We start from the raw sequence: 50,923 nt of genomic DNA on the forward strand, positions 1-50,923 counted from the left end.
CAAGAGCTGGTCCCTGGTGAAACTCGGCACGACCCAAGCCCAGCGCAAGCTGTTCTTCAGCCTGGCGCGCACGCGCCGCGAGCTGGAGAAGTTCGGCAACGGCGACGCCGTGGTCAACGTGGAAGAGATTGCCCGGCGGCTGCACGTGAAGCCCGGCGAGGTTCGTGAAATGGAGCAGCGCATGGGCGGCAGGGACTTGTCACTCGATGCGCCCATGGGCGAGGACGGCGGCAACAGCCACGTGGACTTCGTGGTCAGCGCCGCCGCATCCCAGGACGACGAGTTCGCGGACAAGGAAGAGGCGGGCCTCATCCATGCCCGCGTCCGCACCGCCCTCATGCGCTTGGATCCCCGTGAGCGCTTCATCATCGAGCAGCGCGTCATGAACGAGCGCCCCATGACGCTCAAGGAGCTGGGCGAGCACTTCGGCTTCTCCCGCGAGCGCGCGAGGCAGTTGGAGATCCGCGCCAAGGACAAGCTCAAGGCGGAGCTGGCCGCCCTGATGGCCGAGGTCGACCCCGAGGCCATCGCCGCCCAAGGCTGAACCCCAGCCCATCCGGGCCACGACGCATTGCGTCCCGAGGCTGCCCCCTGCCTGCCCGGGGGGCGCACTCCTTGCCGAATGCAAGCGTCTCTTCGCGCCCGCGTCCGGACCCTGCTACAAGGGGCCCCCTGATTACCCTGTCAGGAGCCCCCGCTTGGCCCACGGTTCACAACAGGTCGCAGAAGATCGCGACCCCATTGCCCCGAGTTCCGCCCCGCACGTGCACACGCCCTACGTCGCTTCGACCGAATCGCCGGCAGAGCTGACGGCGCGGGGCCTGATTCTCGGCTCGGTCCTGGGCATCGTCTTCGCGGCGTCGTCCGTGTACCTGGCCATCAAGGTGGGCCTCACGGTGTCGGCGTCCATCCCGGTGGCGGTGCTCTCCATCGCCATCTTCCGCGTTCTGGGGCGCTCCAGCATCCTGGAGAACACCATCGTCCAGACGACGGGCTCGGCTGGTGAGTCGCTGGCCTTCGGAGTTGCCGCGGCCCTGCCCGCCCTGCTGCTGCTGGGCTACGACATCAACCTGACGCACGCGTTCCTGACGGCGGCCCTGGGCGGCATCCTCGGCGTGCTGATGATGATCCCCCTGCGCCAGGGCCTCATCGTCCAGGAGCACGGCAAGCTCACCTATCCGGAGGGCACCGCCAGCGCGGACGTGCTCATCGTCGGTGAGAAGGGCGGCACCAACGCCCGCACGGTCATCGTCGGCTTCCTGTTGGGCGGCATCTACAAGTTCGCCTACGCCGGCATGAAGCTCTGGAAGGAAGTCATCCTCACGCCCATCCAGGGCCTCAAGAGCGCCACCCTGGCCGCCGAGGTGAGCCCGGAGCTGCTCGGCGTGGGCTACATCATCGGGCCGCGCGTGGCCGCCGTGACGTTCGCGGGCGGCGTGCTCAGCTACCTCATCCTCATCCCGATGATCTCGTTCTTCGGCGGCATGCTGGACACGCCGCTGCTCGTGCACAACGGCAAGCTCATCCGGGACATGTCGCCGGATCAGATTCGCAACGCCTACGTGCTCTACATCGGCGCGGGCGCGGTGGCGACCGGCGGTCTCATCAGCCTCATCCGCTCCATGCCCACCATCGCGGGGGCCTTCAAGCGCAGCGTCCAGACGCTGATGGAGTCGCGCAACCAGGGCATGCAGCCCCAGGTGCTGCGCACCGAGCAGGACCTGCCCATCACCGTCGTCATCGTCGGCAGCCTGCTGCTGGTGCTCGCCATCTGGCTGGCGCCGCCGCTGCACGTCAACTTCATCTCCGCCATCCTCATCGTCATCTTCGGCTTCTTCTTCGTGACGGTGAGCGCGCGAATCACGGGTGAGATTGGCAGCTCGTCCAACCCCATCTCCGGCATGGTGGTGGCCACGCTGCTCGTCACCTGCCTCGTGTACCTGCTGTTCGGCTGGACCTCGTCGCCCGACCGCTTCATGGCGCTGACGACGGCGGCCATCGTGGGCATCGCGGCCTCCAACGGCGGCACCACCGCGCAGGACCTCAAGACGGCCTACCTCGTGGGCGGCACGCCCAAGAAGCAGCAGATCGCCCTCTTCGTGGGCGTCATCACCAGCGCCATGTTCATCGGCCTCGTGCTGGTGCTGCTCAACCAGGGCGCCACCACCATCATCCCCGAGTCGCACCCCAATGTGCAGGTGAGCGAGCTGACGGACGAGGTCCGCACGCAGCACACCTTCAAGTGGGACGCGGCCCGCGCCACGCTCACGGAGCGCGGTCTGGATGACGCCCACCTGCGCCGCGCGCTCTGGGCCCAGGGCTATGAGCTGAGCCCGGTGGACGCCGGCCCGATGCAGGTGCGCAGCTGGCGCCCGGTCACGGCCGAGCAGCTCGCGGCCATCACCGTGACGCCCGCGAACGGCCAGGCGGTGAAGCTGTCCGACCTGGGTGCCGTCACCTCGGCGGGGGAGCAGAACTACAAGGTCGGCTTCGTGCGCGGCGCGGACACCCCCGTGCCCGCCGGCAAGTACCTGGTCGACGGCTCCGGCACCATCCAGTACCTCGTGGATCCGGGCATCGGCGGTCGCATCACCGAGTACGAGGGCCAGCAGCTCACCCGCTACTCGGCCCCGAAGGCGCAGCTCTTCAGCCTCATCATCGACGGCATCCTCACCCGCAAGCTGCCGTGGGACCTGGTGCTCCTGGGCGTCTTCATCGCGCTGATGCTGGAGCTGTGCGGCGTGTCCGCCCTGCCCTTCGCCGTGGGCGTGTACCTGCCCATCAGCAGCACCACCCCGCTCTTCGTGGGCGGCATGGTGCGCTACCTCGTGGACCGCATCCGCGGAGGCTCGGCCGCCGAGTCCGAGTTCTCGCCGGGCACCCTGATGTCCTCTGGATACATCGCCGGCGGCTCCATCGCGGGCGTGCTCATCGCCATCCTGGAGATCGCCAGCGACGGGGCCTGGACGCGCGCCATCAACCTCCCCGCCCTGCTCGGCACGAACGGCGCGTTGGGCCGCTTCCTGAACGCGGTGGGCGAGAGCGACTCCGCGTCCCCGCTCTGGTCCAACGTGTGGGGCCTGGGCATCTTCGCGGCCATCACGGTGTTCCTGCTGCGCTCGGCCATCAAGGGCCCGAGCGGCGCAGAGGCCCCGCCCACCGGCAAGTAGTCCCTCAGCACGCCCACCGGTCCGCGCCTCTTCGGGGCCGGCCGGTGGGTTCACTCACGAGGCGGCGTGGACCCAGGTCCCGCCGCCTCGCTGTGTTTCAAGGCTCAGAGCGACTGCGTCGAGGCCGGCAGCTGGGGGGCGCGGGCGTCCGGGCCCACCGCTTCGGCGCAGACGTACTCGGTGCGCAGGGGCGCGACGATGCCGAAGGAGAAGACGTAGACGAACGGGGCCCACCACGGCCAGTAGACGTCCACTCGGGACAGCCCGTTGCGGCACTCCCCGGCGGCCACGTCCGACGCGGTCAACCCGTAGACGAGGCTGACCCCGGTCTGCTCCGAGGGGAGTCCCTCACGCGGTGCGCCGCTGCGCACGCTCAACCGAAAGCAGCCCGTCAGCGTCAGCAGCACCATCCCGGACGCCACCACTCGCTTCATCGGATCCACCCTCATGTCGGTGCGAAGGCGGCGGTCCGTAACACAACCGGATTTCCCCGTCATCTGCCACACCGGAGCGGGCGCGACACCCCCACGTGACGTCCGCCCGGGGGCGCCTGCTGGGGTGTTGACCAGGAGTCAGGCTAAACTGGCGTCCCCCCATCCCGGGCATCCGCCCAGCCCGGATTCTTTCAGGAAGCATGGCCCCGCCCCAGAAAGTCACGGAAGCGAGCACGGAACCGGAGCAGTCGCCGGACGTGCGCGAGAAGGTGGAACTGGCGCGCACGTTCGCGTTCCATCTGCTCAAGGGCATCAAGCAGATCGGCATGTACCGCCACAACGAGGCGCGCTTCCCGGAGTTCCTCGCCAAGGCGCTCGAGTCCATCAGCGCGTACACCGAGAAGTTCGGCCCCCTGTCGCTGAAGGTGGAGCAGCAGAACCTCATGCTCCACAACGAGTCGCTGTTCACCGAAGACACGCCGCTCCCCTACAAGTTCTTCCGCGACGGCATCCGCCAGCTCATCTTCCGGCCCGGGCTGGCCATCGACGAGCTGGTGACGCTGACGCTCATCGCCCTGTCCGAGCCCGAGCGCGGCGCGGACGACGTGCTGGCGCAGCTGTGGCGCGCCGGCATGCAGAACGTCGAGTACGTGGTGGTCGAAGGCTTCTCCATGGAGAACGCCTCCGAGGAGGAAGTGCAGGTCGAGGTGGACAAGGTGGTGGGCTACCTCTACGCGCGCCTCCAGACGAACTCGGATGACTTCCTGCGCTTCGCGCGCGTGTCCGCGGAGGACCTGGACGCCAAGCTGGAAGGCGTGGAGCAGCTGCGCGGCCTGGTGGTTGGCGGACGCCACGCCACGGACGAGCTGAAGGCCTCGCTCCAGCGGGAGATCTCCGAGGAGGAGACGGCGCGGCTGTTCCCCAAGCTGGTGGGCGCGGTGTTCCAGGTCGTCGAAGGCGGCGTGGATGACGCCTCCCTCATCGAGGAGATCTTCGTCCAGCTGCTCGACATGATGTTGCTCCAGGACGACTTCGCCACCGTCAATCAGATCGTCCTCAAGCTGCGCGCGCTGTCGCAGCGCGATGGCGGCGCGGGCCTGGGCCGGCTGATGGAGACGTTCCTCGTGAAGATGGGCGAGGAGCAGCGCCTCATGCGCCTGGGCGAGTCACTCAAGCAGGCGCGCCCGAAGAACCCGATGGACGTGACGCGCTATCTCCAGGCGCTCGGCATCGAGGCGGTGATTCCGCTGCTCACCGTGCTGGAGACCATCGAGATCCCGGAGAACCGCATCCTGCTGTGCGACGTGCTCGCGGGCTTCGCTCGGGACATGCCGGAGCCCTTCGTGGCGCGGCTGCTGTCAGACCGGCCGCAGACCGTGCGCGACATGGTCTACATCCTGGAGAAGAGCAACCACCCCGAGCGGCTGAAGATGTTCGCGCAGGTGCTCAAGAGCCCCAACCTGGTGGTGAAGCTGGAGGTGCTCAACATCATCGGGCGCGGGCGCACGGGCGAGTCCCGCCGGGTCATCGCGGAGGCGCTCCAGGACCCCGTCTCGCAGGTGCGCATGCTGGCCGCGAAGCTCCTGCCCGAGTTCGACCGGGACAAGGCCTTCGTCGATTTGATCCGGTTGGTGCGCGACCCCGGCTTCGACAAGAAGGTCCCCGACGAGAAGATGGCGGTCTACACGGCCATCGGCACCACGGGCACGCCGGCCGCGCTGTCGATGATGCAGCAGTTGCTCACGGTGAAGCCCTCGCTGCTCAACAAGCGGCGGGTGATGGACGACAAGCTGTTGGCCATCGCGGCCCTGGGCGGAGCGTGCTCCATCCAGTCGTACAAGATCCTGCAAGGCGTGGTGGAGGACCGCACGCAACCCGTGGAGGTCCTCACCGCGGCGCGCAAGGCGATGTATCAAACGCGCAAGACGCTGTTCGGCGACTCGGCGCTCCCAGAGGAGGCGTGACGCGATGGCTGACAACATCAAGATCACCCAGACGCAGACCGCCCAGGGCGAGAACCTCAACGAGTACGGCCGCGAGCACAACGAGAAGCTCCAGTCGCTCGCGCGCAGCATGCTCGCGGGCTTCTACATGCTGGTGCGCTCGGTGAAGATGTACGACCCGGACAACGGCGTCTTCGAGAAGCCGTTGCACCAGCTCCAGGACATCATCAACCAGATCATCGGCAAGGAAGGCCGGCTGGAACTCACCGGCGTGAAGGACTCGTTCTACATGAACGGGATGCTGGTGAAGGTGGACCTCAACTCCATCGAGAACCAGCGCTACCTGCTCACGGAGATGCGGGCCAAGGACGTGGGCGGCATCACCCTCACCAAGCCGGTGACGGTGCCCGAGCTGAAGAACTTCGTGTGGATCTTCAGCAAGGAGCAGCAGTCGAGCGCCGAGGAGGACGGACTCGCGGGCCGCAAGCTGCTCAACATGCGCGTGGCCAAGTTCTCCAAGCTGAAGGAGAAGCTGAACAAGGACATGGACAACCCGGGCGACCAGAAGGTCGACCGGAAGAAGTACGCCATGACCGTGTACGCGCGCGCCGTCTTCTTCATCCAGAAGTACCTGGAGTCCGTACGCGCCGGGAAGCCCATCGGCTCCTCTCGCGCGCTGCGGTTGGTGCAGGACTTCGTGGACATCTCGTTCGACCAGAAGACCCACTTCCTGGGCATGACGACGATGAAGCGCGAGGAGGACTACCTCGTCTACCACCAGGTCAACGTCACGCTCATGTGCATCGTCTTCGGCGCGGAGCTGGGGCTCACCAAGCCGCAGCTTCGCGACCTGGGCTACATCGCCCTCTTCCACGACGCGGGCATGACGACGCTGCCCGAGCACCTGGCCACCAAGCGCGGCGCGCTGACTCCGGACGAGAAGGCCGCGGTGGCGCGCGCGCCGCTCATTAGCGTGCGCAACATCCTGATGGAGAAGGGCTTCAGCCGCTCCACGCTGCTGCGCGTGGTGACGACGTTCGAGCACAAGACGGACTACGGCACCGCGGTGCGCGACGCGCGCGGCAACATCCAGATGATCATCCCCAAGACGAACCTGGGGGTGTACGCGAAGATCATCGCCATCTGCGACGCGTACGACGCGCTCACCTCACGCCGGCCCTACCGGGATGCCTACGGCCCCGAGGTGGCGCTGATGCTGATGTGGACCGAGATGCGCCAGAAGTTCGACCCGGACCTCTTGTCCGTCTTCATGCGCGTGATGGCCATCCAGCCCATCAAGGTGCTCAGCCGCCGCCAGCAGCAGCTCAGCGTCTCCGGGATTTGATCGCGGGCGCCGGGGGCGCACCGGCCTCGCGCAGCTTGGCGAGCGCCTGGGAGAGGTCCTCGGGCACCGGCGCCTCCAGCGCGACGTCCTTGCTCGTGCGAGGGTGCGCGAACGCCAGGCGCCACGCATGGAGCGCCTGTCGGCCCAGGGCCTCCTGCGCCTCGGCCACCGCGCCCTTCGCCTTGCGCCCCGCGCCGTAGAGGGTGTCGCCCAACAGTGGATGCCCCGCCTCTGACAGGTGCACGCGAATCTGATGCGTGCGACCGGTGAGCAGGTCCACCTCCACCAGCGCCGCGCCGTCGAAGGACTCGAGCACGCGGTACAGGGTGATGGCGGGCTTGCCCTCCTTCACCTTGCCGGTGAAGCGCTGGCGGTGCACGGGGTGCCGCCCATAGAGCGTCTCGATGCGCCCTTCGGCGGGCGGAACGCCGTGCACCAGGGCCAGGTACGTCTTGGACACCGCCCGCGTCTTGAAGGACTTCTGGAGCGCCACGAGGGCCTGCTCGTGCTTGGCGACCACCAGACAGCCCGTGGTGTCCTTGTCGAGCCGATGGACGATGCCGGGCCGAAGCTCGCCGCCCACGCCGGCCAGGTCCTTCACCCGGTGCAGCAGCGCGTTGACGAGCGTCCCGGACGCGTGCCCCGCGCCCGGATGCACCACCATGCCCGAGGCCTTGTTGACCACGACGATGTCGCGGTCCTCGTGCAGCACCGCGAGCGGCAGCTCCTCCGCTTGAGGCACGGCCGCCACGGGAGCGGGAACCTGGAGCGAGAGCACCTCTCCACCGCGCAGGCGCTGCGACACCTTGGTGGGCCGGCCGTCCAGGAGGACGTGGCCCGACTCGATGAGGGCCTGCAGCCGCGAGCGCGTGAGGTCGGGAAACGCCCGCGCGAGGTGCTGATCCAAGCGCTCGCCTCGGGCCTCGGGCGGAGCGCGATGCTCGCGAATGTCGGGCGCAGCCACGGCTGGGACTACCAGATCTTCGACTTCACATGCGCCTTCGAGCGCAGGACGATGTCGTTGACGGCGCGCTCGAAGAAGTTCGCCTTGGTGAAGATCTCCTGGCTGACGCGGCTCTTGTAGAGGTCGCGGCCCTCCTCCAGTTCCTCCTTGAGGACCTCGAAGAGGTTGTCCTGCTCGATGCCCTTGATGATCTTCTGCTCGTTGTAGAGCGAGATATCGGAGGCGATCGCGCGTGCGAGTCGCATCGCCTTGATCTTTTCCTCTTCCGTCATCGTGTCCCTACTTAGGCACCGCCCCCGGGGGAGTCAACTTTCCTGGTGCCGACACCTGCGCGAGCCAGCCCGGGTTCAGCGCCCGCCCTTGCCCGCCTTCTCAGAGGACAAGGCCAGGTAGCTCTTGGACACCCGGAGGGGATCCAACCCCAGCTCACGCGACAGGTTCATCAGGATTCCGCGCAGGTAGACCGTCGTCGGGAGGGCCCCGTAGGAATCCGCCTCCACGTTCTCCAGGTGGTGCCGGGAGATGCGCGTGCGATCCGCCACCTGCTGGAGGCTGAGCCCCCGGGCCTCGCGAACGCGGCGCAGCAGTTCACCGTTGAACTCCGCATCCGGCGGGATGTCGAGTCCACGGGGCCGCGCCTCGCGAACCCGCGCCGCCACCTGGGCCAGGGCCGACTCCGCGGTGGAGATGGCCGAGTCCTGGGCGATCACCTCCGCGTCGCCCAGGGCGCGCCCCGAGCCAGCCCGGCTGACGGCACCTCGAGAGTGGGAAGATGACGCGGGCTCGGCCACCGAGCGCACCGGCACACGAGGCCCTGAAGGCAACCCAGCAGGCCGGGTCGCTCCAGCCCCGGACGGCACAGCCTTCTCCACCGAGGCGGCGATCGCGGGGGCCGGAGCCTCCTCACGCGCCGGTTCGGAAGTCGCCGAGCGAGTGGGCTCGGCCGACGACGCCACGGGCGCGGGAACCGCCGGACTCACGGGCTCAGGCGGCGGCGACGCGGGCGCCGGCGTCGAAGCACGGACAGGTTCGGGAGACGACGCCACGGGCGCCGGAACCACCGGGTCCACGGGATCGGAAGACGGCACCGGAGCAGGCGCTGGCGGTGCGGAGCGAACAGGCTCGGGCGATGGCGCCACGGGCACGGGAGTCACCGCGGCAGCGGCTGCGCCGTGGGGCTCGGCCTCCGTGCTCGTCGTGGATCCGGTCTCGGCCGCCGGGGTGGGCACCGACTCAGACTCCGCCGTCCGAATGGGCTCGGTGGATGCCGACGTCCGCGCGGGCTCCCCGCGCACACTCGACTCGGACGTGACTCCCCTGCCCTGTGGCTCGGCTCCAGTCTCCTGGCTCACGGCCTTGGCGACCGGAGCCGAAGCGTCTTGTGGCGCGGAGGGCTGAGGCGCCGGGACGTAGACGAACGAAAGGCCGCGCGAGAACGACGAACGGAACGCCTCCACCACCGACACACCGGCGACGGACACCGGCGCGGAGGCCGCGGGCGGCTTCGTTCCCGTCGCGCCCTGCGAGGACGCGGAGTCGTCGGAGCGAGCCTCAGGGGTTGCAGTGGCCACCGGCTTCGCGGCCGAGGCCTCCGCACCTTGAGCGACCGGCGCCGCTGTCGCGACCGGGGCCTCGACCGATGCGGCCACCGGCTTCGGCACGGCCCCCTCGGGAGCGGACTCAGGCGCCAGGGTGCGCACGGCGTCCACCGCGCCCGCGGCGGTCGCGAGCGCATCCGCGGCGGTCGCCAGGGCCTCGGCGGCGCGCGACTTCGCGTCGTGCTTGCTCGTGGCGCTCGTGCCGGACACCCGCTCGCTGACGCCCACGGTGCGGTCGTACTCGACGCGCAGGTCCGGGTCCGTGAGGAACTCCATCGCCTCCGTCAGTCGCTCGCGCAGGGCTTCCAACTGCCCAGGGTCCGCGAGCGCATACACGGCAATCGAGTCGGGCGCGTACATCTCCATCTGCCGCTGGTACGCGGCACGGATGTCCGCCTCGGACGCGTTGGCGGGGACCTCCAGGAGTTCGTAGTAGCTCTGCTGCTCGAAAGGCTTCATGGGGTGGAAGGACCGGAAGGAAGACCGTCGATGGCGAGGATACGCGCGGCGAGGCGCTGGAGTCCCTGGGAAGCCAGCGACTCAGGGCGCTCCATCAGCACGGGCCGCCGCTTGCGCACGGCGCGCCACGCTTCATCGTCGTACCGGATGGCACCGAGGTCGTCCATGTCGATGCCAAAGAACTTCTTCCAGGCCGAGACCATCGCGGCGCCCACCTTCAGGTCCGCGTCCGTCCGAGCCTGGTTCACCACCAGACGGACATGGAACTGCCCCAGCTCCAAGGCCAGCCGATCCGCTTTCGCCTCATCCCGCTTGCGCACCTGAGCCACCACGTCGTGGAGGGTGCGCAGCGCCCCCTCGCGGGTGGACATGGCGCGCTCCACCACATCCTCGATGCCGTACTGCGCCTCCACCTGCTGGAGCTTCCGGAAGAAGGCCGCCTTGACGAAGCGGTAGGCGTTCTCGACGGAGGTGGGCTCGGGCAGCACCACCAGCACGCCGTGATCCGCGAGCAGGAAGAAGTCGAGCGTGTTGAAGCTGGTGCCCGCGCCCAGGTCGAGGATGAGGTAGTCCACCGACTGCTGGGCCAGCAGCGTGCGCAGCAGCTTCTGCTTCTGCGCGTACTTGAGGTTGGCCGCGTCCAGCGAGTCCTGCGCGCCCGCGATGAGGTCGAGCCCCGGCACGCCCGTGGGCACCATCACCTCTTCCAGCTTCGCCTTGCCCTTGCGCAGGAAGTCCGAGAGCGTCACCTCGGGCTGCCCCACGCCCAGACAAGTGTGCAGGTTGGCGCCGCCCAGGTCCGCGTCCACCAGCAGCACGCGCTTGCCGGACTGCGCCAGCGCCACGCCCAGGTTGGCGGACACCATCGACTTGCCAATGCCGCCCTTGCCGCCTCCCACGGCGATGATGCGTCGCGAGTGGCCCCCCAGCCCTGGCGATCCGGCGACCATCGATTCGTTCTCCACGGTGCCCGAGGAACGGGCCTCCGCGCCCAGCAAGGGGGGGCGGATGGACTCGGGTGGCAGGCGCGGCGGTGGCACGGGCTTCAAGCGACTTCGCATCAAAGCCCGTCCTACCGCCCGAGTCGAATCCTCGCCAATTGGCGACCCCGTGCCCAGGAGGTTCCCGGGCGGCGCAGGGCCTGTGCCCCTCGCATGCCTGCCCGGGTGGCAAGCTGGAAACCCCTACCTGGCGGGATTCAGCGCGCTACTCGTCGAGCAGCTCGACGTTCCAGTACGACGCGTCGGCCAGATGCAGGAACGGCAGCCACTCGCGATAGGTGACCTTGCGGAGCGCGCCTCGGAACAGCGGCGTCCAGCGCGGGCGGACGGGCTTCTTCAGCAGCTTCATGCCTGCCTGCTCGGGCGTGCGGCCCCCCTTGCGCAGGTTGCACGGCACGCACGAGCACACGACGTTCTCCCACGTCGTCTTGCCGCCCTGCGCGCGCGGATTCACATGATCCAGGTTGAGTTCGGCGCGCGGGAGCTGCTTGCCGCAGTACTGACAGGTGTCGTTGTCTCGGGCGTAGATGTTCAGCCGCGAGAAGCGGACTCGGTTGCGCGGGAGATGGTCGTACGCGCTGAGCACGAGCACGCGCGGGATGCGGATGGTCCGCTCGATGGTGGTGATGCAGTCCTGCGTCGCGCTCAGCGCCGCCCAGTCATCGAACTCATAGAGTCGGTACTGCGAGTCGATGGCCTTGGCCACGCCGAGATACAGCAGCGAGAACGCTCGCTTCACCGACGTGACATGTACCGGTTGGTAGTACCGATTCAAGACAAGGACGGCGCTGTTGATCATGGCTTGCCTTATGGACTGACGGCCGCCATCGCCTGCGCGACCGAGCTGAGCTCCTCCTCCGCGAGACACCGGACATCGAGAACGACCTCGTCATCCGCGATTCTTGCAATAACCGGCACCTCGGCGCCGCGCAGGCGTTCGAGGAATACTTCCGGCTCCTGAACGGTGAGGATGCAAGCGAAGGAAGGCAATCTGGCCAGCGGCAGGGCGCCACCGCCCACCTGTCCCACCACCTCCCCCATCCGAGCGCGCACGCCCCGCTCTCCCAACAGCGACAGGAGCCGCTCGGCCCGCGCGCGCAGCGCCTCGGGCGACTGGGCGAGCAAGCGGTAGGCGGGGACAGCCTCCGGTCTCCCGTCCCGGTAAAGCTCCAGCGTGGCCTCCAGCGCGGCCACCGTCATCTTGTCCACACGCAGGGCGCGCGTGAGCGGATGGGATTTGATGCGCGCCAGCAGGTCCGCGCGGCCCACGATGATTCCCGCCTGTGGCCCGCCCAACAGCTTGTCTCCCGAGAACGCCACCACGTCCGCGCCGTCCGCCACCGCCCGCGGCACCGTCAGCTCACCCGAGATCCCCTCCCCTGGCAGCGACACGAGCGCGCCCGAGCCCAGGTCGAGGAAGACAGGCACCCCACGAGGACGCCCCACCGCCGCGAGCGCGGGCAGCTCGGTGGACTCGGTGAAGCCCACCACCGCGAAGTTGGAGCGGTGCACCTTCACGAGCAGCCCCGTGTCGGGGCTCACCGCCGCCTCGTAGTCCGCGCGGCGCGTGCGGTTCGTGGTGCCCACCTCCACCAGCTTCGCCCCGGATTGCCGCATGACATCCGGCACTCGGAACCCGCCGCCAATCTCCACCAGCTCGCCGCGAGAGACGACGCACTCGCGCCCCGCCGCCAGCGAGGCCAGCACCAGCAGCACCGCCCCCGCGCAGTTGTTGACCACGAGCGCGTCCTGCGCCCCCGTCAGGCCACACAACAGGTCGACCACGGGCGCGTAGCGGCTGCCGCGCTCGCCTTCATCCAGGTCGTATTCGAGGTTGGAGTAGCCCTGCGCCACGTGCGCCACGCGAGCCACCGCCTCCGGCGCGAGTGGGGCACGCCCCAGGTTGGTGTGCAGCACCACACCCGTCGCGTTGAGCACCGGCCGCAGTCGAGGCGTCGCCAGCGTGGCGAGCGCCGCGTCCAGGTCCTCGTCCTCGAAGGGCTTGGGCTCGCCGCGCAGCAAGCGCGCTCGCACGCGCTCCACGGCGAGCCGCGCCGCCGCCACGATTCGGCCCCGGGGCAATCCCATCAACCGGGGCGCCAGGGAGGGCCGCCGCAGCAGCAGCTCGATGGACGGGAGCGCGCGCAAAAGCGCGTTCTTCTCACCGTCCTGCTTGTTCGACGGAGCGCCCATGCGGGCGACTCTACCCTCTCGCCTCGCCAGCGGTAAGGGCGCGAGGCGTCACCCGCTTGTCACCCGCCACACACTTAACGCGAAGCGCTGGGCAGCAACGGCAGGTGAGGCGCGTGCCCGTAGAGGAGCTGGTACGTGTTGTACGAACGCAGCACGCGCTTGATGTAGCCGCGCGTCTCCGCGATGGGGATCTCCTCCACCCAGGCGTCCAGGGGCTGCCCCGGCTTGTCGGAGCGCCACCGGTTCACCGCCGCGGCTCCGGCGTTGTAGCTGCCCACCGCGTAGGGGGTGTTGCCCTTGAACTGCTTCACCAGCGTCCCCAGGTAGTGCGCCCCCAGGCGGATGTTGAGGTCGGGCTGGAGCAGCGAGTCCACGTGGAAGCGCTTGATGTTGAGCTGGTGGGCCACGGCCTTCGCGGTGGACGGCATGAGCTGCGTGAGCCCCAGCGCGCCCGCCCATGACAGGGCCTTGGGATCCAACGCGCTCTCCTCGCGCATCAGGGCCTGGAGGAGATCCGGCTCCACGCCCGCGGGCGCCGTGTGCTTCTCGATGAGGTCGCGGTACGCGTTGGGATAGGCCACCTCCCACACGGGTCGGGTCTGCGCGGTGATGCGCCCCGTCAGGTCCCGACGCAGGGCCAGCCGCGCCACCGCGTGCGCCGAGCGCTCATCACCCGACAGCGCCATCACCAGCACCAGCAGCCGCATCGCCTCCGCGGGCTGGCCGGCGCGGTTGACCAGCAGCAGCTCGGACGCCACCGAGTCGGTGAAGCCCAGCCGCAGCAACTCCACGCCCGCCTTGAAGTGCGGATCCTCGCCCATGGGGCCCGCGAAGAGCGGCCAGGGGCTGGCGGACTCGGGGACGTTGAAGATGTCGGGCGAGATGCGCTCCAGGCGCTTCGGATCCATCGTCGCGAGCTGCGAGCGGGCCATCAGCCCGTAGTACGTCGCGGGGTGCTCCACGGCGAGCTGCTCCATCAGCTCCACCGCGCCCTGGATGTTCCCGCGCTCCTGCAGCGTCCGCGCACGCCAGTAGCGCGCGCGCTCCACGTCGTAGGACTCGTCCGCGTTGCCGAACTGCGCCTCGATGCGATCCAGGAACGCGACGCCACCGTCCTCCGCGCCCGACGTCCGGGCGATCCAGAACGCCTTGAAGAGCGCCTCGCCCAGGAAGTCGCCCCGGGGATACAGCCGCGCCAGCTCGTCCAGGCGCGCCATCGCCTCCTTGGGCCGCGACGTCTTCACGTACAGGTCGGCGGCGTAGAAGAGCGCGTCGTCCGCGAACGAGTGGTCGGGGAACTCACGCGCCAGCCGCTCGTAGGTCTCCGTTCCACGCGACTGGTCCACGATGGAGCGCGACGAGCCCAGCACATACAACGCACGCGCCAGCAGGTCGCGGTCCTGGCACTTCTCCACCACCGGCGTCAGCACCTGGATGGCCCGCGTGTGCTGGCGCTCCTTGCGCTGCCCCTTCCCGAAGGCGAAGTGCGCGCGGCAGGCGAGCGCGTCCGGCAGCTTGAGCTGCGGCAACAGCGGCTCCAGCAGCGTCAGGCCCTGCTTGTTGCGGTTGAGTTCCAGGAACTGCTCGGCGCGCGCCACCTTCGCCTCGAGCGGCGGCGGCACACCCTTGAGTCGCTTCTCCGCCAGCTTGGTCAGCGGCGACAGGGGCTGCGTGGCCCACAGGCGCCAGAGTGCCTCGCGCTCCGCGGCTCGGTCCTTCTTCTCCACCGCCAGGTCAGCCGTGGCGATGAGCGCCTCGGCACCCACGTTCCGCCCCCACCCCACACCGGGGCGCGTGGTGAGCGGCGCGAGGGCCGCCATCGCTCCCGGCAGGTCCTTCTTCTTGCGCAGCACGCGGGCCAGCCCCAGCCGCGCGTCCACGTACAGCCGAGACTCCGGCCCCACCTGCGACAGCAGCGCCGCCGCGTCCGCATACCGGCCCTGCGACTCCAGCGCGACGCCCGCGTGCGTGAGGCAGCGGTCCTTCAGCGCCGGGTAGTCCGCCGCGAGCGCGGTCATCTCCGCCGCGGCCGTCTTGTCATCACCGGCGCGCACAGCCGAGAGCGCACGCAGGTAGCGCACGGGCACGCTGTTGCCTTCGCCCTCCAGCAGCGCGCGCGCCTTCGAGTAGAAGCCGCGATCGAACGCGTCCTTCGCGTCCTTCTTCTTCCCTGCCCCGAAGTACGGCGACAGGTCCTCCAGCACGTAGCGGCGACCGCGGTGCACCACGGGCGTCGGCGGCGCCAGCCCCGGGAACGCGGGGTTGAGCACCTCGACGAAGCCCAGGGGCAGCGGTGCCTTCTCCGCGTCCGGAGGCGGTGACAGCTGGGCCTCGGACGGTGCGCTGGCGGTGCGCTGGGTAGGTGCCTGCTCGGCGTCGACGGGCGTCGTGTCCGAACTCGGCGCGGGCGCGGGCCGGGGTGCGAGCGCGGGGACCTCCGCGGCCGGGTCGGAGGACACGGCGGGCGCGGGCGCCTGGGCAGACAGGAGCACGGCCGAGGCCAGGAGGGCGAGAGGCTGCAAAAAGGCTTTCATACGCGGGGGCTTCGAGGACCCTGGGAATCAGCGGAAAATTTCCGGCCCCGGACACAGGTTAGACTGTTCGGCCGAACATGGACATCCGGACACAGAGCGCGCTGCTTGCTTCCATCATCGGCCTGGCGCTGGGCGTGTCCATGTTGTTGCGCCCAGGCCGGCCGCGGGTGTTGACCCTCTACTCCCTCTTCGCCCTCACCGCGGCCGGGTACTACCTCAGCTTCTTCTTCCACAGCATCTTCCCCGCGGCGAGCTACCCCTGGGTGTCCCGCATCGCACTGGGCGCCACGGTGCTGGTCGCATCGCTCGTCCCGGGCGCCGCTGTCGCCTTCTTCCTTGAGTTCCTCGGCGTCAGCAAGGGGACACATCTCGTCGGTCGCCGGCTCGCCCTCCTGTCCGCCGTCCTCGGGCTGGCGGTCGCCGTCACTCCGTTGGCGGACAAACCATGGGCCCGCGTGTCCATGGGGGTCTGGGTCCTCGGCGCGCTGCTGACCTCGGTGTCGCTGCTGGTGCATCGGGTGCGCACCACCGAGTCGCGCATCGAGCAGCTCCGGCTCACCTACCTGGCCATCGGCGCCGGGGCGGCGGTGCTGTTCTCGGCCCTGGACTTCCTGGGCCGCTACGACATCCCCTTCCCCACGCTGGGGCCGGTCTTCTCCACGCTCTATCTGTTCTTCCTCGCACAGACGCTGCTGCGGCTGCGGCTGATGGACCTGCACGAGCTGCTGGGGAAGATCGCCTCGCAGACGGTGCTGGCCATCATCCTCGCGGCCGTGTTCACGGTGCTGACCGCGTGGGTGGACGAGAACACCTCGCTGTTCGTCTTCAACACGGTGGTGGCGGCCTTCGTCATCCTCATCCTGTTGGATCCGCTGCGCACCAAGGTGGAGGAGATGGTGGTGCGCATCTTCTTCCGCGAGCGCTTCGCGCTGCTCGGCGCGCTGGGGTCGCTGCGGGCCCGCATGGTCACCGTCATCGAGATGTCCGAGCTGACGCGGCTGGCCCTCGACGCGCTCCATGAGACAGGCCGCGTGACGCATGCCTCCGTGTACCTGATGGCCGAGGACCGTCCCGGATATCGCCTGCTCGACGCCCGAGGCCCCTACCCGGCCGCGTTCCTCGACACGGCGGCGGCGCGAGGCCTGCTGTTCGCGGCGGCGAGCGGACAGAAGGCGGTGCTGCGCGAGAACGTGGAGCGGCGCGCGGCGGTGATGCGCCTGCAAGCGGTGGAGGGCAAGCGCTACCGCGATGAGCTCAAGCGCCTCAACGACACGCGCGCGGCGCTCGTGCAGATGAAGTCCGGCATCACCGTGCCGCTCGTGGGCAATGACCGCGTCATCGGGTTCCTCAACCTCTGGGACGAACGCGTGCCCGAGGCCTACGCCTCGGATGAAATCGCCCTCATCCTGGAGGTGGCCGAGCGCATGGCCACCGTGCTGGAGAACTCGAAGCTCTACGAGAAGATTCGCGAGCGGGACCGCCTGGCCGCCCTGGGTGAGATGGCCGCGGGCCTCGCGCACGAGATTCGCAATCCGCTCGGCGCCATCAAGGGCGCGGCGCAGTGTCTGGAACCCAACAAGATTCCGGGCGAGGACGGCGAGTTCCTCGACGTCATCGTGGAGGAGGTCAACCGGCTCAACGGCGTGGTGACGGCGTTCCTCGACTACGCGCGTCCGCTGAAGCAGAGCTTCGGGCCCACCGACCTCAACGAGGTGGTGACGCGCACCATGCGCCTCATCCAGAACGACGTGCCCCCCACCATCACCCTCGCGGTGGAGTTGGATCTCCACCTGCCTCGCGTGGACGGCGACGCCGAACAGCTCAAGCAGGTGCTGATCAACCTGGTGCAGAACGCGGTGCAGGCGCTGGGAGACGGCGAGGGCCGCATCACCGTGCGCACGGAGAAGCCCGAGCGCTTCGGAGACTTCCGCAGCGCGAGCACCGGCGACTTCGTGGAGGTGCGCATCTCCGACACGGGCCCGGGCATCCCGGCGGATCAGCACCAGCACATCTTCGTTCCCTTCTACACGACGAAGCAGAAGGGCACCGGGCTGGGCCTGGCCATCTGCCAGCGCATCGTGAAGAACCACGGCGGTACCATCTCCGTGCAGAGCAAGGTGGCCGAGGGGACCACCTTCATCATCCGCATGCCCGCCCTGCCCGCCGAGGCCCCCGCTCCCGAGGCGCTCGGCCCGGACGGCACGCCGGCGCCTTCGAGTCGGCCGTCGCGCTCGCTGCCCGTACCGGATGAGCTGCGCGATACCCCGGCGCCCCAGTCTCCCGGCAAGTCCGACGGGAAGCCCAAGCGCGAGAAGCGACGGCGCACGGGCTGACGCATCGCGCCCGCACACGCGGACACGCTAGGCTGGCGGGTCATGAGCGCTTGTCCCTTCTGCCAGACGTCCATGCGGGCCACGACCGTCGAGGGACTCCCGCACGAGGCCTGTGACGCCTGCGACGCGATGTGGCTCGAAGGCGAAAGCCTCGCCCGCGTGATGGGAGACGCGACCCCGGGGTCGCTCGTCCAACAGGCCAAGGGCAGACCTGGGCGTTGCAGGGGCTGTGAGGCGGAGCTGAGCTACGTGCCAGGATGTCCCGCCTGCGGCCGGCGCGCGCCCACGTGCCCTCGGTGCGAGACCAGCCCCCTGGCAGTGGTGACGGTGCGAGGCGTGGCGATTGACATCTGCCCGCGCTGCCCTGGCGTCGCGATGATGCCGGATGCCCTGCCTCGGCTGCATGCAGTCTCCGCGGCGCGCGAGCTGGAGACGTTGGACCTGCACCCCAAGGTGAAGGCCGGGCCCAAGTCCGGCTGCACGGGCTGCGGCCGGAAGCTGAAGGCCGAGCACGGCTTCGTCTGGGAGGAGCAGCTCTACTGCGGAAGTTGCGCACCAGAGGGCTCGACGCCCTACTCCGACGAGATGACCAGGCCCCTGCCAAGCGCGGAGCCGCTTCGCTATGGGAAATATGGCGACGTCGTCGGAGGCGCGCTGTCGAACGGGCGAGCCGAGAACGCGATCATGTGGCTGTTCCGCAAGATCCTCGGCTGAGCCCGACACGCGGGCGACAATGTGTCACGACAAGCTGTCATCGCTCGGCGGCGCGGGCGTGACAGGCTCGAAAGTGCGCGCTGCTTCGCGGTGTAGGTGAGCGCGCGAAGTGCCCGAGTTCCCGAAGGCGCACCCGCACGCCATGCGCTGGCACTTCGATTGCTCATGCCTCTTCTCGTCCATCCACGAGAGGAAGCTCGATGAGATTCGCACTCCATCGCGTCTGGGTTCTGCTGTTGGGAACAGGAGGGTTGCTCGCGGTCCTCTTGATGACGAGCACGGTCAGCGCGCTCGCCGCCTCCGCGCTCGCATCTGACTCCGAGCCACGTGCGGGGCCTCGACTCCACCCTGTTCGACTCCCGCCCGTGGGCGAGGACCCCATGTGCATCCGTTCGGAACCTTTCTCGCCGCGCGAAGGCATCGTGGCTGGGAGGGAGATGCGGCGTGGAGAGCCACCGCACGGCATCGTCACGACTCGAACGGACGCGCTCACGGGCATGAGGTTCGGCGCGCCTCCCAATTCGAGCCTCGCGCCTCCCGAGGAGCCGGCAGGGGTCGCGCCACCCCTGGAACTCATCCGCGAGAGGTTCGTGGAACATCTCCGTCGCGGGCCCTCCGAACTCCCAACACTGCCCCCACCATTGGGCTCAGGGATCCGCGAACTGGACGACCAGCACTTCGAGGTTCCGTTGAGGGATCTCGACAACGCGATGGCCCGAGTGAGCGACGTGGCGAGAGAAGCGCGCATCGTGCCCGCGTTTCAGTCGGGTCATCCCGTGGGACTCAAGCTGTGGGGCGTCCGACCGGAATCGCTCTATGCACGACTGGGCCTCCAGAGTGGCGATGTCTTGAGTCGACTCAACGGTACAGCGCTGACCAATCCAGACACGGTGCGGGATGCGTGCACGCGGCTGCGCGACGTGCAGACGATCGAACTCGAACTCCTCCGGCACGGCGCACGTCGAACGCACATCTATCGCGTGCGCTGAACTGCAACACAGACAGAGAGAGCCGCCATGGATTCGAAACTTCGCCACGCGAGGCGCGCCGTGACGGGTGCATTCATTGCGTCCGCTGCATGGGTGATGGCACTGACGATGAACGTGTTCGTCGAGGACGCGGTCATGCCCACCACCGCGGGACAAACACAGGCTCGGGTACGGCATCATCCCGCGCCCGCGGAGGACGTGCCCTCGCTCGAGAACGCACGCTTCGCGGCGCTCACCGGACTGACCCTCCATGACGCCCCAACACCTCCCGAGACTGCATCAGCGGACAACGTGCCCCCGAGCCCTCTGCCCCTCCGCCTGCTGGGGACCTTGGTGGCGCAAGAGCCGGTGTGGTCACTCGCCTCCGTTCAGGTCCAAGACAGCACACGCCCCAAGAGCCTGATGGTGGGCGACTCCGTGCTCGAGGCGAAGGTCATCGCCATCGAGCGCACGCGCCTCCTCCTCGAACGGGATGGACGTCGAGAGGTCGTGGCCCTCGGCACGCCACAAGTGGCGTCCACTCCCGCCCGCGCGATGACGCTCCCGGAGGGACCCGGGCCCTCGGGCTCGAAGCTGGGCCGAGGCATCCGAGCGCTCTCGGAGAACGCCTACGAGATTCCGCGACAGGAGCTCTCGGACGCGCTGGGACATCTCAACGACCTCGCCGTGGAGGCGCGCCTCATGCCCGCGTTCCAAGACGGTCAAGCCGTGGGGTTCAAGGTGTCCGCCATTCGGCCCGACTCGTTCTACACGCGACTGGGACTCCAGAACGGAGACGTGCTCCGACGCATCAACGGGTTCGACCTCAACAGCCCCGAGACGCTGCTGGAGCTGTACGCGAAGCTCCGTGACACGCCCCACCTCGAACTCGACGTCGTTCGAGGGGGCTCGTCCGTGCGCAAGGTCTACGACGTGCGCTGAAGCTCAGCTCGACGCCTGCGCGAGCTTCTCCTGCGCCGCCTCCCAGCGCGCGTAGAGGTCCTCCAGCTCCGCCTTGCTGTCCCGGTGCTGATCCATCAATGGCTTCGCCCGCGCGAAGTCGTTGTAGAGGTCCGGATCCGCGAGCTGGGCCTCGCGCGTCTTCTGCGCGGCCTCCACCTCGGCGATGCGGGCCTCCAGCTTGGCGATCTCCTTCTTGATGGGGCCTTCCACCACGCTGCGCCGCTGACGCGCCTCCGCCTCCTGGCGCTTGCGGTCCTTCTCCGTCATGGGCGCGGTGGAGCCCCGCTCACCCTTGCCCGTCAGCCCCTGGGCCTCGGCCTCCGCGGCCAGCCGTTGCTGCTGCTGGTGGTAGAGGTAGTCGTCGAGGTTGCCCGGATGCGGCGTCAGCTTGCCGTCCGCGACTTCCCAGACGTGCGTGCACAGGCCGTTGATGAAGCTGCGGTTGTGGCTGACGAAGAGGAGCGTGCCGCCGTAGCCCTTGAGGGCCTCGATGAGCATCTCGGACGAGTCCAGGTCCAGGTGGTTGGTGGGCTCGTCCATCAGCAGGAAGTTCGACGGGACCAACAGGAGCTTGGCGAGCGCCACGCGCGCCCGCTCACCACCGCTGAGCACGCCGATGGGCTTGCCCACGTCATCACCACTGAAGAGGAACGCGCCCAGCACGCCGCGCACGTAGCTCTGCGGCTTGTCGGGAGCCAGCGGCAGCATCTCCTCCAGGATGGTGTTGTTCCGGTTGAGCTTGTCCGCGTGGTGCTGCGCGTAATAGCCCACCACCACGTTGTGCCCGAGCGTCACGGTGCCGGAGTCAGGCGTCAGCTCGCCGGCCACCATCTTCAGGAGCGTCGTCTTGCCCGCGCCGTTGGCGCCCACCACGGCGATGCGCTGGCCTCGCTCCAGACGCGCCTGGAGCCCGTCGTAGACCGTGAGCGCGCCGTAGCGCTTCGTGATGCCCTCCATCACGACGACATCGCGCCCGCTGCGCTCCACCTCGGGGAAGCGGAACTTCATCGTCGCCCGCTCCTCCAGCACCTGCACCTTCTCCATCTTGGCGAGCATCTTCGCGCGGCTCTGCGCCTGCCGGGCCTTGGTGGCCTTCGCGCCGAACCGGTCGATGAAGCCCTGCAGCTCCGCGCGCCGCGCCTCCACGCGCTCCGCCTTCGCCTGGAGCAGCACCATCTCCTCGGCGCGCAGGCGCTTGTAGTCGTCGTAGTTGCCGGCGTACTCGCGCACGCCCTCCATCTCCAGCGACACCACCCGGTTGATCTGCCGGTTGAGGAAGTCGCGGTCGTGGGAGATGAGCACCATCGCCTTGTTCGAGCGGCGCAGGAAGTCGTCGAACCACGCGAGCGTGGGCACGTCCAGGTGGTTGGTGGGCTCGTCCAGGAGGAGCAGATCCGGGTCCTGGAGCAGCAGGCCCGCCAGCGCCGCGCGCATGCGCCAGCCACCGGAGAGGGCCGCGGTGGGCTTCACCAGGTCCATGTCGCGGAAGCCCAACCCCTTGAGGATGCGCTCGGCGTGGTGCCGGCCGTAGCGGTTCTCGAAGTCGTCCAGCTCCGCGTGCAGGTCCGCCAGGGACTGGGCCAGCTCGAGCTGGTCCTCCTCGTCGGTCGCGGCGGCGAGCGCCTGCTCGGTCTCCCGGAGGCGGGCCTCCATGCCATCCCGGCCCGGCACGGTGCTCATCACCGCCTCGACGACCGTCCCGTCCGGCAGCCCGGCGATTTCCTGGGGCAGGTACCCGGCCCGGGCCCGGCGGCTGTACTGGATGGTGCCGGAGTCGGGCTGGCTCGCCCCGGCCAGGATCTTCATCAGGGAGCTCTTGCCCGTCCCGTTGGCCCCCACCAATCCCACCCGGTCCCGAGGGCCCAGGGTGAAGCTGTCCTCGTCGAAGAGGACCTTCTTTCCGTACGCGAGGCTGATGTCCTGGGCGATGACGAGGCTCATGGCGGCCCGGGGAGATAACAGCCCGCCCACCTTCCGGAAACGGCAGAAATGACCGCCTGGCCGGTCTGGGGCCCACCTCCCCGTTGGGCCCCGCCCTGGGCTTGCCTATACTCCGCCCACCCATGGCCGCTCCTTGCCCTCACTGTGGAAGTACCGACGGACCCGATCACCTCTGCGCCGCGCAGAGCCTCCAGCTCCTCGGCCAGGTGCTCGACGGGCGCTACAAGATTGAGAGCGTGTTGGGCCAGGGCGGCATGGGAATGGTCTTCCGGGCCACCCAGACGTCCGTGCAGCGACCCGTCGCGGTGAAGACGCTCAACCCCTCGCTGGCCGCCGCGCCTCAGTTCTTCGAGCGCTTCCGTCGCGAGGCGGAGATCGCCAGCCGCCTGCGCCACCCGAACGTCATCACCATCTTCGACTTCGGCCGCGCGCCCGACGGCACCTGCTACTACGTGATGGAGCTGCTCCAGGGCGAGAGCCTCAAGGAGCTGGTCAAGCGCGAAGGCCCCATGTCGCTGCGGCGCGCGGTGAACGTCATCGAGCAAGCCACGCTCGGACTGGCGCACGCGCACGAGGAAGGCTGCGTCCACCGCGACCTCAAGCCGCACAACATCATGCTGATGGGCCTGGACGGCCGCGACTTCGTCAAGGTGCTGGACTTCGGTCTCGTGAAGGCGCTGGAGCAGGAGGAGGAGGAGCAGCTCACCTCCACCGGACAAGTCCTCGGCACCCCGCAGTACATGCCGCCCGAGCAGGCCGGCGGCGAGTCGGTGGATCAGCGCTCCGACCTCTACTCGATGTCGGGCGTGCTGTACTTCTGCCTCACCGGCAGCTCTCCGTTCGGCGCGAACACCGTGCGCAAGGCGCTCACCGCGTCGCTCACGCAGCCCGTCCCGCCCGTCAACAGCAAGCGCCAGGGAGCGCCCGTGCCCGCGGCGCTCGATGCGTTCTTCGCGAAGGCCCTCGCTCCGGAGAAGGAGGACCGCTACCAGAACGCCCAGGAGTTCATCGACGCGATGCTGGACACGGTCGCGGACCTCTCACCGGAGGAGCTGGACGCACGGCCCAGCGGCGGCGCGACCGGCTCGGAGCGCGGCACCGGCAGCCGACCCGGAGTGGGCTCGGGAAGCCGCGCGGGCTCGGGCAGCCGCGTGGGCGCGCGCGCCTCGGGCAGTGGCAGCGGTGTGCGGTCGGGCTCGCGCGTGGGTCAGGGCCGAGCCTCGGGCTCCGCGCCGTCCAACGTCATCGTGCAGCAGAGTCGGCCCGCGGGCAGCGGCAGCCAGCCCTCCTCGGTGGGCCGGCCCCGTCCCGCGGCGCCCAAGGCCGCGCCCCCGCCCCCTCCTGAGCCCGAGGGGATGTCCGCGGGCAAGAAGGTGGCGCTCGTGGCGGTGCCGGTCGTGCTGCTCGGACTGGGCGCGGCGATCCTCTTCGGGCGCTCCTCCGCCGAGGAGCAGACTCCGCCGCCCACCGTCGTCGAGGCGCCGACGCGCCCCACGACCCAGGTGGCCCAGCCCGTCGTCGTCTCGCCTCCGACGAACACCGCGCAGGCGGAGCCCCAGCAGGTGTCCGTGGAGTTCACCTCCACGCCCTCCGGAGTCGCCATCCTCGACGGCGCCGAGCAGATCGGCACCACGCCGACGAAGCTGTTCTTGTCCCGCGAGGGCCAGCACGTGCTGAAGTTCCAGCTCGCCGGCTACCACTCGCAGGAGCGCACGCTGAACTTCAGTCGCGTGGCGGAGTTGACGCAGAAGGTGGATGTCACCCTGGAGTCCGCCACCCGGACCGCGCCGCCGCCCCGCCCGAGAGGAAAGGCGGGAGGCTCGCAGCCGGACATCAGCACCTTCGAGTAGGCCGCGGGGCCCGGACGTCCTCCGGGCCTACGCGAGCGTCGCCAGCCGGGGCAGCAGCTCGCCGCTGCGGCCCTGGACGAAGTGGCGGAAGCGCTCGGCATTCTCGGGCGGATCGAAGTTGACGAGCCACGTCTCGCCACCGAGCTTCCGCACCTGATCCACCAACCCGGCCGCTGGCCACACCGCGCCGGACGTTCCCGCTGCCAGGAAGACGAGCTTGCCGTCGCCTCGGGTGAGGAAGTCGCCGATGCGCCCGAGGTCGGCCTCGTCGAGGTTCTCCCCGAACCAGACGATGTGAGGGCGCAGGGAGCCGCCACACGCGTCACAGCGAGGCACCGTCCCCTCGGGATACACGGTCGTGTCGTCCACGGGAGGCCGCTCGCAGTTCGAGCAGCGCGTCTTGAAGAGGTTGCCGTGCATCTCCACCACGCGCTGGCTGCCCGCGCGTTGGTGCAGGCCATCCACGTTCTGGGTGGCCAAGAGGAAGCGATCGCCCAGGTGTCGCTCCCACTCGGCGAGCGCCGTGTGCCCGGGGTTGGGGTGCACGCCCGCGGCCCCTTCGCGACGCTGCGAGTAGAAGCGCCACACGCGAGCAGGGTCCTTCGCGAAGCCCTGCGGCGAGGCGACCTCCTCCACGGGCCGGTTCTCCCAGAGTCCGCCCATGCCGCGGAACGTGGGGACACCACTCTCGGCGGAGACTCCCGCGCCGGTGAGCACCAACAAGCGAGTGCTCGAATCAAGGATGAGCGATTTCATGAGGCTCCCGTGCCAGGCGCCGCGTGGACTGTTAAATGCGGGCGGCCCCCTGCCAAATCATAAGGACGTCACCATGGCGGAAGTCACCCTGGAGTTGCGAGGCCGGCCCAAGGCCGAGGCCTACGCGGAACTCAAGTCGCACACCCTGGCGATCCTCGAGGGCGTGGACGACGACATCTGCGGCATGGCGACGATGAGCTGCCTGCTGCACCACGCCTTCGGCCACCTGTGGACGGGCTTCTACCGGGTGGTGACACCGGGAAAGCTGCTGCGCGTGGGCCCCTACCAGGGGACGCTCGGCTGCCTGGAGATCGCCTTCGGCAAGGGCGTGTGTGGCGCGTCCGCCGCTCGGGGCGAGACGGTGGTGGTGCCAGACGTGCACGCCTTCCCTGGACACATCACGTGTGACGGGCGCTCGGCGTCGGAGATCGTGGTGCCCGTGTTCGGCAAGAGCCGCGAGCTCATCGCGGTGCTCGACATCGACTCCGAGCACAAGAACACGTTCGACGACGTGGACCGCCACGCGCTGGAGGACCTGGTGAGCTGGTTCCAGCGCGCGACGAAGTAGTCACGTCACATCAAGCGCTCAGGGCTTCGCCGCGCGCGCGTAGGCCACGGCCAGCGCGCCAGCGAAGCGGGCGTTGTTCACGAGCAGCGCCAGGTTCGTCTTGAGGCTCTTGCCCCCAGTGCGCTTGGCCATCTCGCCCAGGAGGAACGGCGTCACGGCCTTGCCGCGCACGCCCTGCTTCTCCGCATCCGCGAGCGCCGAGGCGATGTGCAGCTCCACCTCGTTGCGCGGCAGCGCGGCCTCCTCGGGCGGCGGAACGGTGTAGAGCACCCCGCCCTGCCCCAGCGCCTCGAAGCGAGCACGGGCGATGCGCGCGGCGGTGTCCGCGTCGTCCGCGCGGTGCTCCAGCGGGATGCCGGAGGAGCGACTGTAGAAGGACGGCAGCTCGTCCGTGCCCACGCCGATGACGGGCACGCCAGCCGTCTCCAACAGCTCCATCGTCTTGGGCAGATCGAGCACGGACTTCGCGCCCGCGCACACCACGGCCACCGGATAGCGGGACAGCGCGGCGATGTCTTGCGAGATGTCCCAGTGCTCGGAAGCGCCGCGGTGCACGCCGCCAATGCCGCCAGTGGAGAACACGCGGATGCCCGCCGCGGCGGCCAGCTCGCACGTCGCGCTGACCGTCGTCCCCCCGCTCGCGCGCTGGGCCACGGCCACCGCGAGGTCGCGCGAGCCGAGCTTCAGGAGCTTCTCCTTGCCCTCGGCCAACCGCCGCATGGCCGCGTCCTCCAGCCCAATCCAGATCTCGCCATCCACCACCGCGATGGGCGCGGGCACGGCACCCGCTCGCCGCACGGCCTCCTCGCACGCGCGGGCGGCCGCGAGGTTCTCCGGATAGGGCAGCCCCTGCGCCACCACGCTCGTCTCCAACGCCACGAGCGGCTGTCCCTTCGCCAACGCGCGCCGCACCTCATCCGAAAAGTGGAAGTCCATGGCCGGCATTTACCCCAGCCACGGGGCAAGGGAACAAGCCCCGAGGCACGAGTCGCACGGCCATTGCGCCCAGACCCTGTCCGCCCTATGCCGACACCACCGTGTCCCTCTCCACTCCGTCCGCCGCGAGCGCCGCTCCGGCTCGCACCTTCACCTCCTCGGATGCGGCGATGCTGGGCGTCGTCCTCGTCTGGGGGACGAACTACACCCTGGTGAAGGAGGCACTGGGGAGCATGCCACCCCTGGCCTTCATCTCGATTCGCTTCGCGCTGGCCGCGGTGGCCATGGGCGCGCTGCTCCTGGCCGTCGAGGGGTGGAAGCCCCTCCCCTGGAAGACCCTGGCTCGGCTGGGCGTGCTGGGGCTGGTGGGCAACACCGTGTACCAGGTGCTGTTCATCAGCGGACTGGCCCACACGACGGCGGCGAACACCGGGATGCTGAGCGCGGTGACGCCGGTGATGATCGCCGTGCTCGGCGCGACGCTCGGGGTGGAGCGCATCACCCGCTCGCTCGTGGTGAGCCTGGTGCTGGCGGTGGCGGGCATGGTGCTCGTGGTGAGCGTGCGAGGCCCGGAGATGAGCGCCCAGACGCGCTGGGGCGACACCCTCATCCTCGGCTCGTCCGTCTGCTGGGCGCTCTACACCGTGGGCATCCGGACGGTCGGGCCCGAGGTGTCCGCGCTGCGCATCACCGCCTTGACCATGCTCACAGGCGCGCCGGGCGTGGTGCTGGCAGGTGCGCGCGAGGTGCAGGCCCTCGACTTCTCGCAGGTGAGCACCGGCGCGTGGGTGGCGCTGGTGTACTCGGCGCTGATTCCCCTGGTGGCGGCGTACTTTCTCTGGGGTCGCAGCGTGCAGAAGGTGGGCACCAACCGCACGGCCCTCTACAACACGGGCGTCCCCGTGGTGGCCGCGCTCACCGCTTGGGCAGTTCGCGGCGAGCAGCCCACCGCGCCTCAGGCATTGGGAACGGCGTTCATCCTCACGGGCGTGCTGCTCAGCCGACGGAAGTGAGCGTCACTCGCCTCGCGCGCGCGGAACCAGCAGCGCGTGCTCGGCGAGCTTGCGATCGAGCGTCACCCGGCTGATGCCCAGCAGCTCGGCCGCGCGGCCCTTCATGCCGCCCGCTTCCCGCAGCGCCTCGGCGATGGCGTTGCGCTCCACCCAGGCCACCCGCTCCGCCAAGGTCCGCGGTGCACCTTCAAGTTGAAGCTCCATGGGCAGTTGCGACACCCCGACCGGAGCCCCTGCGTGCACGCGACCCAGACGCTCGGCGAGCAACTCCAGCTCGCGCACGTTGTGGGGCCACGCGTAGTCCACGAGCAGACTCCGCGCCTCGGGGGTGAGCGCGGGCGCGCTCTCACGCACCTGCTTCGCGGCGCGCGCGGCGAAGTGCTCGAACAGGACCGCCACGTCCCCACGGCGTTCACGCAAGGGAGGCACGGCCATCTCAAAGCCCACCAGCACGCGAGCCAGCGCCGCGTTCCCACCGGAGCGCGGCAGCGGCGCCTCCGTCGTGGCGAGCACCCGCACGTCCACGGGCTCCTCACCGCCTTGTCGTGCCGGAGCCGACCGCCGAGCCAGCATGCCCGCGAGCCGCTCCGCCAACAGGCTCGGCAGCGCATCCACGTGCAGCAGAAGCAACGAGCCCCCATCCGCGCGCAGCACTGCGGAGGTCAACGGCGGGTGCCCCGGCTCGCTGGCGCGCCCGAAGAGCGCGGCCTCGACCTGCTCGGACGCGCCCCGGCAATCCACCGTCACCAGGGGCGCGAGGGCCCGAGGCGAGCGCGCATGGACGAACCGCGCGAGCACGGCCTTGCCCACCCCGGGTTCGCCAGCCACCACCACCGGGGCAGCACTGGCCGCCGCGCGCCGCGCTTCTTCCAAGAGCGCCCGCCAAGGTCGAGACGTCCCCACGGGCGCGGGCCACGCATCCGCCTCGTCCCCCTCGGAGCGAGAGCGCACCGCGGCCAGGGCCTCTCCCCCCAGTCGCCCGAGCGCGGCCAACAACTGTCCCTCACCATCGGTGAAGACGGGCTCGGCGCGCTCCACGTACACCACGCCCGAGGGCATGCCTCCCGAAGCGACGAGCGGCGCACACAGCGCCGCGCCCAGTTGGACCAGCTCCTTGCCCTCCAGCGACGCCTGCGCCATCGCGCTCGGAACGTCCACCATCCCAGCGCCGGCGGCCGCGGCGGTCCGCAGTCCCTCCGGTCCACCGCCGAGCAGCGCCGCGGCGCGGTCCGCGTTGAGCGCATGGGACACTTCATCCGCCAACCGCCGCAGCACCATGGCGGTACTGGTGGCGCCCAGGAGCGCGGTACCCGCCGAGAACAGCGCCGCGGCCGTCCCCACGTGCGGCAGCACTTCCTCGATGGGCACCTGCGTGGAAGGCGCAGAGGGCCGCGCCGTCACGGACTCGTCGACGATGGAGACAGGCGGGGGCTCGAAGACCGCGAGCGTCGTCCCCACGCGCACCTGGTCCCCCGGAACGAGCAGGACCTCCGCGTCGATGCGCTGCCCGTTGACCAGCGTCCCGTTGCGCGAGCCCAGGTCGCGGATGCGCGCCTGCCCCGCGGCCAGCGTCAGCAGTGCGTGCCGCCGGGAGGCCTGATCATCCTCGAGCGGAACCTCGCACGAGGGGCTGCGACCGATGGTCACCTGCGGCGTCAGCTCGAAGCGACGCCCCGCGGAAGGCCCGGTGAGCAGCAGGAGCGCCGGCATGGAGCCAAGAGCCTAGCGCTCCGTCCGCTCCGGGCAAGCACCCTACATCGGGCGCTCGGCGTTCATCAGCGCGCGAATCTCCTTCTCGTCCAGCGCGCGGCCCTCGTGGGTGATGGCCAGGGCATTGACCTGCTTCTCCTCCACTTCCACGTGGGCGCCCTTGCGCCACTCGGTGGTGTGCACGGCGCCGTCCACCAGCTTGCCCACCACGGAGCCCTCGTCCCGAGTCACCACCTCGAGCCACAGCTGCTCCACCACCGTCTCGCCATCGGGGTGCGTGTCGAAAGGCGCGCGCACCAGGAAGGTCAGCGGCTCCATCAACCCCTTGCGCTGGAAGCGCGCCAGGAAGGCGGGCAGCAGGAGCTGGGCCTCGCGGTGCATGGCCTGGGTCTGCTCCTCCGGCTCCTTCGCGAAGCGCTCGCGGTACGTGGCCAGCAGCTCCGACGTGTTGTGGCGCCCCAGCGGAGACACGACGGTGAGGAACAGCCCCTCGTGGCCCTCGAACGAGTCGAGCGGCACGCCCAGCAGGTTGGCGCGCGCCTCCTCAGATGGCACGAGGGTGAAGGTCTGCCCCTCGCTGGTCGCCATCTCCGAGCGCACGGGTGGCCCCTGCCCGAAGGCCATGTCCGTGCACAACTCGTTGAGGAAGCTCTCGGCGGCCAGGAGGTCCGCCTCGGCCAGGTGGAAGATCTCCACGTCCCGAGCCCCGAACTTCTCCATGCCGTGCGAGTGCACCCACAGCGGGGTGTCTCCCTCGGTCAGCTCCACCGCGTGCAGGTGCAGGTGGTCGCGGATGTCGAAGTCCAGCTCGGTGATCTCCACCACGTCTTCGGGCTCGTGGAGCTTGAAGGCCGAGAGATCCACCAGCACCCCTGGGACCTGCTCCATCAGCGTGCGCACCGTCCAGAGCGCCTCGAAGACAGGCAAGGTGGGCTGCGCTCCGCCGGGCTCCAGCGTCAGGCGGTAGAAGGCCTTGGCCTTGTCCATGCGAGCGAAGGCTTCGGTGCTGCCACTGTACTGCGCGGGGTTCGCCACCAGCGGTGGCACGTCGGGGCCATCCAGCACGACCCGGACCTCGGAGCCATCCGCCTTGACGGTGAAGCCCTGGCCATCCTCGTGGGGCGAGAACTCGACCTCGTCCGTGGCGAACGCGGCGCGCAGGGCCTCCAGCGGAGGAGGTCCCGCCAGCTCTGTCGCCAGCAGGTAGACCTCCATCACAGGTGCTTCTCGATCTGCCGGAAGAGGTCCACGCGGTCCACCAGGTTGGTCAGGTAGTCGAGCTTGTCCGTAGGAAGTACCAGCACGGGGGACATGGAGTACGCGGAGAACCACTCCTCGTAGAGCGTGTTGAGCCGCTTGAGGTAGTTGGTCGGGATGTCTTTCTCCATGGCGCGACCGCGCAGCTTGATGCGCTCGCGGAGCGTCGGGACCGGACAGCGCAGGTAGATCATCAGGTCCGGCGGAGTGAGCGACTGGGAGATGGTCTCATACAGCTCGCGGTAGGTCTGCCAGTCGCGCTTGTCGATGAGTCGCTGTCGGTGGAGGTTCTTGGCGAAGATCTCCGCGTCCTCGTAGAGGGTGCGATCCTGCAGCACCGTGCCTGGGGACTTCTCCAGTTGTCGATGCAGGCGGAACTTGTGGGTCAGGAAGAAGAGCTGCGAGCGGAACGCCCACGTCTTCATGTCCTTGTAGAAGTCCGCCAGATAGGGGTTCTGATCATTGGGCTCGAAGTAGGGCGTGAGCCCGTACTTCCGGCACAGGAAGGACGTGAGTTCCGTCTTTCCGGCTCCGATGTTGCCCGCGATCGCGATGAACTTTTTCCTGGGCACGCCACCCTTGCTTGTAACCCCGCCGAGCGGCGCGCACCAGAACCAACGTGAAGGGGGACGTGGTAGATACGCGACATGCCTCTGCCTCCTCCTCCCTGGCCCACGTCGGGCGGCGCTCCCCATCGCGAGGTGCCCGCCTGCCCGCCGGGTGAGGAAGGGCCCCGGCCCCATGGCCCGCGCGCCCGACGGGGTGGATGGTAAGAGAGGGATTCTCATGTTGCGCAAGCTGTTCTGCATGTTCGTGGCCGCGTTCTGGACCTTGGCGTGTTTTCCGTTCGCCATTCTGGCCATGTTGTTCACGCTGAACCCGGACGGCTCGGTGTGGGTAGCGCGTCGGCTGTGGTCGCCCGTGCTCCTCTGGGCGGGCGGCGCTCGCCTGGAAGTCCTCGGCGCCGAGAACGTCGATCCCCGCCGACCGACCATCTACGTGGCCAACCACCAGTCGACCATCGACATCCCCGCCCACTTCGTGGCCGTGCCCGTCAACTTCCGCTACGTGGCCAAGAGCCAGCTGCGCTGGGTGCCGCTCATCGGCTGGTACCTGAGCATCGCGGGCCACATCTTCATCAATCGCGGCAACCGGACGTCCGCCATCGACTCGCTGACGAAGGCCGCCAACAAGGTGCGCGCTGGCACCAGCATCTTCCTGTACCCCGAGGGGACTCGCTCCGGGGATGGCCGCGTGCTGCCCTTCAAGAAGGGTCCCTTCGCGCTGGCGCTGAAGGCGGGTGTGGCGGTCTGCCCTGTCACCATCGAGGGCTCGGCGAACCTGATGCCGAAGAACTCGTGGAACATCACGCCTGGGCCGGTGCGCGTGAAGATCGGCAAGCCCATCGACCCGAAAGCCTTCGCGGAGGATGATCGGGCCGGTCTCGCCCGAGCCGTGCGCAACGTCATCCTGGCGGACAACCTCGCGCTCGGCGGCCCTGGGGGAGACCCCGAGGACGCCATCGCCGCCCCGGGCCAGGAGGGCACCAGCCTCCGTCCGCACCTCTCCTCTCCTACTGGAACGTGAGTCCGACGATGCGCAGGCCCCTCTCTCCCCTTCCCGCCTGGGCGCTCACCGCCGCGCTGGGCCTGACCGCCCTGGGCTGTGGCCACGGCACGAGCGCGGGAGGTCGTGCCCTGGATTCCCGGGAGCAGGCTCGCGCGTACCTGGACACCAACAAGCCGGAGAAGGCCCTGTCGCTGCTGCGCGACCTGCACGCGAGCGCCCCCGACGACGTGGACGTCGCGCGGGCCCTCACCGAGGCCCACGTCAAGCTCGGTCAGGCCGACGCGTGGATCGCGGAGCTGAAGCAGCGCCTGGCCCGCCAGGAGCGCGCCGTGGACCAGTACATGCTGGGGCTCGCGCTCTTCTCGAGGGCGAAGGACGCGGGGGCGCCGTCAGTGAGCGCCTTCGAGCGAGCCATCGCGCTGTCCCCGGCCATCGGCGAGTACCACTACCGCCTGGGGCTGGCCCGGCTCGAGTCGGAGCAGTACGCCGACGCCGTCGCGCCCCTGCGGCAGGCCACCGAACTCGCCCCTGAGCGGACCGGCTGGCGCCTCCCGCTGGCCAAGGCGCTCCACCGCACGGGCGACGCGCAGGGCGCCGTGGCGGCCCTGGGCACGCTCGTGCGCGGCGGCGCGACGCCCGGAGAGGTCGTCACCGCCCGCGCGCTGATGGATCAGATCGCCGACCCCTTCGCGGGCTTCCCCAAGGCGGCCGAGCCCAAGCTCGAGGAGGGCATGCGCTTTCTGCGCGAGCAGGACGCGCCGCAGAACGCGGTGCTCTGCTTCGAGGAGATCCTCCACGACTATCCGGACCTCGCGGTGGTGCACGCCCTGCTGGGGTTGGCCTACCAGCGACTGGACGACGCGGGCCGGGCCATGGACGAGTTCAGCCAGGCCATCGAGCGCGCGCCCCAGGACGGGAAGAACCAGCTCTACCTCGGTGAACTCTACCTGTCGCGACAGCGCCCCGACGCGGCGCGGGCCGCCTTCGAGAAGGCGGTGAACTTGAACCCCGTGCTGGACCTGGCGTGGTTCCGCCTGGGCGACCTCAACCTGGACCGCCACGACCTCACGGCCGCGCGCGAGGCCTTCCGGGTGGCCACCGTGCTCCAGCCGGATGCGGTCGCGCCCCGAGGCAAGCTCGCGCTCGTGTACCAGTTGGAAGGCGACTACACCGCGACGGAGCGGGAGCTGCGCCGGGTGTTGGACAAGGACCCGGACAACACCGAGTTCTCCCTCCGTCTGGGGCTCCTCTTCACGGAGCAGGCCCTCAAGGCCCGGCGCCCCGAGGAGCGCAAGAAGGCCACGAGCGAGGCGGAGCAGTGGCTGGGGAAGGTCCTGGAGACCCAGCCGGACAACGCGGTCGCCAGTCGAGCGCTCCAGCAGCTCAAGGGCCAGTAGCCACGCGCGGGGCAGGCCCTCTACACTCCGGGCCCGATGAGCGACGCGCGAAAGCCCGCCCCCGCTGTGCCGTCAGCGACGCGGGGGCCTTCCCCCACCTCCGGCACCCAGCCCCGCACGCCGACGAATCCCCAAGGGATGCGGGTGATGTCCGCCGCGCGGACCGCACCGCTGAACCAGAAAGGTGACGCGGCCCTCGGCAAGCGCGTCGCGTCCGAGGCCTCCAACGTCTTCCTCAACGGTCTCGCCATCCTCAAGGAGATGGTCGCGGACTTCAGTCAGCGCGATCGCTTCTTCAAGTACAAGGCGGGCATCGTCGCGGGATGGATCGCCATCTCCTGCGTCAGCCTCGCCATCGCCTGCCCCGGCCGCTCGCTGCAGACGGGCGACATGGATGCGCGCATCGTCCTCAGCGACAAGCTGGACCGCCCCTCCATCACCATCTGGAACGAGAGCAAGACGCCCTGGCAGGACGTCACCATCATCGTCAATGGCGAGTACCGCGCGGCCGTGGCCGAGGTGAAGGCCGGCGAGTTCGTCACCATCACCCCCAAGCAGCTCCTCGGGGCCAACGGCACCGCGGCCCCCCTGGGGCTCCGCTTCCAGTCCCTCCAGATGCGCAGCGCGCGAGACAGCGCCGACCTCACCAAGGCCCTGCAGGAAGAGTGGAGACGCCTGCTGGAGCCCAAGCGCTGAAAACACGAAGGGCGCCCTCCCAGAGAGGAAGGCGCCCTCGCGCAGCCCAAGGGCTGGAACGACTATCCCTCGGACGGAGTCGCCTCGGACTTGTCCTCGTCGGTGCCCTGCACGGGCGCCTTCGCGGGACGGTCCACCAGCTCCAGCAGCGCCATCTCCGCCGCGTCGCCCCGGCGGAAGCCGAGACGAACGATGCGGGTGTAGCCGCCCGGACGGTTGGCGTAGCGATCCTTGTACTCGCTGAACACCTTCTGCAGCACAACGCGGTCCTTCACGATGCGAGCGGCGAGCCGCACGTTCGCCAGACCACCGCGCTTGCCCAGGGTGATGATGCGCTCCGCCATCTTCCGGGCCTCCTTGGCCTTGGGAAGCGTGGTGCGGATCGCCTGGTGCTCGAGCAGCGAGGTGACCATGTTGTTCAACATCGCGAGCCGGTGGCTCGTGGTGCGGTGCAGCTTCCTCTGTCCAACCTTGTGACGCATGACACGCTCCGGGACCCTCGCGGGTCCCACCACTCCGGCCGTATCAGGTACCGGGTGGGAAAGGAGGACCCGACACTCAGGTCCACCGTGGGCAACGGGCCCGTCCTAGCAGGGCCCCCTGCCCTCGCGCCACCATGAACCGTGTCGGGGCGCGAGCGCAGGTGCGGCGAGGTCCAATCCGTGAGGACTAGACCTTGGGCTGCGCGGGAGCCGGCGGGTTCTTCGGCGGCCAGTTCTCGAGCTTCATGCCGAGCGACAGGCCCATCTCCGCCAGGATCTCCTTGATCTCCTTCAGCGACTTGCGGCCGAAGTTCTTCGTCTTCAGCATCTCGGCCTCGGTGCGCTGAACCAGGTCACCAATGGTCTTGATGTTGGCCTGCTGCAGGCAGTTGGCCGAGCGAACCGACAGCTCCAGCTCGTCCACCGAGCGGAACAGGTTCTCGTTGAGCTTGGCCTCTTCCTTCGGCGCCTCGGCGATGACCGGCTCCTCGGTCTCGTCGAAGTTCACGAAGACGGTCAGCTGCTCCTTGATGATCTTCGCCGCGTAGGCCACCGCGTCCTGAGGGGACACGGAGCCGTCGGTCCAGACCTCGAGCGAGAGCTTGTCGTAGTCAGTGACCTGACCGACGCGCGCGTTGGTGACCTGGTAGTTCACCTTGCGGATCGGCGAGAACAGCGAGTCGATGGGGATGGTCCCGATGGGCGCACCCGCCACCTTGTTCGCGGCCGCCGCCGTATAGCCACGACCCCGGCGGCACGTCAGCTCCATGCGAACCTTGCCGCCCTCGGACACCGTGCAGATGTGGTGGCCGGGGTTGAGGACCTCGACGTCCTGGTCCGTGATGAGATCGCCCGCCTTGACCTCCTTGGGGCCCTCCACCTCGATGCGCAGCGTCTTGGTCTCGTTGGTGTGCATCCGAAGGAGGACCTCCTTCAGGTTCAGCACCACGTCCGTGACATCCTCCACCACCTCGGGGACGGTGGTGAACTCGTGGTCCACGCCCTCGATCTTCACCGAGGTGATGGCCGCGCCCTGCAGCGACGACAGCAGCACCCGCCGCAGCGAGTTGCCCATCGTCGTGCCGAAACCACGCTCCAGCGGCTCCGCCACGAACTTGCCGTAGGTGGGGCTCAGGGAGTCCTGGTCCACTTCCATCCGGCGCGGCTTGATGAGGTCACGCCAGTTCTTCGCAACGAACGTATCTGCCATGGTGTACGGCTCCTCGAGACGTGCGCCACCACCCACTTCCCCACCGAAGCGGCGGGAGGATGGGCACGCGGGGGTACTGCGTAACGACCGCCACCGGACGCTGCAAGAACGCCCAGGGCGACAAAGCACAACGCCCCGGCCTCGTCGGCCAGGGCGTCCACTGCGGCCTGATCCCGGTAGACGGGGCCCGGCGCGAGATTACTTCGAGTACAACTCGACGATGAGCTGCTCCTGGATCGGCATGGTCAGGTCCTCGCGGTTCGGGACCGTCTTGACCGTTCCCTTGAAGGACTTCTTGTCCAGCTCGATCCACTGGGGAATGCCACGGCGGTCCACGGTCTCCAGCGCCTCGGAGATGCGCAGCACCTTGCGGCTCTTCTCCACCACCTCGACCGCGCTGCCCGGCTTCACGGAGAACGACGGGATGTTCACCCGGCGACCGTTCACCTGGAAGTGGCCGTGACGGACCAGCTGGCGCGCCTCGTTGCGGGTGTCCGCGAAGCCCATGCGGAACACCACGTTGTCCAGGCGAAGCTCCAGCTGCTGCAGGAGGTTCTCACCCGTCTTGCCCTTGGCGGCAGACGCGCGGTGGTAGTAGCCGCGGAACTGGTTCTCCAGCAGGCCGTACATGCGCTTGACCTTCTGCTTCTCGCGCAACTGCACGCCGTAGCCAGAGAACTTCACGCGGCCCTGGCCGTGCTGGCCAGGAGGATACGGGCGGCGCTCGATGGCACACTTGTCCGTGTAGCAGCGATCGCCCTTGAGATACATCTTCAGGTTCTCGCGCCGGCAAATGCGGCAGGCGCTGGCGGTGTAACGAGCCACTGAAACTCTCCTTGAGGTGGTCTGGAACCGCCCCGCCTGGCGCGAGGACGGCCCGAACGGGTTTTAGACGCGGCGGCGCTTGGGCTGACGGCACCCGTTGTGCGGAATGGGCGTCACGTCGCGGATGAGATTGATCTTCAGACCGGCGGCGGCCAGCGCACGCAGCGCCGACTCACGGCCCGCGCCCGGGCCCTTCACGAACACGGACACGTTCTTCAGGCCGTGCTCCATCGCCTTCGCCGCGGCGTCGCCGGCGGCCACCTGCGCCGCGAACGGGGTGGACTTGCGGCTTCCCTTGAAGCCACGCGCCCCGGCCGACGACCAGGAGATCACGTTCCCGGACACATCCGTGATCGTGATGATGGTGTTGTTGAACGTGGACTGGATGTGGACCACGCCATTCAGAATGCTCTTCTTACCCTTGCGCTTGGCCTTCTTCGCCGCAGGGGCCTCGCCCTCGGCACCCGCCGGCGCCGCGGCGGTATTGGTCTCGTCAGCCATGTGAATTGCTGCTCCTGGGAGTAGGTGATCGACGCCTGGCCCTCACGGGTCCAGGCGCAAGCGGGTTACCGAGCCGGAGCGGCCGGCTTCGCGCGAACGATGCCACGCTTCGGACCCTTGCGGGTGCGCGCGTTGGTGTGAGTCCGCTGGCCACGAACAGGCAGACCCTTGCGGTGACGCAGGCCCCGGTAGCAACCCAGGTCCATCAGCCGCTTGATGTTCATGGTCACCTCACGCCGGAGGTCACCCTCGACCTTGTAATTCGCCTCGATCAGCTCGCGGATCTTGCGAGTCTGCTCTTCGGTGAGGTCCTTGGTCCGGGTGGCGAGATCGATGCCCGCCGCCTCAATGATCTTGTGCGCGGTCGTGTTGCCGATCCCGTAGATGTACTGGAGCGAGATCACCGCACGCTTGTTGGGCGGCAGGTCGATGCCGGCGATACGAGCCATCTTCGGTCTTCCTTACTTGAGTGGAGTTGGTCTGAGGCAATGGCCTGACTGGCCACTAGCCCTGGCGCTGCTTGTGCCGCGGGTTGGAGGCGCAGATGACACGCACGATACCCTTGCGGCGGACAACCTTGCACTTATCGCAGATCTTCTTGACGGACGCCCGAACCTTCATGGGAGCGAACTTCCTTCCTTCAGCAGAGAAAAGCCCAGAGAAGCCACAGCGCTCCGGAGAGCGTGCGCTTCCGACTACTTCGCCCGGTACGTGATCCGCCCGCGCGTCAGGTCGTACGGCGACAGCTCGACCTTCACCTTGTCACCCGGGAGGATCCGGATGAAGTGCATCCGCATCTTGCCCGAGATGTGCGCGAGCACCTTGTGGCCATTGTCCAGCACCACTCGGAACATCGCATTCGGCAGGGGCTCCATTACGGTCCCCTCGACTTCGATGGAATCATCCTTCGGCAAGCGTCACACCCTCTTCGGACCACGAACCTCTGGAAGCGCGGCGGGATAGCACCTTGGTCCGTAAGTAGCAAGCACCGCGCGTAGAAAAACCGGATTCCTCCCAACACCGCCCCCTTGCCCCCTATTTCACCCTGAGTCAGAGCGACTTCAATCGCGTCGGGTGAGGAAGTCCGATCCCCTTCTGTCTTCAGGAGAGTGTGCTCGAAACGGGCGAAAAACCTCCCGTCCCCCGGCACCACCCTCCGTCCTTCTCCAATGTCATCAGCGCGAGCGAGCCTCTGCCTTCCAGGCTGCTACACCGCCCTATTCCTCACTGAACCGCTGGATCAGAACCAGGAGGTCCGTGGTTGGGGTTCACTGAACAAGCCCCCAGCACTCAGCCCGTCCTGTCCGTCCACAAGCCTACAGACAGCGCAACCTGGCCCTGAGCCTGCGGATTCGCTCCTCAGCTCGGCGTCTCGCCCCTCGCGGCCCTGAATACCCCTCTCAGCGGCCTGCGAGTACCCAGCGGAAGCAAGAAGGATGATGAGCCCATTCCCGCTTGCTCGACACCTCAGCCCTTCCGGGCCGCGGCCTTGATCTCTTCGTAGATGCCCTCAGGCGAACCCACGCCATCCACGGTCTTCAGCAGGCCCTTGCCCGCATAGAAGTTCTTCAACGGCGCGGTCTCCGCGTCGTACTTCTGGAGGCGCTTCTCGACAACCTCAGGCATGTCGTCCGGGCGCTGCACAAGCGCAGTCCCGCATTTGTCGCAGTGCCCTGCGCGCTTCGGAGGGCTCTGCGTCACATGGAAGACGGAGCCGTCGTTCGGGCACACGCGCCGCCCCGAGCCGCGCTCGATGAGCTTCGCATGCGGCACCTCGAGCGAGATGACCGCGTCCAGCTTCTTGCCGAGGCGAGCCAGCATCCGGTCCAAGGCGTCCGCCTGGCCCGGCGTGCGAGGGAAGCCGTCCAGAACGAAGCCCTGAGCGACATCCGACTCCTTCAGGCGCTCCTCCACGATTCCAATGACGACCTCATCCGGCACGTACTGCCCGGCTGCCATCAACGGCCCGGCCACCTTCCCCAGCTCGGTCCCGTCCTTGACCGCCTTGCGGAGGATGTCCCCGGTGGAGATCTGCGGGATGTGAAAGTCCGCGTAGAGCTTCTTCGCCTGGGTACCCTTCCCCGCGTTCGGCGGTCCCAACAGGATCAGGTTCATGTCGCTCCTCTCAACTGCGAAGCTCGTCCAAAGGAAGGCATGGAAGTTCGCGGCAACCCAAGCCTCGAACGCCCCCCATGGTCAGCAAAGTCTATCCCTGAACGACGAGACGCCCCTCCCCACCACGGGGAGAGGCGCCCGGAACGCATCTGCACTCTATCAGGCCGCCACGCGCACCCGGCCGCGGATCTTCGGGCCGCGGGGACCCGCGAAGCCCTCGTAGTTGCGGCTGATGAGGTGACCCTCAATCTGCTGCACCGTGTCCAGCGCCACGCCCACCACGATGAGGAGCGCCGTGCCGCCGAAGGTGAAGCGCACCCCCAGCAGGCTGCTGATGACGGACGGAATCACGCAGATGAGCGCCAGGTACACGGCACCACCGAACGTCAGCCGGTTCAGCACGCGCTCGATGAACTCCGCCGTCTGACGGCCCGGACGGATGCCAGGGATGTACCCACCCTGCTTCTTGATGTTGTCCGCCACGTCATCCGGCCGGAACGTCAGGGCCGTGTAGAAGTACGAGAAGAAGATCACCATCAAGACGAAGAGCCCGTTGTAGATCCACAGGTTCGACTCGATGGCCCGCTGGAAGCCCTGGAGGAACGGGAACCACGTCCCCAGCGTGGCGGGGAACGACAACACCGCGCCCGCGAAGATGGGCGGGATGACGCCCGAGCTGTTCACCTTCATCGGGAAGTAGGTGGCCTGGCCCGCGAACATCCGACGGCCCGCCATGCGCTTCGCGTACTGGATGGGGATACGCCGCATGCCTCGCTCGACGTAGACCACGATGCCGATGATGAGGAGCATGAACGCCAGCAGGCCGACGACCGCCGCGGCGTTGATGACCTCCTGCGTGGTCAGGTCGAGCAGCGTCTTGGCGCCAGGCACCATGCGAGCCACGATACCAGCGAAGATGATGAGCGAGATGCCGTTGCCAATGCCGCGCTCGGTGATGCGCTCACCCAGCCACATGATGAAGGCGGTTCCGGCCGTGAGGCTCACCACCGTCATGAACGTGAACCAGACGTTGTCGTTAGGAACCACGACCTGGTTGAACCCGCCCTGCCCCGCATCCGAGCGCCCCAGCGAAGCCAGCCAGCGCGAGATGCCGATGCCCTGGACCACCGACAACACGATGGAGCCGTAGCGCGTGTACTGATTGAGCTTCTGGCGGCCCGCGGCGCCTTCCTTCTGCATCCGCTCCAGGCTCGGCACCACCACGGCGAGCAGCTGGATGATGATGGAGGCGCTCACGTACGGCATGATGCCCAGACCGAAGATGGACATCTGCTCCAGCGCGCCGCCGGAGAAGAGGTTGAACAGCGACACCAGACCGCCCGATTGTTTCTGGGCGTTCATGAACGCGTTCATCGCAGCCCGGTCGACGCCCGGCGTATTGATGAAGATGCCGATGCGATAGACGGCCAGCAGCGCGAGCGTGTACGCGAGCCGGCTGCGGAGCTCCGCGATGCGGAAGACGTTGGCGAAGGCGTTCAGAGCCACGGGGAAGCCATCCTCTTCAAGAGGTTCTGCCAGGAACAACAAGCGCCCCTCTCCATTTCCGGAAAGGGGCGCGAAAGCCTACACAACGCCGGAGGCGTGCACCACCCTGGAGTGATGCCCGCCTCTCATGCTCAGGCCTTGGGCTGCCGAGGAGCCTTCACGCCCTTACCGGCGTGAGCCTTCGCGGCCGACTCGGGCTTGTGGGCCATCAGCGGAAGCTCGGTGACCGAGCCGCCAGCCTTCTCCACCGCCTCGCGGGCAGATGCGGAGACCTTGTGCACGGTCACGGAGACCTTCTTGCTCAGGTCACCCTGGGCCAGAAGCTTGACGCCGTCGTAGCGACCCTTGACCAGGCCCGCCTTCTTCAGCGCGTCCACGTCCACCGTCGCGCCCGCGGCGAAGGCCTTCTCCAGGTCCGCCAGGTTCACCACCGCGTAGGTGGTGCGATTGGGCGGATTGAAGCCGAACTTCGGGAGCCGGCGCTGCAGGGGGCTCTGACCGCCCTCGAAACCCTCGAACCGCATGTTACCGCTGCGGGCCTTCTGACCCTTGCCACCGCGACCGGCCGTCTTGCCGAGGCCGCTACCCTGGCCGCGACCGACGCGCTTCTTGCGGTGCCACGACCCCTGGGGCCGCTTCAAACCGTTCAGAGTGCTCATTGTCTGGATCCTCGTTCTCAGGCCTTCGCCTGCGCCTCGTTACGCGCGCGGGCCCGGTCCCGGGCAACGATCTTCCGCGCCTTGCGGCGCTTGGGCGCCGGGGCCTCCTGGCTGACCTTCTCCAGGCTGACCAGGTGCTTGACCTTGAACACCATGCCGCGATTCGCCGGGGTGTCCCTGAGCAGTCGCTCCTCGCCGAACTTCTTCAGACCCAGGCCACGGATGGTGGCCAGCATGTCCTCGGAAGCGCCGGCGAAGCTCTTCGTCAACTTGACCTTGATCGCCATGACTAACCCCTCGCCTCGCCCGCGAGCTTCTGCGGCTCGACGTCCTTGCCGCGGAGCCGAGAAACCTGCTCGGCGCTGCGCAGCTGCTTCAGGCCCGCAACCGTGGCCTTCAGCACGTTGTGGGGGTTCCGGGACCCCTGGCTCTTGGTCAGGATGTTCCGGATGCCCGCCGCCTCCAGCACGGCGCGAACCGCGCCACCGGCGATAACGCCCGTACCCTCGCTGGCCGGCTTCAGAAGCACCCAGCCGGCGCCGAAGTGCCCGAGCACCTCATGCGGGATGGTGTGCCCCATCCGCGGCACGCGGAAGAGGTTCTTCTTGGCGTTCTCGCCACCCTTGCGAATGGCTTCGGGGACTTCGTTGGCCTTGCCCAGGCCCACGCCGACGTGACCGTTGCCATCCCCCACCACCACCAGCGCGGCGAACGAGAAACGGCGGCCACCCTTCACCACCTTGGCCACGCGGTTGATGTTCACCACGCGGTCGGTCAGGTCCAGATCGTTCGGATTGATCGGAGTTGCCACTTGGGGGATTCCTTTCGAAAACCTAGAACTTCAGCCCGGCCTCGCGCGCGGCGTCAGCCACGGCAGCGATGCGCCCATGGTAGGGGAAGCCGTTGCGGTCAAACACCACCGCCTCGACATTGGCCGCCTTGCACTTCTCGGCGATGAGCGAGCCCACGCGCTTGGCGTCCGCCTTCTTGTCGCCCTCGTCCTTGCCCTTCAGCTCCTTGGACAGCGACGAGGCGAATGCCAGCGTGCGCCCGGTGGAGTCATCCACCACCTGCGCGTAGATGTGCTTGAGGCTCTTGTAGACAGTAAGCCGCGGCCGCTCGGTGGTACCCGAGAGCTTCTTGCGGATGCGGTTCTTCCTCTTGATGCGCGGATCGACCTTCGACATGGCAGCTTCCTTTTCCTTCCGGCGGCGATGCGGCCTTCCGCCGCCGGATGATTCCGCCAGGTCTCACGGCCCAGCGGGGTTGGATATTCGGCACAGACGGCGACACGACGACTACGTCGTACCGGTCTTGCCCTCCTTGCGACGGATGCGCTCCTCCGCGTACTTGATGCCCTTCCCCTTGTACGGCTCGGGCGGGCGCAAGGAGCGGATGTTCACGGCGGTGGCGCCAAGCGCCTCCTTGTCAGCGGACCGCAGGGTCAGGCCCACCGTCGGAAGGCTGTCCTCGGTGCGCGAGGCCTTGTCGACCTCGGCCGTGACGCCCTCCGGCAGGTTGAACACCACCGGGTGCGAGAAGCCGAGCGCGAAGTGAATCGCCTTGCCCTTGACCTCGGCGCGGAAACCAACGCCCCGGATATCCAGGCGCCGCTCGAAGCCGACAGACACGCCCTTCGCGGCGTTCGCCAGGATGGTGCGCGTCAGGCCGTGGAGGCTCCGTGCCGTACGCGAGTCATCCTCGCGCTGCACGGTGACCTGCCCGTCCTTCACTTCCACCTTCACGTGGGCCGGCAGCCTGACCGACAGCTTGCCCTTGGGGCCCTCGAAGTTGACCTGCTCGCCCGCGACGACGGCCTTCGTCTTGTCGCCGAGCTTGATCGCCAGTTTTCCAATCCGACTCATGATTGCCTCGTGCTGTCGTCGCCCGGGGCGCGCTCCTCACGGTGCGCGGCTCCCAAGCCACTGGCTAGTAGACCGTGCAGAGCAGCTCGCCGCCGACCTTCTGCTTCCGAGCCTCTCCGTCCACCATGATGCCGCGGGAGGTGGACAGGATGGAGATACCCAGGCCACCCAGCACCTGCGGAATCTCGCGCACCGTCACGTACCGGCGCAGGCCAGGCTTGGAGACGCGCTTCATGCCGGTGATGGCCGGGCTGCGGTCCGGGCCATACTTCAGCTGAACGGTGATCTCGCTCTGCGGAGCGATCTCGTGGATCGTGTACTCCCCAATGTAACCCTCGTCCTTGAGGACCTTGATGATCTCGACCTTCAGCTTCGAGTGGGGGATGACGACCTTGTCGTGCCGCGCACGGGACGCGTTGCGCAGGCGGGTCAGCATGTCGCCGACGGGATCATTGACCGGCATGAAAACCTTCCAAGCGGGCTCGCTCGAGGAGACACCGCGCTCGCAGTCACCGCGCCTGCCGGGCCCATCCCGGGGGTTCGCGGAGACTGCAACATCACAGCTTCAACGACAGCGTCCTTTGCAGTGCACTGTTCCAGCGCCCCCTGCCCCACCTGTTCGGTGAGGCAGACGGCCCCGGGTTCCGGCTACCAGGACGACTTGGTCACGCCGGTGATCTCACCGCGCAGCGCACGGTGGCGCAGGCAGATACGGCACATCTGGAACTTGCGCAGGAACGCGCGCGGGCGGCCGCAGAGCGGGCAGCGGTTGTACTTGCGCACGGAGAACTTCGGCTTGCGCTTCGCCTGGGCAATCTTGGAGAGCTTGGCCATGGTCGCTTAGATCCTGGGCTACTGGCGGAACGGCATGCCGAAGTGACGCATCAGCGCCAACCCCTGCTCGTCATTGCCGGCGGTGGTGACGAAGCTGATGTTGAGCCCCTTCACCTTCTCGATCTGGTCGTAGTTGATTTCCGGGAAGATGATCTGCTCGCGGACGCCGAGCGTGTAGTTGCCCTTCCCGTCGAAGGCCTTCGGGGACACACCCTTGAAGTCACGAACGCGCGGCAGCGCGACGGAGATCAGGCGGTCCATGAACTCGTACATGCGGTCGCCGCGCAGCGTGACGGCACAGCCAATGGCCTGGCCCTGGCGCAGCTTGAAGTTCGCGATCGACTTGCGCGCGCGCGTCACGACCGGCTTCTGGCCCGTGATGGCAGCAAGCTGGTCCACCGCCGACTCCAGGATCTTGTTGTTGGCGAGAGCCTCGCCCAGACCCATGTTGACGACGATCTTCTCCAGCCGAGGAACCTGATTGGGGTTGTTGAACCCCAGTTCCTTCATCAGCGCGGGGACGCCTTCCTTGCGGAAGCGGATCTTGAGCCGCGCCGGGCCGACCTTGAGGCCTTCCTCGATGTTCGCAGCGAAGCCGACCTTCTTGGCTTCTTCCTTCTTGCGACCCTTCTTTTCCTTCTTCTCGGCCTTCTTCTCTTCAGCCATCGTCCTGTCCTCTGCTTCGGAGCGCCGTCGTGGACCCAGCGCGTCCGATCAGTCCTTCATTGGAACCTGGAAACACCCGGCGACCCCACGTCTTCAGGTCGCCAAGCGCGCGCGCCCACCTGCCCCACCGGGTGGTGGGGCAAAGGGCGCGCATACATGCCCGAACCCGGACGCCTAGTCAATCAGGGCGTCGCAGTTCTTGCAGAACCGCTTCTGGGACTCGCCCTCGGTGCGGATACCCACACGCGTCGGCTTGTCACACTTCGCGCACACCACCTGGACATTCGACAGCGCGATGGTGCCCGGCTTCTCGATGATGCCACCCTCGGGGCTCTGCGGCGTCTTCTTCATGTGCCGCTTCACCAGGCGCAGTCCTTCCACCGTCACGCGGCCCGCGTCCCGGTCCACCTTCAGCACCTTGCCGCGCTTGCTGGCCGGGGTCTTCTCCGTGGCTTCCGAACCGGAAATGACCTGGACCGTATCGCCAACCTTCAGCTTCTGCATGGCTTCCTCGTCTCTCTGGCTGCTCGCCGTAATGCCGCGTCCTCTTAGAGGACCTCGGGCGCCAGCGAGATGATCTTCATGAACTTCCGGGCGCGGAGCTCGCGGGCGACCGGCCCGAAGATACGCGTGCCAATGGGCTCCATGTCCTTGTTGATGAGGACCGCGGAGTTGCCATCGAACTTGATGTAGCTGCCGTCCGGACGACCCACCTCGCGCTTGGTGCGAACGATGACGGCCTTCGCCACATCACCCTTCTTCACCTTCGAGTTGGGAAGCGCCTCGCGAATCGACACGACGATCACATCGCCAATGGACGCGTACTTGCGCTTGGAGCCGCCGAGCACCTTGATGCAGAACACCTTCTTGGCGCCCGAGTTGTCGGCCACGTCGAGCACGCTCGTCATCTGAATCATCTGAAGTCTCCTCTTGCTCGAGCCGGCCAGCGCGCCTTACGGCACGCCGGCCAGGTGTGGCCTAGACGTTCTTGCTCTTCTCCAACACCTCAACCACGCGCCAACGCTTGTCCTTCGAAGCGGGCTTGGTCTCGGCGATGCGCACCCGGTCACCCTCGTTGATGGTGATCTTCTTCGGGTAGTCGTGGTCCTCGACGTGCGCCTTGTACTTCTCGCGCAGGCTCATGATCTTCCCGTACTTCGGGTGAGGCGCGCGGCGCTGGACGGTGACGACGACCGTCTTCTGCATCTTGTTGGAGGTGACGATCCCCACGCGCGTCTTGGGACGGCCACGGGAGGAGGTCTCGGGAGCGGGCGTTGCAGTTGCTTCAGCCATCTTGGGTCTCACTGTCTCTCATACACCCGGCCCCTCACGGGCCGGATGGCCGCGCGCGCCCGGCAACCGGGCACACACGGATGCACTTCCTGACTACCCCGCCTTCGCGGCCCGGGCCTTCTCGCCCAGGACGGTGAGGATGCGGGCCAGGTCGCGGCGGTGCGCCGTACGTCCAGCCGGGCTGTCCAGCGAGCCGGTCCGACGCTTGAGCTGGTCCTGGAACAGCGTCTCACGCAGTTCTGCCGCGCGCCGCTTCAGGTCCTCCGCCGACAACTCCTTCAATTCCTTCGCAGTCGCCATCTTCTGGTCTCCTCGGCGCGATCGAGCGCCCTCTCCTTGCGGAGCGGCGCTCACCGCGGTGCGTGACTACAGGCCCATCTCGCTGCGGCGGACGATCTTGGTCAGCACCGGCAGCTTCGCCTGCGCCAGCTTCAAGGCCCCAGTCGCGACCTCCGGCGTCATGCCCTCCATCTCGTAGAGCACGCGACCCGGCTTCACCACGGCAACGTAGTACTCCACGCCACCCTTACCGGTACCCATTCGGGTCTCGGCCGGCTTCTTGGTGATGGGCTTGTCCGGGAAGATCCGGATCCAGATCTTGCCACCACGCTTCACATGGCGCGTCATGGCGATACGGGCCGCCTCGATCTGCCGCGAGGTGATCCACCCCGGCTGCAGAGTCACAAGGCCGAACTCACCGTAGGTGAGGTCGCTGCCGCGGTGAGCCGCGCCGAACATGCGGCCCTTCTGCATCTTGCGGTATTTGGTACGAGCAGGCTGAAGCATCGTCGCTGTCCTTCGTGCCTCGCGGGCGGAGCAGGCCTTGCGGCCCGCTCCTCGGAGGGCGTCTTACCGGTTGGTGGGCATGGGGGCCTGGCCACCCTTGCCCGGGAGGACCTCGCCCTTGCAGATCCAGACCTTGCAGCCAATCTTGCCGTAGGTCGTCTTGGCCTCAGCGAAGCCGTAGTCGATGTCGGCGCGGAGCGTGTGCAGAGGCACGCGACCCTCGCGGTACCACTCGTAGCGCGCCATCTCCGCGCCACCCAGGCGGCCCGAGCAGGCCACGCGGATGCCCTTGGCGCCGAACTTCATCGCCGTCTGCAGCGCCTTCTTCATGGCGCGGCGGAAGGCAATGCGACGCTCGAGCTGAGTGGCGATGTTCTCGGCCACGAGCTGCGCGTCCGTCTCGGCCTTGCGGACCTCGACGATGTTGAGGAAGACCTCGTTCTTCGTGAACTGCTGGAGGTCCTTCTTCACGGTCTCGATGCCCGCGCCCCGCTTGCCGATGACGATGCCCGGCCGAGCGGTGTGCACGTTCACCTTCACCTTGTTGGCCGCGCGCTCGATCTCCACCTTGGAGACACCCGCGTGGTTCAGCGACTTCTTCACGAACTCGCGGATGCGGATGTCTTCATGCAGCCACTGCGCGTAGTTCTTGTGCTCGAACCACTTGGAGTCCCAGGTCTTGATGACTCCGAGGCGGAACCCAATCGGATGAACTTTCTGTCCCAACGTGAATCTCCTTGAAGCGTCCGGGCGCGGCCCGAAAGGTTCCTACTTCTTGGCCTCGGCCAGCACCACATGGACGTGGGCGGACTTCTTCTTGATGGGCGTGGCGCGACCCATGGCGCGCGGCATGAACCGGCGCTGGGTGGGGCCCTGGTCCACGGAGATGGTCTTGACGTAGAGGGTGTCCACGTCCACCTGCCCCTTGGACTTGTCCGTGGCGTTCGCCACCGCGCTCTTGATGAGCTTCTCCACCGGGCGCGCCGCGGCGCGCTTGGTGAACTTCAGGATGCTCAGGGCAGCCTCAACAGGCTTGCCCCGGATGAGCTCCGCGACAGTGGAAATCTTGCGGGGGCTCATGCGCACGTTGCGCAGATGTGCAGTCGACTCCATGGTCATCTCCTCAGGCTCTCAGGCTGGTAGCGGGTTACTTGCCCGGGGCCTTGGCGACCTTCTTCTCGGCCGAGTGGCCGCCGAAGGTGCGCGTAGGGGCGAACTCGCCAAGCTTGTGGCCCACCATGTTCTCCGTCACGAACACCGGGATGAACTTCTTCCCGTTGTGCACGGCGAACGTGTGGCCCACGAACTCGGGGAGGATCGTGGAGCGCCGAGACCAGGTCTTCACGACCGACTTCTTGTTCGTCTTGATCATGTCCTCAATCTTCTTGAGGAGGTGATCGTCGACGAAGGGACCCTTCTTAATCGAACGAGCCATGTTTCAAAGTCCTCTTACTGGCTGCGCGCGCCCTGGCGGCGGCTGCTCACGATGAACTTGTCGGTGCGCTTGTTGGTGCGCGTGGTGAGGCCCTTCGTCTTCTTGCCCCACGGAGACACCGGGTGCGGATTACCCTGGCCCGACTTACCCTCACCACCACCGTGCGGGTGGTCGACCGGGTTCATCGCCAGACCGCGGACGGTGGGCCGGATACCCAGCCACCGGCTCTTACCCGCCTTGCCGATGCGGATGATCTCGTGCTCGATGTTGCCGACCTGGCCCACCGTAGCGCGGCACTCGATGAGCACCTTGCGCACGGCGCCCGAGGGCATACGCACCTGAGCGTAACGGTCTTCCTTGGCCATCAGCTGACCGGAGGTGCCGGCCGAGCGGATGATCTGGGCGCCGCGCCCCGGCTTCAGCTCCACGTTGTGCACGACCGTGCCCACGGGGATGTTCTGGAGCGGGAGGCTGTTGCCCGGCCGGATGTCGGCGTTCGCGCCGGCGAACACGGTGTCGCCCACGCTCAGGCCCACCGGGGCCAGAATGTAGCGCTTCTCACCGTCCGCGTAGTGCAGCAGCGCGATGTTGGCGGTGCGGTTCGGGTCGTACTCGATGGCAACGACCTTGGCCGGCACGCCGTCCTTGTCACGACGCTTGAAGTCGATGACGCGGAAGCGGCGCTTGTGTCCACCGCCCTGGTGGCGGCGGGTGATGTGCCCGTGAACGTTGCGGCCACCCGAGCGCTTCAGCGGCTCGGTCAGGCTCTTCTCGGGCGTGTCCTTGGTGATGTCCGCGAAATCGGACACCGTCATCAGACGGCGGGCGGCGCTGGTCGGCTTGTACTTCTTGATGCCCATGGTGTGTTCCTCGTCTCAGGCAGATCCGTCGCCAATGGCGTCAGACCGCCCCTCCCTCGAAGAGCTCGATCTTGTCCCCCTCCTTGAGGGTGACGACCGCCTTCTTGAAGTTGGGGCGCTGGCCGATGCTCTTGCCGACCCGCTTCGTCTTGCCGCGCACGATGTTGGTGCGCACGCCCTCGACCGTGACCTTGAACAGCGAGGTCACAGCCCGGGCCACGTCGTGCTTCGTGGCCTTGCGGTCCACGATGAACGAGTACTGCCGAAACTTCTCGCGGGCCTTGTCCAGCTTCTCGGTGATGAGCGGGCCCCGGATGACGTCGTTGATATTCATGACAGCGCCCCCTCGAGCGCCTTCGCGGCGGCAGAGGTGAGGACGAGGTGCGAGTGGCGCAGCACGGACTCGAGGTTCAGACCCTCGGGCGGCAGCACGTCGAACTTCGCCAGGTTGCGCACGCTGCGGTGCAGGTTGGTGTTGCCCCGGTCATCGATGACCAGCGCGTTCTGGAGCTTCATGCGCTTGGTGAGCGCCTCGAAAGCCTGCTTCGACTTCGGGGCATCCAGCTTGAAGCCATCCAGGATGATGAGCTGCTTCTCCCGGGCCCGCAGGGACAGGACCGCGCGGAGCGCGCCCCGCCGAACCTTGCGCGGCGGCCGATAGAAGTAATCGCGGGCCTTGGGGGCCATCGCCTTACCGCCACCCACCCAGTGGGAAGCGCGGATGGAACCCTGACGAGCGCGGCCGGTGCCCTTCTGCTTCCAGGGCTTCTTGCCGCCGCCGCTGACCAGCGAGGTGTTCTTCACCCCGACCGTGCCCCGACGCCGGTTGATCTGCTGCATCTTCGCCACCTCGTAGAAGAGGTGGGTGTTCGGCTCGGCGCCAAAGATCTCGTCGGAGAGCTCGATCTCCGAAATCTTCTTCAAATCCAGGTCGACTACGTCAAACTTCGCCATGGCACTTTCCTCGGGGGGTCGAAGTGAAACCACTCCGACGCCTCCCCGCTTCCTAGGACTTGATCTCGACGTCAACGCCGGCCGACAGATCCAGCTTCATGAGCGCGTCCAGCGTCTGCTGGGTAGGCTCGAGGATATCGAGCAGACGCTTGTGGGTGCGGATCTCGAACTGCTCGCGGCTCTTCTTGTCCACGTGCGGCGACCGCAGCACCGTGAACTTGTTGATGCGCGTCGGCAGGGGGATCGGACCGGCCACCTTGGCGCCCGTGCGCTTGGCCGTCTCGACGATCTCCCCAGCGCTCTGGTCCAGGAGCTTCGAGTCGTACGCCTTCAGCCGGATGCGGATCTTCTGTGTCGCCATTCGCAAAAACCTCTTTGAACAGCCTCTGTCTTGGGAGGCGGGGTACGACCGACAGCGCCTGGATGTCAGAGAGCCGTTTCTTCAGAACGGAGGGGCGCGGTGATTATCACCGCCCCCAGGGGTATGCAACTGGATTTCCACCGGCTCCCCGAAACCTCCGGGTTGGAGGCACCGGAGAACCGGATGGTGGGGGTCACTACGCGATGATTTCTGCGACGACGCCGGCGCCAACAGTGCGACCGCCCTCGCGGACGGCGAA

General features: G+C 67.9%; 57 protein-coding genes. 14 read left to right on the top strand and 43 right to left on the bottom strand.

Annotated features, from left to right (window positions below; translation table 11 throughout):
* A partial coding sequence (locus tag JGU66_19315; GenBank protein ID MBJ6762919.1) for an RNA polymerase subunit sigma-70 occupies nucleotides 1–544 on the top strand: 544 nt, incomplete at its 5' end.
* A 154-nt stretch (nucleotides 545–698) separates the two neighbouring features.
* The gene (locus tag JGU66_19320) at nucleotides 699–3,170 is read left to right on the top strand and encodes an oligopeptide transporter, OPT family (GenBank protein ID MBJ6762920.1); all 2,472 of its coding nucleotides are present in this window, start codon (nucleotides 699–701) and stop codon (nucleotides 3,168–3,170) included.
* A 104-nt stretch (nucleotides 3,171–3,274) separates the two neighbouring features.
* On the opposite strand, the gene JGU66_19325 is transcribed toward JGU66_19320, so the two are convergent.
* Nucleotides 3,275–3,604 (bottom strand): hypothetical protein, encoded by a 330-nt coding sequence (locus tag JGU66_19325; protein MBJ6762921.1) that lies wholly within the window; start codon nucleotides 3,602–3,604, stop codon nucleotides 3,275–3,277.
* Between the two features lie 200 nt (nucleotides 3,605–3,804).
* Here JGU66_19325 and JGU66_19330 point away from each other — a divergent pair, with 200 nt between their 5' ends.
* Complete coding sequence (locus JGU66_19330) at nucleotides 3,805–5,568, top strand: HEAT repeat domain-containing protein (protein MBJ6762922.1); 1,764 nt, start codon at nucleotides 3,805–3,807, stop codon at nucleotides 5,566–5,568.
* 4 nt (nucleotides 5,569–5,572) lie between these two features.
* Nucleotides 5,573–6,892: a hypothetical protein gene (locus tag JGU66_19335; GenBank protein MBJ6762923.1), complete on the top strand. Its 1,320-nt coding sequence runs from the start codon at nucleotides 5,573–5,575 to the stop codon at nucleotides 6,890–6,892.
* Here the strand turns inward: JGU66_19335 and JGU66_19340 are convergent.
* The 7 genes from JGU66_19340 to JGU66_19370 form a co-directional block, all read right to left on the bottom strand.
* A complete protein-coding gene (locus JGU66_19340; protein ID MBJ6762924.1) occupies nucleotides 6,873–7,856 on the bottom strand; it encodes an RluA family pseudouridine synthase in 984 nt (327 codons plus the stop codon). The genes JGU66_19335 and JGU66_19340 overlap by 20 nt on opposite strands.
* 8 nt (nucleotides 7,857–7,864) lie before the next feature.
* Nucleotides 7,865–8,128 (bottom strand): hypothetical protein, encoded by a 264-nt coding sequence (locus JGU66_19345; protein MBJ6762925.1) that lies wholly within the window; start codon nucleotides 8,126–8,128, stop codon nucleotides 7,865–7,867.
* A 75-nt stretch (nucleotides 8,129–8,203) separates the two neighbouring features.
* Nucleotides 8,204–9,913, bottom strand: a complete 1,710-nt coding sequence (locus JGU66_19350) for a helix-turn-helix domain-containing protein (GenBank protein MBJ6762926.1) — start codon at nucleotides 9,911–9,913, stop codon at nucleotides 8,204–8,206.
* Complete coding sequence (locus tag JGU66_19355) at nucleotides 9,910–10,974, bottom strand: P-loop NTPase (protein MBJ6762927.1); 1,065 nt, start codon at nucleotides 10,972–10,974, stop codon at nucleotides 9,910–9,912. Before JGU66_19355 ends, JGU66_19350 begins: the two co-directional genes overlap by 4 nt.
* Nucleotides 10,975–11,119: 145 nt before the next feature.
* On the bottom strand, nucleotides 11,120–11,713 hold the full coding sequence (locus tag JGU66_19360; protein MBJ6762928.1) for an HNH endonuclease: 594 nt from the start codon (nucleotides 11,711–11,713) through the stop codon (nucleotides 11,120–11,122).
* Between the two features lie 8 nt (nucleotides 11,714–11,721).
* Nucleotides 11,722–13,107: an L-seryl-tRNA(Sec) selenium transferase gene (gene selA, locus JGU66_19365; GenBank protein ID MBJ6762929.1), complete on the bottom strand. Its 1,386-nt coding sequence runs from the start codon at nucleotides 13,105–13,107 to the stop codon at nucleotides 11,722–11,724.
* Between the two features lie 74 nt (nucleotides 13,108–13,181).
* Nucleotides 13,182–15,641, bottom strand: coding sequence for a transglycosylase SLT domain-containing protein (locus tag JGU66_19370; GenBank protein ID MBJ6762930.1), 2,460 nt, complete (start codon nucleotides 15,639–15,641; stop codon nucleotides 13,182–13,184).
* A 77-nt stretch (nucleotides 15,642–15,718) separates the two neighbouring features.
* Between JGU66_19370 and JGU66_19375 the strand changes: the two genes are divergently transcribed.
* The 4 genes from JGU66_19375 (at nucleotide 15,719) to JGU66_19390 (ending at nucleotide 20,598) form a co-directional block, all read left to right on the top strand.
* A complete protein-coding gene (locus JGU66_19375) occupies nucleotides 15,719–17,974 on the top strand; it encodes a GAF domain-containing protein (protein MBJ6762931.1) in 2,256 nt (751 codons plus the stop codon).
* 42 nt (nucleotides 17,975–18,016) lie between these two features.
* The gene (locus JGU66_19380) at nucleotides 18,017–18,688 is read left to right on the top strand and encodes a zf-TFIIB domain-containing protein (GenBank protein ID MBJ6762932.1); all 672 of its coding nucleotides are present in this window, start codon (nucleotides 18,017–18,019) and stop codon (nucleotides 18,686–18,688) included.
* Nucleotides 18,689–19,377: 689 nt separating this feature from the next.
* Entirely contained in the window at nucleotides 19,378–19,677 is a 300-nt protein-coding gene (locus JGU66_19385; GenBank protein MBJ6762933.1) for a hypothetical protein, read from the top strand.
* Nucleotides 19,678–19,737: 60 nt separating this feature from the next.
* Nucleotides 19,738–20,598, top strand: a complete 861-nt coding sequence (locus JGU66_19390) for a general secretion pathway protein GspC (protein ID MBJ6762934.1) — start codon at nucleotides 19,738–19,740, stop codon at nucleotides 20,596–20,598.
* A 3-nt stretch (nucleotides 20,599–20,601) separates the two neighbouring features.
* Here JGU66_19390 and JGU66_19395 read toward each other — a convergent pair whose 3' ends face one another.
* Nucleotides 20,602–22,560 carry an ABC-F family ATP-binding cassette domain-containing protein gene (locus tag JGU66_19395; GenBank protein ID MBJ6762935.1) on the bottom strand — a complete coding sequence of 653 codons (1,959 nt, stop codon included), beginning with the start codon at nucleotides 22,558–22,560 and terminating at the stop codon, nucleotides 20,602–20,604.
* A gap of 122 nt (nucleotides 22,561–22,682) precedes the next feature.
* Here JGU66_19395 and JGU66_19400 point away from each other — a divergent pair, with 122 nt between their 5' ends.
* Nucleotides 22,683–24,410 (top strand): serine/threonine protein kinase, encoded by a 1,728-nt coding sequence (locus tag JGU66_19400; protein ID MBJ6762936.1) that lies wholly within the window; start codon nucleotides 22,683–22,685, stop codon nucleotides 24,408–24,410.
* Nucleotides 24,411–24,437: 27 nt separating this feature from the next.
* On the opposite strand, the gene JGU66_19405 is transcribed toward JGU66_19400, so the two are convergent.
* Nucleotides 24,438–25,166, bottom strand: a complete 729-nt coding sequence (locus tag JGU66_19405; GenBank protein ID MBJ6762937.1) for an NAD-dependent deacylase — start codon at nucleotides 25,164–25,166, stop codon at nucleotides 24,438–24,440.
* Nucleotides 25,167–25,239: 73 nt separating this feature from the next.
* Here JGU66_19405 and JGU66_19410 point away from each other — a divergent pair, with 73 nt between their 5' ends.
* Entirely contained in the window at nucleotides 25,240–25,734 is a 495-nt protein-coding gene (locus JGU66_19410) for a GAF domain-containing protein (GenBank protein ID MBJ6762938.1), read from the top strand.
* 18 nt (nucleotides 25,735–25,752) lie between these two features.
* Here JGU66_19410 and JGU66_19415 read toward each other — a convergent pair whose 3' ends face one another.
* Nucleotides 25,753–26,670: a pseudouridine-5'-phosphate glycosidase gene (locus JGU66_19415; protein MBJ6762939.1), complete on the bottom strand. Its 918-nt coding sequence runs from the start codon at nucleotides 26,668–26,670 to the stop codon at nucleotides 25,753–25,755.
* Between the two features lie 170 nt (nucleotides 26,671–26,840).
* Between JGU66_19415 and JGU66_19420 the strand changes: the two genes are divergently transcribed.
* Entirely contained in the window at nucleotides 26,841–27,683 is an 843-nt protein-coding gene (locus tag JGU66_19420) for an EamA family transporter (GenBank protein ID MBJ6762940.1), read from the top strand.
* 3 nt (nucleotides 27,684–27,686) lie between these two features.
* Here the strand turns inward: JGU66_19420 and JGU66_19425 are convergent, their stop codons facing one another.
* From JGU66_19425 to JGU66_19435, 3 genes are read right to left on the bottom strand one after another with little or no spacing between them, the layout of a single operon-like run.
* On the bottom strand, nucleotides 27,687–29,393 hold the full coding sequence (locus JGU66_19425; protein MBJ6762941.1) for an FHA domain-containing protein: 1,707 nt from the start codon (nucleotides 29,391–29,393) through the stop codon (nucleotides 27,687–27,689).
* A 42-nt stretch (nucleotides 29,394–29,435) separates the two neighbouring features.
* Nucleotides 29,436–30,611: a DUF2314 domain-containing protein gene (locus tag JGU66_19430; protein MBJ6762942.1), complete on the bottom strand. Its 1,176-nt coding sequence runs from the start codon at nucleotides 30,609–30,611 to the stop codon at nucleotides 29,436–29,438.
* Nucleotides 30,608–31,222: a deoxynucleoside kinase gene (locus JGU66_19435; GenBank protein MBJ6762943.1), complete on the bottom strand. Its 615-nt coding sequence runs from the start codon at nucleotides 31,220–31,222 to the stop codon at nucleotides 30,608–30,610. Before JGU66_19435 ends, JGU66_19430 begins: the two co-directional genes overlap by 4 nt.
* Nucleotides 31,223–31,439: 217 nt before the next feature.
* On the opposite strand from JGU66_19435, the gene JGU66_19440 reads away from it, so the two are divergent.
* The 3 genes from JGU66_19440 to JGU66_19450 are packed head-to-tail and all read left to right on the top strand — an operon-like array spanning nucleotide 31,440 to nucleotide 34,312.
* Nucleotides 31,440–32,237: a 1-acyl-sn-glycerol-3-phosphate acyltransferase gene (locus JGU66_19440; protein ID MBJ6762944.1), complete on the top strand. Its 798-nt coding sequence runs from the start codon at nucleotides 31,440–31,442 to the stop codon at nucleotides 32,235–32,237.
* Nucleotides 32,238–32,245: 8 nt separating this feature from the next.
* The gene (locus JGU66_19445) at nucleotides 32,246–33,616 is read left to right on the top strand and encodes a tetratricopeptide repeat protein (GenBank protein MBJ6762945.1); all 1,371 of its coding nucleotides are present in this window, start codon (nucleotides 32,246–32,248) and stop codon (nucleotides 33,614–33,616) included.
* Nucleotides 33,617–33,652: 36 nt separating this feature from the next.
* Nucleotides 33,653–34,312 (top strand): hypothetical protein, encoded by a 660-nt coding sequence (locus JGU66_19450; protein ID MBJ6762946.1) that lies wholly within the window; start codon nucleotides 33,653–33,655, stop codon nucleotides 34,310–34,312.
* Between the two features lie 62 nt (nucleotides 34,313–34,374).
* Here JGU66_19450 and rplQ read toward each other — a convergent pair whose 3' ends face one another.
* From rplQ to rpsJ, 29 genes are all read right to left on the bottom strand, one after another.
* Complete coding sequence (rplQ, locus tag JGU66_19455; protein MBJ6762947.1) at nucleotides 34,375–34,794, bottom strand: 50S ribosomal protein L17; 420 nt, start codon at nucleotides 34,792–34,794, stop codon at nucleotides 34,375–34,377.
* Nucleotides 34,795–34,981: 187 nt separating this feature from the next.
* Entirely contained in the window at nucleotides 34,982–36,004 is a 1,023-nt protein-coding gene (locus tag JGU66_19460) for a DNA-directed RNA polymerase subunit alpha (GenBank protein MBJ6762948.1), read from the bottom strand.
* Nucleotides 36,005–36,202: 198 nt separating this feature from the next.
* Nucleotides 36,203–36,829, bottom strand: coding sequence for a 30S ribosomal protein S4 (gene rpsD, locus JGU66_19465; GenBank protein MBJ6762949.1), 627 nt, complete (start codon nucleotides 36,827–36,829; stop codon nucleotides 36,203–36,205).
* A 63-nt stretch (nucleotides 36,830–36,892) separates the two neighbouring features.
* Nucleotides 36,893–37,330: a 30S ribosomal protein S11 gene (rpsK, locus tag JGU66_19470; protein MBJ6762950.1), complete on the bottom strand. Its 438-nt coding sequence runs from the start codon at nucleotides 37,328–37,330 to the stop codon at nucleotides 36,893–36,895.
* Nucleotides 37,331–37,395: 65 nt separating this feature from the next.
* Nucleotides 37,396–37,779 carry a 30S ribosomal protein S13 gene (gene rpsM, locus JGU66_19475; protein MBJ6762951.1) on the bottom strand — a complete coding sequence of 128 codons (384 nt, stop codon included), beginning with the start codon at nucleotides 37,777–37,779 and terminating at the stop codon, nucleotides 37,396–37,398.
* A 55-nt stretch (nucleotides 37,780–37,834) separates the two neighbouring features.
* Nucleotides 37,835–37,951, bottom strand: a complete 117-nt coding sequence (gene rpmJ / locus JGU66_19480) for a 50S ribosomal protein L36 (protein MBJ6762952.1) — start codon at nucleotides 37,949–37,951, stop codon at nucleotides 37,835–37,837.
* A 74-nt stretch (nucleotides 37,952–38,025) separates the two neighbouring features.
* A complete protein-coding gene (gene infA / locus JGU66_19485; GenBank protein ID MBJ6762953.1) occupies nucleotides 38,026–38,244 on the bottom strand; it encodes a translation initiation factor IF-1 in 219 nt (72 codons plus the stop codon).
* A gap of 553 nt (nucleotides 38,245–38,797) precedes the next feature.
* A complete protein-coding gene (locus JGU66_19490) occupies nucleotides 38,798–39,445 on the bottom strand; it encodes an adenylate kinase (protein ID MBJ6762954.1) in 648 nt (215 codons plus the stop codon).
* Between the two features lie 159 nt (nucleotides 39,446–39,604).
* The gene (gene secY, locus JGU66_19495; GenBank protein ID MBJ6762955.1) at nucleotides 39,605–40,951 is read right to left on the bottom strand and encodes a preprotein translocase subunit SecY; all 1,347 of its coding nucleotides are present in this window, start codon (nucleotides 40,949–40,951) and stop codon (nucleotides 39,605–39,607) included.
* Nucleotides 40,952–41,082: 131 nt separating this feature from the next.
* A complete protein-coding gene (rplO, locus tag JGU66_19500; GenBank protein MBJ6762956.1) occupies nucleotides 41,083–41,610 on the bottom strand; it encodes a 50S ribosomal protein L15 in 528 nt (175 codons plus the stop codon).
* Nucleotides 41,611–41,627: 17 nt separating this feature from the next.
* The gene (gene rpmD, locus JGU66_19505) at nucleotides 41,628–41,897 is read right to left on the bottom strand and encodes a 50S ribosomal protein L30 (GenBank protein ID MBJ6762957.1); all 270 of its coding nucleotides are present in this window, start codon (nucleotides 41,895–41,897) and stop codon (nucleotides 41,628–41,630) included.
* A 2-nt stretch (nucleotides 41,898–41,899) separates the two neighbouring features.
* Nucleotides 41,900–42,421, bottom strand: coding sequence for a 30S ribosomal protein S5 (gene rpsE / locus JGU66_19510; protein MBJ6762958.1), 522 nt, complete (start codon nucleotides 42,419–42,421; stop codon nucleotides 41,900–41,902).
* A gap of 22 nt (nucleotides 42,422–42,443) precedes the next feature.
* Nucleotides 42,444–42,797: a 50S ribosomal protein L18 gene (gene rplR, locus JGU66_19515; protein ID MBJ6762959.1), complete on the bottom strand. Its 354-nt coding sequence runs from the start codon at nucleotides 42,795–42,797 to the stop codon at nucleotides 42,444–42,446.
* Nucleotides 42,798–42,908: 111 nt separating this feature from the next.
* Nucleotides 42,909–43,475 carry a 50S ribosomal protein L6 gene (gene rplF, locus JGU66_19520; GenBank protein ID MBJ6762960.1) on the bottom strand — a complete coding sequence of 189 codons (567 nt, stop codon included), beginning with the start codon at nucleotides 43,473–43,475 and terminating at the stop codon, nucleotides 42,909–42,911.
* 64 nt (nucleotides 43,476–43,539) lie between these two features.
* Nucleotides 43,540–43,938: a 30S ribosomal protein S8 gene (gene rpsH, locus JGU66_19525; protein MBJ6762961.1), complete on the bottom strand. Its 399-nt coding sequence runs from the start codon at nucleotides 43,936–43,938 to the stop codon at nucleotides 43,540–43,542.
* A gap of 185 nt (nucleotides 43,939–44,123) precedes the next feature.
* Nucleotides 44,124–44,309 (bottom strand): type Z 30S ribosomal protein S14, encoded by a 186-nt coding sequence (locus JGU66_19530; GenBank protein ID MBJ6762962.1) that lies wholly within the window; start codon nucleotides 44,307–44,309, stop codon nucleotides 44,124–44,126.
* An 18-nt stretch (nucleotides 44,310–44,327) separates the two neighbouring features.
* Nucleotides 44,328–44,975, bottom strand: coding sequence for a 50S ribosomal protein L5 (gene rplE / locus JGU66_19535; GenBank protein MBJ6762963.1), 648 nt, complete (start codon nucleotides 44,973–44,975; stop codon nucleotides 44,328–44,330).
* 174 nt (nucleotides 44,976–45,149) lie between these two features.
* Entirely contained in the window at nucleotides 45,150–45,479 is a 330-nt protein-coding gene (rplX, locus tag JGU66_19540) for a 50S ribosomal protein L24 (GenBank protein MBJ6762964.1), read from the bottom strand.
* Nucleotides 45,480–45,523: 44 nt separating this feature from the next.
* Entirely contained in the window at nucleotides 45,524–45,892 is a 369-nt protein-coding gene (gene rplN, locus JGU66_19545; protein ID MBJ6762965.1) for a 50S ribosomal protein L14, read from the bottom strand.
* Between the two features lie 61 nt (nucleotides 45,893–45,953).
* On the bottom strand, nucleotides 45,954–46,280 hold the full coding sequence (gene rpsQ, locus JGU66_19550; protein ID MBJ6762966.1) for a 30S ribosomal protein S17: 327 nt from the start codon (nucleotides 46,278–46,280) through the stop codon (nucleotides 45,954–45,956).
* Nucleotides 46,281–46,361: 81 nt separating this feature from the next.
* The gene (locus JGU66_19555) at nucleotides 46,362–46,568 is read right to left on the bottom strand and encodes a 50S ribosomal protein L29 (protein ID MBJ6762967.1); all 207 of its coding nucleotides are present in this window, start codon (nucleotides 46,566–46,568) and stop codon (nucleotides 46,362–46,364) included.
* A 66-nt stretch (nucleotides 46,569–46,634) separates the two neighbouring features.
* A complete protein-coding gene (rplP, locus tag JGU66_19560) occupies nucleotides 46,635–47,054 on the bottom strand; it encodes a 50S ribosomal protein L16 (protein ID MBJ6762968.1) in 420 nt (139 codons plus the stop codon).
* Between the two features lie 63 nt (nucleotides 47,055–47,117).
* Nucleotides 47,118–47,780 (bottom strand): 30S ribosomal protein S3, encoded by a 663-nt coding sequence (rpsC, locus tag JGU66_19565; protein ID MBJ6762969.1) that lies wholly within the window; start codon nucleotides 47,778–47,780, stop codon nucleotides 47,118–47,120.
* Nucleotides 47,781–47,822: 42 nt separating this feature from the next.
* Entirely contained in the window at nucleotides 47,823–48,167 is a 345-nt protein-coding gene (gene rplV, locus JGU66_19570) for a 50S ribosomal protein L22 (protein MBJ6762970.1), read from the bottom strand.
* Between the two features lie 34 nt (nucleotides 48,168–48,201).
* Nucleotides 48,202–48,489 carry a 30S ribosomal protein S19 gene (gene rpsS, locus JGU66_19575; GenBank protein MBJ6762971.1) on the bottom strand — a complete coding sequence of 96 codons (288 nt, stop codon included), beginning with the start codon at nucleotides 48,487–48,489 and terminating at the stop codon, nucleotides 48,202–48,204.
* A 14-nt stretch (nucleotides 48,490–48,503) separates the two neighbouring features.
* On the bottom strand, nucleotides 48,504–49,349 hold the full coding sequence (gene rplB, locus JGU66_19580; protein MBJ6762972.1) for a 50S ribosomal protein L2: 846 nt from the start codon (nucleotides 49,347–49,349) through the stop codon (nucleotides 48,504–48,506).
* A gap of 40 nt (nucleotides 49,350–49,389) precedes the next feature.
* Nucleotides 49,390–49,683, bottom strand: coding sequence for a 50S ribosomal protein L23 (locus tag JGU66_19585; protein MBJ6762973.1), 294 nt, complete (start codon nucleotides 49,681–49,683; stop codon nucleotides 49,390–49,392).
* Nucleotides 49,680–50,303, bottom strand: a complete 624-nt coding sequence (gene rplD, locus JGU66_19590; GenBank protein MBJ6762974.1) for a 50S ribosomal protein L4 — start codon at nucleotides 50,301–50,303, stop codon at nucleotides 49,680–49,682. The genes JGU66_19585 and rplD overlap by 4 nt, the downstream gene beginning before the upstream one ends.
* Nucleotides 50,304–50,355: 52 nt before the next feature.
* Entirely contained in the window at nucleotides 50,356–50,664 is a 309-nt protein-coding gene (gene rpsJ / locus JGU66_19595) for a 30S ribosomal protein S10 (protein ID MBJ6762975.1), read from the bottom strand.
* Nucleotides 50,665–50,923 lie beyond the last annotated feature (259 nt).

Source organism: Myxococcaceae bacterium JPH2, from assembly GCA_016458225.1.
GTDB lineage: Bacteria > Myxococcota > Myxococcia > Myxococcales > Myxococcaceae > Citreicoccus.

Excerpts from the sequence above, each read along its gene's own strand:
- JGU66_19345 (MBJ6762925.1), bottom strand. The coding sequence starts at position 8,128 with ATGACGGAAGAGGAAAAGATCAAGGCGATGCGACTCGCACGCGCGATC.
- JGU66_19490 (MBJ6762954.1), bottom strand. The coding sequence starts at position 39,445 with ATGAACCTGATCCTGTTGGGACCGCCGAACGCGGGGAAGGGTACCCAG.
- rplQ (MBJ6762947.1), bottom strand. The coding sequence starts at position 34,794 with ATGCGTCACAAGGTTGGACAGAGGAAGCTGCACCGCACCACGAGCCAC.
- rpmD (MBJ6762957.1), bottom strand. The coding sequence starts at position 41,897 with ATGGCGATCAAGGTCAAGTTGACGAAGAGCTTCGCCGGCGCTTCCGAG.
- rpsH (MBJ6762961.1), bottom strand. The coding sequence starts at position 43,938 with ATGCCGGTCAATGATCCCGTCGGCGACATGCTGACCCGCCTGCGCAAC.
- rpmJ (MBJ6762952.1), bottom strand. The coding sequence starts at position 37,951 with ATGAAGGTTCGGGCGTCCGTCAAGAAGATCTGCGATAAGTGCAAGGTT.
- rplV (MBJ6762970.1), bottom strand. The coding sequence starts at position 48,167 with ATGGAGTCGACTGCACATCTGCGCAACGTGCGCATGAGCCCCCGCAAG.
- JGU66_19555 (MBJ6762967.1), bottom strand. The coding sequence starts at position 46,568 with ATGGCGACTGCGAAGGAATTGAAGGAGTTGTCGGCGGAGGACCTGAAG.
- rplR (MBJ6762959.1), bottom strand. The coding sequence starts at position 42,797 with ATGTCGAAGGTCGATCCGCGCATCAAGAGGAAGAACCGCATCCGCAAG.
- JGU66_19325 (MBJ6762921.1), bottom strand. The coding sequence starts at position 3,604 with ATGAAGCGAGTGGTGGCGTCCGGGATGGTGCTGCTGACGCTGACGGGC.
- rplP (MBJ6762968.1), bottom strand. The coding sequence starts at position 47,054 with ATGCTTCAGCCTGCTCGTACCAAATACCGCAAGATGCAGAAGGGCCGC.
- rplO (MBJ6762956.1), bottom strand. The coding sequence starts at position 41,610 with ATGAGCACTCTGAACGGTTTGAAGCGGCCCCAGGGGTCGTGGCACCGC.
- JGU66_19380 (MBJ6762932.1), top strand. The coding sequence starts at position 18,017 with ATGAGCGCTTGTCCCTTCTGCCAGACGTCCATGCGGGCCACGACCGTC.
- JGU66_19335 (MBJ6762923.1), top strand. The coding sequence starts at position 5,573 with ATGGCTGACAACATCAAGATCACCCAGACGCAGACCGCCCAGGGCGAG.
- JGU66_19450 (MBJ6762946.1), top strand. The coding sequence starts at position 33,653 with ATGAGCGACGCGCGAAAGCCCGCCCCCGCTGTGCCGTCAGCGACGCGG.
- JGU66_19355 (MBJ6762927.1), bottom strand. The coding sequence starts at position 10,974 with ATGCGAAGTCGCTTGAAGCCCGTGCCACCGCCGCGCCTGCCACCCGAG.
- rplX (MBJ6762964.1), bottom strand. The coding sequence starts at position 45,479 with ATGCAGAAGCTGAAGGTTGGCGATACGGTCCAGGTCATTTCCGGTTCG.
- rplF (MBJ6762960.1), bottom strand. The coding sequence starts at position 43,475 with ATGAGTCGGATTGGAAAACTGGCGATCAAGCTCGGCGACAAGACGAAG.
- JGU66_19425 (MBJ6762941.1), bottom strand. The coding sequence starts at position 29,393 with ATGCCGGCGCTCCTGCTGCTCACCGGGCCTTCCGCGGGGCGTCGCTTC.
- rpsK (MBJ6762950.1), bottom strand. The coding sequence starts at position 37,330 with ATGGCTGACGAGACCAATACCGCCGCGGCGCCGGCGGGTGCCGAGGGC.
- rplN (MBJ6762965.1), bottom strand. The coding sequence starts at position 45,892 with ATGATTCAGATGACGAGCGTGCTCGACGTGGCCGACAACTCGGGCGCC.
- JGU66_19350 (MBJ6762926.1), bottom strand. The coding sequence starts at position 9,913 with ATGAAGCCTTTCGAGCAGCAGAGCTACTACGAACTCCTGGAGGTCCCC.
- rpsJ (MBJ6762975.1), bottom strand. The coding sequence starts at position 50,664 with ATGGCGACACAGAAGATCCGCATCCGGCTGAAGGCGTACGACTCGAAG.
- JGU66_19395 (MBJ6762935.1), bottom strand. The coding sequence starts at position 22,560 with ATGAGCCTCGTCATCGCCCAGGACATCAGCCTCGCGTACGGAAAGAAG.
- JGU66_19360 (MBJ6762928.1), bottom strand. The coding sequence starts at position 11,713 with ATGATCAACAGCGCCGTCCTTGTCTTGAATCGGTACTACCAACCGGTA.
- JGU66_19330 (MBJ6762922.1), top strand. The coding sequence starts at position 3,805 with ATGGCCCCGCCCCAGAAAGTCACGGAAGCGAGCACGGAACCGGAGCAG.
- JGU66_19460 (MBJ6762948.1), bottom strand. The coding sequence starts at position 36,004 with ATGGCAGATACGTTCGTTGCGAAGAACTGGCGTGACCTCATCAAGCCG.
- rplB (MBJ6762972.1), bottom strand. The coding sequence starts at position 49,349 with ATGGGCATCAAGAAGTACAAGCCGACCAGCGCCGCCCGCCGTCTGATG.
- rplD (MBJ6762974.1), bottom strand. The coding sequence starts at position 50,303 with ATGGCGAAGTTTGACGTAGTCGACCTGGATTTGAAGAAGATTTCGGAG.
- rpsM (MBJ6762951.1), bottom strand. The coding sequence starts at position 37,779 with ATGGCTCGTATCGCCGGCATCGACCTGCCGCCCAACAAGCGTGCGGTG.
- rplE (MBJ6762963.1), bottom strand. The coding sequence starts at position 44,975 with ATGGCTGAAGAGAAGAAGGCCGAGAAGAAGGAAAAGAAGGGTCGCAAG.
- rpsS (MBJ6762971.1), bottom strand. The coding sequence starts at position 48,489 with ATGGCTCGTTCGATTAAGAAGGGTCCCTTCGTCGACGATCACCTCCTC.
- JGU66_19585 (MBJ6762973.1), bottom strand. The coding sequence starts at position 49,683 with ATGAATATCAACGACGTCATCCGGGGCCCGCTCATCACCGAGAAGCTG.
- JGU66_19400 (MBJ6762936.1), top strand. The coding sequence starts at position 22,683 with ATGGCCGCTCCTTGCCCTCACTGTGGAAGTACCGACGGACCCGATCAC.
- JGU66_19410 (MBJ6762938.1), top strand. The coding sequence starts at position 25,240 with ATGGCGGAAGTCACCCTGGAGTTGCGAGGCCGGCCCAAGGCCGAGGCC.
- JGU66_19370 (MBJ6762930.1), bottom strand. The coding sequence starts at position 15,641 with ATGAAAGCCTTTTTGCAGCCTCTCGCCCTCCTGGCCTCGGCCGTGCTC.
- JGU66_19445 (MBJ6762945.1), top strand. The coding sequence starts at position 32,246 with ATGCGCAGGCCCCTCTCTCCCCTTCCCGCCTGGGCGCTCACCGCCGCG.
- JGU66_19420 (MBJ6762940.1), top strand. The coding sequence starts at position 26,841 with ATGCTGGGCGTCGTCCTCGTCTGGGGGACGAACTACACCCTGGTGAAG.
- JGU66_19405 (MBJ6762937.1), bottom strand. The coding sequence starts at position 25,166 with ATGAAATCGCTCATCCTTGATTCGAGCACTCGCTTGTTGGTGCTCACC.
- JGU66_19530 (MBJ6762962.1), bottom strand. The coding sequence starts at position 44,309 with ATGGCCAAGCTCTCCAAGATTGCCCAGGCGAAGCGCAAGCCGAAGTTC.
- selA (MBJ6762929.1), bottom strand. The coding sequence starts at position 13,107 with ATGGGCGCTCCGTCGAACAAGCAGGACGGTGAGAAGAACGCGCTTTTG.
- JGU66_19415 (MBJ6762939.1), bottom strand. The coding sequence starts at position 26,670 with ATGGACTTCCACTTTTCGGATGAGGTGCGGCGCGCGTTGGCGAAGGGA.
- JGU66_19375 (MBJ6762931.1), top strand. The coding sequence starts at position 15,719 with ATGGACATCCGGACACAGAGCGCGCTGCTTGCTTCCATCATCGGCCTG.